This is a genomic window from Amycolatopsis saalfeldensis (assembly GCF_900110575.1).
Taxonomy (GTDB): Bacteria; Actinomycetota; Actinomycetes; order Mycobacteriales; family Pseudonocardiaceae; genus Amycolatopsis; species Amycolatopsis saalfeldensis.
This window is the reverse complement of record NZ_FOEF01000009.1, coordinates 1-57,443: the sequence shown is the minus strand read 5'-3', so window position 1 is coordinate 57,443 and position 57,443 is coordinate 1. Positions and strand designations below refer to the sequence as shown.

The following is a 57,443-nucleotide window of genomic DNA, read 5'->3' as shown; positions in this document are numbered from 1 at the left end:
GGATTCCCGCGGTGCGGCAGGCGCTTGCGGCGCGGCGGATTCTCGCGACGCCGCGGGCTCTCGCGGTGAGGCGGGATCACGCGGTTCCGGCGAGGTGGCGGGCTCCGGCGGCCGGGTGGGCTGCGGCGCCTGGGTGACTTGGACACTGATCACGGTCACGCGAAAGACCATCCGGCACCGAAACCCACCCTCGGTGATGGTGAGGTAACGCCGCATGGACGGGGCGGGGAACTCTTGGCACGTTGGGGCAGGTGTCCGCCCCATCCGGGCAGAACGGACAACCCAGCCACCCGGGTTTTCGCGCCGGAAGCGGATTCCCGGCGCGAAACGGTCAGGTCCGGCGGTCAGCGAAAGGCAGGGTAAAACGCCAGGTCGGCGTGCGGGCCGAGGCGGGCGCCCAGTGCGGCGGCCACGCGGGTGGCGTGCTCGGCGATGTCGGGCAGCCGCGCGTAACCCGCGTGTTTCGCCAGCTCACGCCACCAGGTGACCAGCGCGGCCTCGCGGCTGACGGGGGTCGCGTGGCGGGTGAGGTCCAGGCTCGGGAGCGTGTCGCTGGTGATGAGCCAGACGAGCAGCAGTTCGCTGATCGTCAGCTGGGCCGCGAGTTCCTCGTCGTCGGCGAAGGAGGGCCAGACGCCGACCACCTCGGCGCGCCACGCGGCGATCATCGCCTCGCTCATGCCCGCGGGCAGCGCCAGCGCGTCGTCGCACGAGGCGAACGGCAGCCGCAGGTAGGCGGCGTCCACCAGCGCGGTGCGGACGCGGCCGCGCTCGAAGTCCAGGAAGCGCACCCCCGAGCCGGTGACCAGGTTGTTCTCCGGGCTCAGCTCCGAGGGGCTGAACGCGCGGAACGCCGCCGACCGGGCCAGCGCCACGGATTCCGCCACGCGCGCGCGGATCGGCTCCGGCGTGACGATGCCCAGCAGGTCCTCCAGCAGCGGAGGGACCTCGTCGAGGGTGTCGGCGAGGTCGTTGTCCTCGTTGCGGACCGGGCCGCCGAGCCGGCGCAAGAGCGCGTTGAAGTCCGCCTCGCGGCTCGCCGTGCTCGCGTGCAGCCGGCCGAGCGAGCGGGCCCACGACAGCAGCGCCCGCTCCGCCGCACGGGAATCGCGCGCGGAGAGCTTGTCCTGCAACGTCGGGGCGCGACCGAGGTCCTCGATCACGAGCACGCGCTGGCGGCCGTCGTGCGCGAGCAGCTCGGGGCACATCCGCTCGTCGGGCGAGAGCGCGGTGAACAGCTGGTAGCTCACTGCTTCCTGCGCGAACGGGTCGGCGTAACCGGGCTCCGGCGGGTCCGGGTAGTGCTTGATGACCAACGTGCGCGGCAGCGCGAAGGACGAGGAGACGACCCGCGCCCGCAGCACCGTCGCGGGCCCGCTGCCGGCGAGGTCTTCGGGCGACACAAGCGTGATCGCGCTGCCGAAGCGACGCGATAACACGCTTTCCCCCGCCGCGATAGCCGCGGCGACGGGCTCGGCTCCCGCACCGACGGTGGAATCGTCGGTGGAGGAGGTGTCGACTGTCATTGGCACCGACCCTACTCGTGACTGATGAACCATGACCACACTGATCCGGGCAGCGGGACGCGAACTGCCTCCCTCGGCGAACTGTGAACGTGCTCTTGGTGAACTGTGCTCTTGGTGAAAAGCCGGGACGTGACAAAGCACCGCGGCGTTGCGCCGTGCGGCGAAAATCAGCGGAATGGCCGTACCGGGCCGGGTTTCGCGCTGGCGCGCCGGTCACCTGAACCGATCCGGGAATCCGTGGGCACCGGCGCGGCGGGGACTCCTCTGCGATGGTTCACCGCTTTTCCTTACCCACTATGGGCAGTGGGAAAACACCGAACCGATCCCGAAGCGCCGAGTGACCCGATTGGCTCGTCACCCGGACGAAAGCGGGCGCCGAAGCGCGGCGGAACTCTGTTTGCGACGGCGCACCAAGAGGACCGCGGCCGCGGCGAGCACGATCCCGAGCAGGTTGACCAGCAGCTGCAGGACCGAGTAGCCGGCCCGGTCCCAGCGCCCGGCCACCGCGGCCACCATGGCGTAACCCGCCGCCGGCACCGTGGTCACCGAGATGAAGACCCCGACCAGCGCCGCGGACTTCGCCGAGGTCATGGCCAGCATGCCCGCCGCGCCGGCGAGCAGTGCGACGACGAACGACGCGACGCCGACCTGGTAGACGAAGTCCACCGCATGGTTGCCCACGATCGCCGAGGGGTCGAAGACCCCGGTCGCCGAGCCGAGCAGGACCGCGCCGAGCGTGACGGCCATCGAGACCGGGAAGCCGACCAGCAGCGCCACCCCGGCCCGGGCGATCAGATCGCGCCGGCGCAGCACCAGGCCGACCGCGATGGCGGCCAGCGGCCCGAATTCGGGCCCCACCACCATCGCGCCGACGATCGTGACCGCCGAGTCCGTGACGACGCCGACGGCCGCGAGCAGGCAGGCGATCACCAGGAACGCCTGGAACGTCAGGTTCCAGCGCGACTCCTCGCCCGTGCGGCCCAGCAGTTCCTGCCACACCACGGCATCCGCGCCTTCACCGGGCGCGGCCTCCTCCGCGGCGTCGGCCGCGTCGGACAGCGCCGTGTCCAGTGCCTCGAGCGTGATGCCGCCGGAACGGTCGAGGTGCAGCGCGCACAGGGCGTCGACGATCTCGTCGGCCGCCTCGCGCGCGATGTCCGCCTCGATCAGGTCGCCTTCCGGCTGGACGGCGACCCCGCGGTGCACCACCAGGTGCGCGGTGCCGGCGTGCGTCCGCAGGAACTCGACCACTTCGTCGGTCCGCTCCGGCGGGCACACCGCCCGCAAGTGCAGCACTACGCCTGCGGCGCCGGCGGCACGGGCTTCGCGTCGATGCCGGCCTCCTTGCGCTGCTGCGCGGTGATCGGCGTCGGAGCGGCCGTGAGCGGGTCGTAGCCGCCGCCGGTCTTCGGGAAGGCGATCACGTCACGCAGCGAATCGGCCTTGGCCAGCAGCATCACGATGCGGTCCCAGCCGAACGCGATGCCGCCGTGGGGCGGCGGGCCGAACGCGAAGGCGTCGAGCAGGAAGCCGAACTTCTCCTGCGCCTCCTCGTCGGACAGGCCCATCAGGCTGAACACGCGCTTCTGCACGTCGCCGCGGTGGATACGGATCGAGCCGCCGCCGATTTCGTTGCCGTTGCAGACGATGTCGTAGGCGTACGCGAGCGCGCTGCCCGGGTCGGACTCGAACTTGTCGATCCACTCCGGCGTCGGCGAGGTGAACGCGTGGTGCACGGCGGTCCACTTGCCGGAGCCGACGGCCACGTCGTCGCCGATGTCCTCGACCGGCGCGAACAGCGGCGCGTCGACGACCCACACGAACGACCAGGCGTCCTCGTCGATCAGGCCGAGCCGCTTGCCGATCTCGTCGCGGGCGGCGCCGAGCAGCGGCTGGGTCGCACTCGCCTTGCCGGCCGAGAAGAAGATGCAGTCACCGGGCTTCGCGCCCGCGGCGGCCGCGACGTTCTCGCGCTCGGCCTCCGACAGGTTCTTCGCGACCGGCCCGCCGAGCGTGCCGTCGGTGTTGACCAGGATGTACGCGAGGCCGCGGGCGCCGCGCTGCTTCGCCCACTCCTGCCACGCGTCGAGCTGGCGGCGCGGCTGGTCGGCGCCGCCGGCCATCACGACCGAACCGACGTACGGCGCCTGGAACACCCGGAACGGCGTGTCCGCGAAGAACTCCGTCATATCGGTGATCTCGAGGTCGAAGCGCAGGTCCGGCTTGTCCGAGCCGTACTTCGCCATGGCCTCGTGGTAGGTGATGCGCGGGATCGGCCGCGGGATCTCGTGCCCGATCAGCTTCCACAGCGCGGTGACGATGTCCTCGCCGAGCGCGATCACGTCGTCCTGCTCGACGAAGCTCATCTCGATGTCGAGCTGGGTGAACTCGGGCTGGCGGTCGGCGCGGAAGTCTTCGTCGCGGTAGCAGCGGGCGATCTGGTAGTACCGCTCCAGGCCGCCGACCATGAGCAGCTGCTTGAACAGCTGCGGCGACTGCGGCAGCGCGTACCACGAGCCGGGCTTGAGCCGCGCGGGCACGAGGAAGTCGCGCGCGCCCTCGGGGGTCGAGCGGGTCATCGTCGGCGTCTCGACCTCGACGAAGTCCTGCGCGTGCAGCACCTCGCGCGCGGCGCGGCTGACCTCGCTGCGCAGCCGCATCGCCGCGGCCGGGCCGCTGCGGCGCAGGTCGAGGTAACGGTGCTTGAGGCGGATCTCCTCGCCGACGTCCACCCGGTCGTCGATCGGGAACGGCAGCGGCGCCGCCTCGGACAGCACCTCGAGCTCCGTGGCCAGCACCTCGATCTCCCCGGTGGGGATCTCGGTGTTCGTGTTGCCCTCGGGCCGCCGCGAGACCTCGCCGACGATCTTCACGCAGAACTCGGAGCGCAGCGCGTGCGCGCGCTCGGCCATCTCGCCCTCGCGGAACACCACCTGGGCGACGCCGCTGGCGTCGCGGAGGTCGATGAAGATGACTCCGCCGTGATCGCGCCGCCGGGCCACCCAGCCGGTGAGGGTGACGTGCTGACCGGCCTGCCCGGCACGCAGGGTGCCGGCTTGATGAGTGCGGAGCACTGCGACTGCTCTCCTTCGCCCACGGGTTCACGACGGTTTTCGCCGAACCCAGAGGCTAACGAACGGCCCGGGCGGCCGTGCTACCAGGCTTGTCCCGGACCAGCGCCGGCGGCTTGCGGAGCGGTCACAGGAGACGGAGCTGTTCGGCTTCCGGCGCCACCTCCTCCACCTGCGGCTCCGGCACCTCGGCCACCCGCCGGGGCGGCTGCGGATCGGCCTCGTCGCGCGGGGCGAGGCCGTGGCGGCGCAGCAGCGGGCCGACGCGTTCGCCGAGGCGTTCGCGGTAGCCGCGGTCCACGTACGCGCCGCGGGAGTACAGGCGTTTGTACCGCGGCACCAGCGCGGGGTGCGTGCGGCCCAGCCACGAGGCGAACCACTCGCGCGCGCCGGGGCGCAGGTGCAGCGGCAGCACGCTGACGCTGGTGGCCCCGGCTTCCACGAGGCGGGCGAACAGGGCGTCCAGGGCTTCGGCGGAGTCCGTCAGCCACGGCAGCACCGGCGCGACCAGCACGGCGCACGGCAACCCCGCCGCGCGCGCCTTGCGGACCAGCTCCAGCCGCGCCTGCGGGCTCGGCGTGCCCGGCTCCAGCCGGTGCTGCAGCTCCCGGTCCAGCAGGGCGATCGAGACCGCCAGCCGCACCGGGACGTCCTTCGCCACGGATTCCAGCAGCGGCAGGTCCCGGGTCAGCACCGTGCCCTTCGTCAGGATCGACAGCGGGGTGCCCGAGTCCGCCAGCGCGCGGATGATCCCGGGCATCAGCCGATAGCGGCCCTCCGCGCGCTGGTACGGGTCGGTGTTCGTGCCCATCGCCACGTGCTCGCGCGACCAGCCCGGGCGTTTCAGTTGCGCCGCAAGCACTTCCGGCGCGTTGATCTTCACCACCACCTGGGTGTCGAAATCGTGGCCCGCGTCGAAATCCAGGTAGGTGTGGGTGTTGCGGGCGAAGCAGTTGTGGGACACCATGCCGTCGGCCACGAAATCGCCGGTGCCGGTGGTGATGTCGTACAGCGGCAGGTCCAGTCCCAGCGATTCCACCGCCGCGACGGTGCGCCGCACCGAGCCGATCGTGGTCCCGTCGAGCGAGCGCTTCCACGCCACGGCCGGGTCGGCCAGGTGCAGGAACCGCAGCACCTCGCCGGTGCCGCCGGAGAGCCGCGCCACGCGCCGGCCCGGGTGGCCGCGGTGCCCCACCGTCTCGTAGCCGAAGGAAAACCGTTCCAGCGCTTGGAAAAGCGTCTCGACGACGTCCGTCTCGTCGTGCGCGATCGACAGCACCCCGCGGCGGTACGAGCCGGCGAGGTCGAACAGCCCGGCGAGGAACCCGCGGGACCAGTGCGCGTCCGGCTGCGGCGGGATGCGCAGGAACCCCACCGAGGAGCCGAAGTCCGGCAGGTAGCGCAGCGCCCGCGCGGCCGCGTCCGGCTCCGCCGCGAAACCGCCGGAGCGCAGCATCCCGCACAGGTACCCGGCGCGGTAGCCGAGTGTGTCGTCCGGCGTGCGTTCGAACCGCCCGCCGCCCACCAGTTCCGTGCCGACCTCGAGGTGCGGCCGCTGCGCCGTGCCGAGTTTGCTGCCGGTCACGTACTTCCACCCGCGCGCGCTGAGGAACCGGTGGTCCGGCCCGGTCACGAGCGTGGTGCCGTCGTCGAGGGTCACGCGGTAGGCCTCGCGCACCGTGGTCCAGTGCGCCAGCACCTCCGTGGGCACCAGCCGCCGCGCGACGCCGTGGCCGCGCGTGCCGAGGATCGCCTCGCCCACCGCGAGGTCGGCGATCGGCTTGACCCGGCCGTCGGCCAGCAGCACCGGGGTGCCGCCTTCGAGGCAGTACGTGCACGCGTGCGAGCAGCCCCGGTACGGGTTCACCGTCCACCGGAACGGCACCGCGGAGGCTCCCGGGACCTTGTTCAGCACCGACCGGGCGTGCACCTCGTGAAAGGTGACGCCGTCGAATTCCGGTGATCGCACCGACCGCACCAAGCCGTCCAGGCCTGGCAGGACCGGCTCACCCTCCCCTGCCCGCTGCCGTTCCCATCGCACTCGTCCAGTCGAACACATGTTCTAGAGTACTGTCAAACATATGTTCGAATGACAAGGCTGGTCTCGCCGCGCGTCCGGTCGGGTCCTCGTCACACGGGGAACCGCTCCAGCGCCCGGATCTTGTTGGTCGCGTCCAGCGCCGCCACCTTGTACGCCTCGGACAGGGTCGGGTAGTTGAACACGGCGTCCACCAGGTAGTCGACGGTGCCGCCGCAGCCCATCACCGCCTGGCCGATGTGCACGAGGTCCGTGGCGCCGGTGCCGAACACGTGCACGCCCAGCAGCTTCCGGTCCGTTGTGGACACCAGCAGCTTCAGCATTCCGTAGCTGTCACCGGTGATCTGCCCGCGCGCCAGCTCGCGGTAACGCGAAATGCCGATCTCGTACGGCACCGAGGACGACGTCAGCTGCGCCTCCGTGGCGCCGACGTACGAGATCTCCGGGATCGTGTAGATCCCGATCGGCTGCAGGGCGCCCAAGCCGTTCGCGTGCTCGCCGAACGCGTGGTACGCGGCGAGCCGGCCCTGGTCCATCGAGGTGGCCGCCAAGGCGGGGAACCCGATCACGTCGCCGACCGCGTAGACGTGCTCCACCCCGGTGCGGTAGTGCTCGTCCACCGCCAGCCGGCCGCGCTCGTCGGCCATCAGGCCCGCGTTCTCCAGCGCCAGCTCACCGGTCACGCCCTGGCGGCCCGCGGAGTACATGACGCCGTCGGCCGGGATGCGCTTGCCGCTGACCAGGGTGGTGACGGTGGAGTCGGCGGAGACCGCGACGTTCGCCACCTTCTCCCCGAAGCGGAAGGTGACGCCGAGGTCGCGCAGCTGGAACTTCAGCGACTCGACGATCTCCGGATCGCAGAAGCCGAGCATCTGGTCCCGCTGCTCCACCACGGTCACGCGCGAGCCGAGCGCGGCGAACATCGACGCGTACTCGATCCCGATCACCCCGGCGCCGACGACGACGAGCGAGGACGGGATCTGCTCCAGCCGCAGGATCTCGTCGGAGTCGAGCACCCGGGCGGCGTCGAAGTCGACGTGCGCGGGGCGGGCCGGGCGGGTGCCGGTGGCGATCACCACGTAGTCGCCGGTGATGGTGCGGCGGTCGCCCGGGTGGCGGCCCTCGACCATGATCGTGTGCGGGTCGGCGAACGAGCCGGTGCCCGCGACGAGGTCGACGTGGTTGCGCAGCAGCTGCGACCGCACCACCTGCACCTCACGCCCGACGACGTGCTGCGTGCGGGCCAGCAGGTCGGCGATGGTGATGTCCTGTTTGACGCGGTAGCTCGCCCCGTAGAGCTCCCGCTGGTTCATGCCGGTCAGGTAGAGCACCGCTTCGCGCAGTGTCTTGGACGGGATCGTGCCGGTGTTGACACACACCCCGCCGACCATGTCGTGCCGGTCGACGACCGCCACCTTCTTCCCCAGCTTCGCGGCGGCGATGGCCGCCTTCTGCCCGCCGGGCCCCGAGCCGATGACGATGAGGTCGTACTCGTGTTCGCTCACGTGCTGTAGCCTGCGCACTCCCCCGCCGCCGCGCAACCCCGAAAGCGGCGTCGTGCAGGGCTTGGACCAGTGCTTCACGGCTGGCGGGACCGGGGCCGAACCGCTCGTCGCCGACTTCGCTGCCCGCGGATCGACGTCCTGGTCAACAGCGCCACGGGCACGAGTGCCCGGATAACCGTTGCCCGGCAACGCTTTCGTCGCGCTACGGGACGTGCACCGTGGCCGCGTCCGACGTGGTGGCGCCGGCGAGGTTCGTGAACACCGCCCGGTACTGGGTGCCCTCGACCGGCTGGGCGACGGTGAGCGTGGTGCCCGTCGCGTCCGGGACGTCCGCCCACGGGCCCCCGGCCGCCATGGCCTGCCAGCGAACGAGTGGTGCCGGGTCGCCGAGGGCGTACGCGGTGAACGTGGCGGGAGCCGCCGAAGCATCCTGCGGCTGCTGGGTCACCACGGGTGCGTCCGGCTGGGCCGTCGCCAGGCTGATCGGCACGACGTTGCCGCCGCCGACCGTCACCGCGACGCGGCCGATCGACTGCTCGCCGGTGCCGATGTTCAGGCGCAGGTCGGCATGGTTGTTCTCGCGGTTGGAGAACGCCGCGTCGGGCAACGGGATCACGGCCGTCTTCCACGTGTCCGTGTTCGTGTCGGTGACCCACGCCGAGTCGCGGTAGGCGTTGTTGGGGACGTCCGCGAACGAGTCGTAGTGGAGGTTCCAGCCGCCGGTGCCGTGGTCGAAATAGCTGACGTACGCGGTCGCCTGGTAGCCGCCGCCCGGCACCACGCCGTCGTCGAGGTCGAGGTAGAGGTACGAGGACCCGGCCGCGGTGGTCCGGGCGGGCAGGCCGCCCGCCGTCGTCGCCGTGGTGCTGCCGTCGCCGCCGTTCTGCACCACCAGTCCGTGCGTGCTGTCCGGATTGCCGAACGCGGCGCCGACGGTCGCGGACTGGGCGGCCGGCCCGATGCCGACCGCGAACACGTGCGCCGCCGGGGCGTTCGGCGCCTGGCCCGACGCGGTGTCGGGCAGGATCACGTACTGCACGGTCTTCGCCGGGTCGAGCGCGGCCCAGGCCAGGTACACGTGCACGTTCTGGTTCTGGCGGGCGCTGTTCGGCCCGGAGTTGAGGTACGGCGTGGTCGCCGCGATCGACGTCCCCGGCGACGCGCCGCCCGCCCACCAGTCGGCGAAGGACAGCGTGTAGCCCTGGGTGCTGCCGTCGCTGTAGACGATCGTGCCCGGCGCCGACGTGCTGCCGAACGCGCTCGAGCCGAGGAACCCGAGCAGCGCGCCCCGGCCGCTCACCGGCAGCACCTGCCCGCCCGCGACGATGTTGTCCGGCACGTTCGGCCGCGGCCACGTGAAGCCGATCCCGCCGGCGGTCACGGTCTGCCCCGGCGGGAACCCGGCCGCGGCCAGTGCCTGCGCCGAGTAGTTCAGGCCGCTGCCGTCGAACGCGCCGGCCGCCGGGGCGTTGTCGTTGCTGATCCCGGTGTTGTCGTAGGCCGCTTCCACTGAGGGATAAGGCACTTTGACGCCGCCACTGGAGCCGAACGAGCCGGCGCTCGACTTCGCCGTGAACCCGATCGGATAGGAGCCGGGCTTGACGTCCGCGCCCGCGCTCAGGGTCCACTTCACCGTGACCGAGCCGCCCGCGGGCACCCGGGCGTACGTGGTCGGGCCCGCCGGGGTGGCCGTCCAGCCGGGCGGTGCCGTGATCGAAACGGCGAGGTCACGCACGTCCTTCGTGTCGCCGTTGGTGAACGTGGCCGAAGCCGGGCCCGAGCCGGCCGCCGCCAGGATCGAGGGCACCGTGCTCGTCAACGTCCCCTGCACGACGATCGGCGCCGAGCCCGAAACGCCGTTGACGGTCGCGGTGATCGTCGCGACGCCGTCCTTGATCGCCCGCACCGACCCGTTGCGGTCCACGCTCGCGACGGCCGGGTTGCTGCTCCGGTAGCCGACCGCGGCGTGACTGGTGTCCACAAAGGACTGGTCGTCGTTCACCGCCTCGACCACCTTGTCCGCGGCGATGCCCAGGTCGCGGTCCGGCTCCTCGGCCGGGTTGGTGTCGTCGGCCAGCCAGCGGTTGCGCCCGGCCAGGTCGAAGGTCTGCCCGGGGTGGTAGACGACCGACTCCGGCTGCACGGTCACGGTCCGCACCTTCGGCTTGGCCGCGCCGGTGACCTGCACGTCGGAGCGGGCCACGATGGTCGACGCGTCGGAGCCGACCCGGAACTGGTACGTCCCGGGCGCCACCGCCTCGCGTGAATGCGCGGTGTCCCACAGCGCGAGGTCCGAGACCTTCACCGGCAGCACGACGTGCTGGGTCTGCCCCGGGTCGAGCGGCTGGGTCTTGCGGAACCCGGCGAGCCGCTGCAGCGGGACGTCACCGGTGCCGGCCCCGGGCGACGCCACGTACAGCTGCGCCACCGTGGTTCCCTTGCGCGGCCCGGTGTTCGTGACGTCGAGACCGACGTTCACGGTGCCGTCCGGCGCCACCGACCGGCGGTCGGCCGTGACGTTCGAGAGCCGGAACGTGCTGTAGCCGAGGCCGTAGCCGAACGGGTACGTGGGCGCGCCGGTGAAGTACTGGTAGGTCCGGCCGAGTCCCCCGGTGCTCGCGGCGTTCAGCCCGTAGTCCTGCATCGGCGGCAGTTGCGCGTCGCCGGAGTACCAGGTGAAGTCGAGGTGCCCGTCCGGGTTCTGCTTGCCGAACAGGACGTCCGCGAGCGCCGTGCCCTGGCTTTGGCCGTTGTAGCCGCTGAACAGGATCGCGGGCACCTTCGCCTGGAGGTCGCCGAGCGCGACCGGGCCGACCGTCTGGAGCGCGAGCGCCGTGCGCGGGTTGCCCAGCGCCGTCACCTGGTCGATCAGGGAGCCGTAGTTGCCGGGCATGCCGAGGTTCGCCCGGTCGTGGCCTTCGCTCGCCGAGGAGTGGTCCGTCCCGGCGAAGATCAGGACCAGGTCGGCGGCTCGGACGGCGGACTTGGTCGCGTCGCTCAGGACAGCGGGCGTGGTGGCGGTCGTCGAGGTTCCCGCCGCGTCGAACACGACAGAGGCGTTCGGGAGCGCGGCCTTGATGCCCTCGACGGGGTTCACCGTGTGGGTCGGCTGGCCGCTGTACCCGCCGAGCGTCACGGTGTTCGCCAGATCGCCGAGGACCACGACCTTGGCCGTCTTCGCCGGGTCCGCCGGCAGGACCGGCCCGCCACCCGGCATAGCCGCGTTCTTCAGCAGCACCAAGGAGTTGTCGGCGACCTTCGTCGCGAGGTCCTGGTGCGCCGGGCTTTCGATCACCGACTTGTCGATCTTCGTGTAGCCCACCTGGGCGGGCGGGTCGAACTCGCCGGTGGCCATCCGCATGGTGAACAGCCGGACGAGGTCGGCGTCGAGCACGCCTTCGGACAGGATGCCCGCGCCGATGGCGGCCTGGATGTTGGTCAGTGTGGCCTGATCGCCGGTGCAGTTGAGCTGGGTCCCGGCGCGCAGCCCGTACGCCTCCGCGCCCGCGGCGGCCGGGATGGTCGCGCCGGTCGCCGTATTGGTCCAGATCACCTGCGCGCCGGAGACCGAGGACTTCCAGCCCGGCGCGGCCCAGAGGTGCCCGCCCGGCGGCGGCTCCCACGCCGTCTGGATCGCGTCGCAGTCGGACGTGGTGTAGCCGTCGAACCCGAAGGTGCGCTGGGCGAGCTGGTTCACCAGGTAGGTGTCGACCGCGCCGGGCGTGCCGTTGATCGCGTTGTACGAGGTCATCAGCCCGGCGGCGTGATCGTCCTGGACCAGCTTCTGGAACTGCTTGAGGTAGTACTGGTGCAGGTCGGCCTCGGTGGTGACCGAGTCCCCGGACAGCCGGTTGTCCTCGACGTTGTTGAGCGCGTAGTGCTTCACCGTCGCCGCGACCTTGAGGTACGGCGTCATCGGGCTGCCGTCGGGCTTGTTGCCCTGGTAGCCGTTGACAAACGCGCCCGCCATCTGCGCGACGAGGTACGGGTCTTCGCCGAACGCCTCGTCGGTGCGGCCCCAGCGCGGGTCGCGGTCCAGGTTGACCGTCGGCGCCCAGTAGGTCAGGTCGCCGTAGTCGTTCACGTCCGGGCCGATGTTGTTCTGGCCGGTGCCGAAAAGGGATTTGTCCAGAAAACCGCGGGCTTCGTCCGAAATCGCGGTCGTCTCGGAGTAGGTCAACGCCGGGTCCCACGACATCGCGGCGGCGAAGTTGACCGGGAAGCTGGTCGAGTGCACGTTGTCGACGTCGCCTTGGCCGCCCGCGCCGGCGTCGGCGCCGAGCCGGTTCAGACCGTGCTGGCCCTCGCTCCAGTAGGTGTACTGCTGCACCCCCAGCCGCGTGATGGCCGGCGCGTTGTTGGTGTGCAGCTGCTGCACCTTCTCCGGCAACGTCATGCGCGACACCAGATCCGCCGCGCGCTCGGCGAAGCTGTGCTGCGTGTCGCGGTAGACAGGCGGGGGTGGCGCCGCCGCCGCGGAGCCGTTCATCACGGCGACGGCCAGCGTGATCCCACTCAGCGCGACAACGGCGAAAGCCATGGACCGGCGAGCGGGACGCGTGTGGGCCATGAAGAACCTCCGCGGGGACCAGGACTCAGGCAGAGCTCAGAGTTCCGTTGCCCGAAGGGAAAAGTCAAGGATCCCCCGAATTTGTCGCCTTCTTTGTCCGGCCGCCGAAAAAAGGCGACGCAAAGTTTCCGCAAGATCGGGTCGCGCGGCTTCTCCATTGACAAAGCCTCCGGGAAAACCCACACTTCCAGACGCTCCTGACAGCGTTGTCAGGTCAGGGGCGGCAGCAGGTTCTCGGCGCAACTCGCGACTTCGGAGGCTTGCCATGCACCGTGTCCCCACCGGATCCTGGCGGCTGCTGCTCGCCGCGGCGGCGGTCCTGCTCGCGCTCGGCGTCGCCACGCCGTCCGCCGCGGCCGCGCCCGGGGTTTCGCTCGTCACGAACCCGGCGCAGTACGTCGACCCGATGATCGGGACCGGAAACGGCGGTGAGCAAGTCGGGCAGATCAACAACTTCCCCGGCCCGGCCGTGCCGTTCGGCATGCTCCAGTGGAGCCCGGACACACCGGACGCGTACGCCGGCTATTCCTATGACAGCGACCAGATCCGCGGGTTCAGCCTCACGCACGCGTCGGTCGGCTGCCGCCAGTTCGGCGACGTGCCGATCCTGCCGGTGGTCGGCGACGTGGGCACCGCTCCGTGGGACCGCACGGAGAAGTTCTCCCACGACACCGAGGTGGCCCGAACCGGCGAGTACGGCGTGACGCTGGCCGACTCGGGTGTCCGCGCCGACCTGACGTCGGCCACTCGCACGGGTCTCGCGGCACTGACGTTCCCGGCCACCGACAAGGCCCAGCTCCTGGTCAAGGCGGGCGCCAGCCTCAACGGCGACCAGGCCGCGGCCGTGCGGACGATCGGCGACCACGAAGTCGTCGGCTCGGCGTCGACCGGCCAGTTCTGCGGCCACCAGAACAACTACACGATCTACTACGCGCTGCAGTTCGACCGGCCGTTCACCGCGGCGGGCGGCTGGGACGGGACCACGGTCGGTACGCCGGGGACGTCGATCGACGTCTCTTCGCCGCGCGCGGGCGGCTACCTGACCTTCGACACCCGGGCGAACCAGGTCCTGCACATGAAGGTCGCGATCTCCTTCGTCAGCACCGAAGGCGCACAGCGGAACATGGCCGCCGAGATCCCCGGCTGGGACCTCGCACCGGTCGAGGCGGCCGCTCGCCAACAGTGGGACGGCGTTCTGTCCCGCATCCAGGTGGGCGGCGGCACCGCGGACCAGCTGAAGACGTTCTACACCTCGCTCTACCACTCGCTGCTGTACCCGACGACGTTCAGCGACGTCGACGGCCGCTACCCCGGCTTCGACGCGAAGGTCCACTCGGTGAGCGGGCACCAGCGCGTCCAGTACGCGAACTACTCGCTGTGGGACACCTATCGCTGCCTCGCCGCGCTGCAGGCGCTGCTGCTGCCGGACGTCGGCAGCGACCTCGCGCAGTCGCTGGTCAACGACGCCGCGCAGTTCGGCTGGCTGCCGAAGTGGCCGGTGATGAACGGGGAATCCGGCGTCATGAACGGCGACAACGTGACGCCGTTCCTCGCGTCGCTGCACGCCTTCGGCGCCCAGGACTTCGACACGACAACGGCGCTGAAGTACATGCTGAAGGGCGCGACGACCCCCGCGCCGCCCAACTTCCCTTACCAGGAGCGGGAAGGCGTCGCCGACTACCAGACCTACGGCTATGTGCCCAACGACCGCGCCGAGCAGGGCCACGTCCGCACCGGCGCGTCGCAGACGCTGGAATACGCGATCGACGACTTCGCGATCTCACGGTTCGCCGGCGCGCTCGGCAAGCACGACACCGCGCGCACGTACGCGGGCCGGTCGCAGAACTGGCAGAACATCTTCGACGGCGGCACCGGCTACCTGCGGCCCAAGGACAGCACGGGCGCGTTCCCGGCCGGTCCGGGTTTCGTGGCGCCGCCGGCCGGCCAGTTCGGGCAGAACGGGTTCGACGAGGGCAACGCCGCGCAGTACAACTACCTGGTCCCGCAGAACATGGCCGGGCTGATCACGGCGATGGGCGGGCCGGCCGCCGTCAACCTGCGGGCGGACGCGTTCTTCCAGCTGCTCAACACCGGGCCGAACCTGCCGAACCAGTGGTCCGGCAACGAACCCGACTTCGCGACGCCCTGGCTGTACGACTACACCGGCCAACCGTGGAAGACGCAGGAGGTCGTCCGGCGGATCGAGGCGCAGCTGTTCTCGGCGACGCCGAACGGCGAGCCCGGCAACGACGACCTCGGCGCGCAGTCGTCCTGGTACGTCTGGGCCGCGCTCGGCCTCTACCCGGTGACGCCGGGGACCACCGACCTCGCGTTCGCCAGCCCGCTGTTCCCGAAGGCGGTGCTGCACCTGGCGAACGGGCGGTCGATCACGATCGACGCCCCGGCGGCGGCCGCGGACCACCCGTACGTCACCGGCCTGTCGGTCGACGGCAAACGGTGGGACAAGACCTACCTGCCGCCCTCGGCGCTGCGGACCGGGACCACGCTGAAGTTCGACCTCTCCGCGCAGCCCAGCCCGTCCTGGGGCGCGACCTCGTCACCACCGTCCTATTCGGACGGACAGGTGGCGGCCATCGGCTACACCAGCCCGACCGGCCAGGTGCGCACGGCGCAGGGCGCGAGCTTCCCGGCAACCATCGGCGCGGTCGCTGCCGCCGGCCGGTCCGGTCCGGTGCGCTGGCGGGCCCAGCCTCCGGCCGGGATCACGGTGACGCCGTCGTCCGGCGTGCTGCGCCCCGGCACCACCGCCGGGGTCACCGTCGCGGTCGCCGCGGACGCGCCTTCGGGCTACCACCCCGTGCCGGTGAGCTTCACCGACACGGCGGGGCACGCGCTGCCGGGCGCCACGATCACCGTCACGGTGCCGGCGGCGGACGGCAAGGCGACGACCTGCGACACGCTCGGCGCGAGCGACACCGAATGCGGCCTGCAGCGGCTCGACAACGGCGACGGGCACTCGGCACCCGTCACCGTCGCCGGGCGGTCCGGAAGGTCCACTTCGGACGGTTACCTGTACTTCGGCGTGACGGACGACCTGGTGCCCGGCGGCACCCCGTACACCGCGACGATCGACGTCGACTACCTCGACCAGGGCACCGGCTCGTGGAACGTGCAGTACGACTCCAGCGACCCGAACCAGCGGTACCAGGGAAGCTCGTCGGTGACCGACACCGGGACCGGCACCTGGAAGACGGCGACGTTCACCCTCCCGGACGCCGGCTTCGGCAACCGCGAGAACGGGAGCGCCGACTTCCGGCTCTCGGTCGGCGCCGGCTTCGTGGTGTCGCGGGTGCACGTGAGCGTTTCCGGCGGAAACGTGCTGGCGCTGCACCTCTGCCCGGGCGACTGACTCAGGACCGCAGGGCCCCACGGCGCCGGTGGAGGTCCGTCACGCCGTCGAGACCCGCCGCGATCTCCTCGCGCAGCAGTGCCGCCTGCTGCTGCGCGACATCCTCCCCGAGCAACGCGGCCGCGCGCCCTTCCTCCAGGGCCGCCAGCGCCTCCCACGGCGTCGGCGCGAGCGAACCCACCTCCACGCCCGGCTCCGGCGGGGCGAGACCGTCCGCTATACCCGCACGGCCCGACGCCAGCAGGGCCGCCAGCACCAGATGCGGTTGCGCGTCCGCGCCCGCGAAGCGGAACTCGAGCCTCGGTGACGCGGGCGGCCCGCACAGCCGGACGGCGGCGGTGCGGTCGTCCGGGCCCCAGCGGAGCACCCGGGGTGAGAACGACGCCGTCCGCAGCCGGGTGTAGCTGTTCCACGTCGGCGCCCACACGGCCGTCAGCGCCTGCGCGTCGCGCAGCACGCCCGCCAGGAAAGCACCCAGCTGACCGGAAAGCGTAGCTGGACCATCCGTTGTGGACAGTGAAAGGTGGACGTGGCACGAGTTGCCCTGCCCCGGCTCCGGCGCGGCCAGGTAGTCGGCGCGGACGTCGTGCCGGGCGGCGACGCGGCGGGTGAGCAGCTGCAGCAGCAACGCGTCGTCGCAGGCCGCCAGAGGGTCGCGGTGCCGCAGCACGACCTCGTACTGGCCCGGGTGGCATTCGGCGCGCACGGACTCCACTCCGAGGCCCGCGGCCGCTTCCCGCAGCGAAGCGAGCAGGGGCGCGAGCCGTTCGGTGCCGCCGAGCGCGTAGTCGACGCCGTGCGAGGTCAGCGGCGCGCCGTCGGCGTCCCGGAAGACGACCTCGTGCTCGATCCCCGCCGACGGCACCAGCCCGTGCTCTTCCAATGCCGCCAGCTGCACCCGCAGAACGGACCGCGGCGCCAGCCCGGCCGGCTCGCCCGACGGCCACTCCGCGTCGCACACCACCGCCCACGTCCGGTCGCCGAGCGGGACCGCCGTGGCCGGGTCCGGGCGCATCCGCAGATCGCCGAAACCGCCGAGGTACGGCGAAAGCGCGCCACCGCCGGGCAGCGGCTCCCGGTCCGGGGTCCAGGCGAACACGTAGCTGCACACGCCGTAGCCGTCGTCAAGTACTTCGGCCGCGAACGGCCCGCCGACCTCGGCCGCGGCGAACCGCGCGTGCGGGTCGGGCACCAGCAGGAGCAGGCGGGTGCCCTCGTCGTCGAGCACCCGGCGCAGGATCTCCCCCGCCATAGCCCCGGCCGAAGCCCGCGCGGCCAGCGAACGCGGTCCGACGGGACGCGCGAACGGCGTCACCAGGCGCCGTCCGGGTCCGGTGTGTGCAACGGGTTCGGCACCCGGCCCCACCGGACGTCGAACTCGTCGTCGCGTTCCACCTTGTCGAAGCCCTGCCCGGCGAAGTGCTCACGGTTGAGTGTCACGCGCTCCACGTCCGGCGCGAGCAGGCGGCACGCGTCGAACCGCTCGGCGACGTCGGGATTCTCGTCGCGATAGCGGCCGACGACCGTGCGCACCAGCGCCCAGAACACCCCGCGCGGCAGGCCCAGGTCGTCGAGCAGGATCTCCGCCCAGAACCGCAGCTGCCCGGAGAACACCGAGCTGAACAGCGATTGCGCGAGCAGGTGCGCCGGCCAGCGCAGCATGTCGGCGTTCGCCTCCGGCGGGAGGTCGGCGTAACAGGGCAGCTCCTCGTCGAGCAGGTCCACGCCCTGCGCGAAATCCTTGACCGCCACGCGCAGCGGCCACCCGTCGGCGTCGACCACCAGGATCAGGTTCTGGCCGTGCGGGCAGAAGCCGACGCCGTACCGCAGCAACCACTGGAGCAACGGCGTGAGCAGCAGGTCCAACAGCCGCGCGCACCACTGTTCGGCGCCGTGGCCCGCGCGCTCGATCAGCCCGGCGAGCACGGACCGGCCGTCGGCGTCGCGGTAGGGCAGCGCGGCGAACGAGATCGCCTGCTCCCCCTCGCCGAGCCGGGCGACGAGCGGCTCCCGCCACAGCGCGCCCAGCGTCTCGTGGAAGCGGTACGGAAGTTCTTCCAGCGCACCGAAAAGTGGGTGCCGCACCGAGACGCTGGCGACCTCGCCGAGCAGCTCGAACCGGTACTCGCGCGACAGCAGCGGGTCGGCGGCGTCGATCCGGCGCAGCCACTCGGTGACCGACGGGCCGGCCAGCGTGGCCGCCGAGTTCAGGCCGCGGTAGACCAGCGTGTTGCGCACCGAAACCGCGGTCTTCACGTCGTGCCGGTCCGGTCGCGAGGTGTTGGCCAGCGTGCGCACGGTCTGATGGGGACGGTAGGCGTCACCGCCGTCGCCGAGGTCCACCAGCCGCCCGGTCGCCAGCTCGGCCGAGTAGAGCGTGCCGAGGATTTCGTCCGCCTGCCAAGGATGCACGGGCACCCACAGGTAATCGGCCGGCTCTCCGACCTCGGCCACACGCGCGGTGAACGCCGCCCGCTCGGCCTCGTCCAGCTCGGCGGCCAGCAGCTCGGACTCGGTGAGCCCGGCGACGCAGCGGAACTCGGCGAGGTCGCGGTGCACGGCGAACCAGCGCAGCCGGACGTCGGCGCCGGCCTCGGGCGCGTACCGGCCGCGATCGGCGGCGGAGAAGCCGACGCGGCCCTTGTTGAGCACCAGCCGCGGGTGCCCGGTGAGGTGCCCGTCGGCGAGGTTGTAGTCCATCGTGGACAGTGCGGGAGCCGTGGGCGCGCGCCGCAGGCGGGCCGCCTCGTTCGCGACCGTCGCGGTCAGCTCCGCGAGGACGTCGGCGAGCCGGAGCCCGGTCAGCCCCAGTGTTTCCCGCGCGTCGACGACCAGGGTGCGCGGGTCGTCGGCCGGCGCCTCCGCCCCGCCGGCGGCCCGGACCGCACTGCCCGGCCGGACCGTCCAGGACTCGAACGCGCCGCGCCGGGCCTCGAAACGGTACGAGACGTCACCAGGCAGCTCCAGCTGCCAGGTGCGGTGCCCGTCGTTGGTCGCTTCGCCGGGCTTCGGCACGAGCATCGCCTCGTACGACAGCTCGCCCAGCATCTTGTGCACGACAAGGGAACCCGCGGCGCGCCAGGCGGCGCTGCCTTCGAAGCGGTCGGCGGTCAGGGTCACAGGTCCTCCGTGGTCTCGAGGCCGAACGTGGTGAACGCGGTGCGCGCGGGCAGTTCGTAAACCGCCTTGCCGCACACCGCGTTGAGGATCGTGGCGGCGCGCCAGGCGCCGAGCCCGAGGTCCGGCGCGCCCGGCCCGTGGGTGTGCCGCTCGGCGTTCTGCACGAACACCGGACCGGCGACGTCACCACCGAGCGCGAGCCGGTAGTCCTCGCCGACGACCAGGCGGCCATGGCCGTCCCGCTGGACGGCGTCGCCCAGCCCGGCCAGCAACGGCCCGGTCGGCGTTTCCGAGTACCCGGTGGCGCAGACGACGGCGCCAGTGCGATGCGTGGCGCTGCGTTCCTGCTGCGCGTGCCGCAGTCCGAGTTCGATGCCGCCGACGCCCGCGCTCGCCGAAACCACCTCGACGCCAGGGGTGAGCGCGGCGCCGGGCCACGGCCCGCCAATGCTGCGGCGGTACAGCTCGTCGTGGATCGCGGCGATGGTTTCGGCGTCGATTCCCTTGTACAACTGCCATTGCGCGGGCAGCAGCCGGTCGCGAACCGGCCCCGGTAGGCGGTGGAAGTACGCCGTGTAATCCGGGGTGAACTGCTCCAGCCCCAGCTTCGAGTACTCCATCGGCGCGAACGCGGGAGTGCGCGCGAACCAGCGCAGTCCGTCTACAGTGGACCGCGACCGCAGCAGGTCGAGGAACACCTCCGCGCCGGACTGCCCCGAGCCGACCACCGTCACGGTTTCCGCCGCCAGCAAGGCATCGCGGTGGGTCAGATAGTACGCGGAGTGCAGCGCGAGCACGTCCGGCGCCGCGACGAGCTCCCGCAGCGGCACCGGGACGTTCGGCGTGCTACCGACCCCGAGCACCACCGAAGCCGCCAGCACCGGCGCCTCGCCGGAGACCGTGAGCTCGAACGCCTCCTCGGCCGCCACCCAGCGGATGCCCGTGACCTCGTGGCCGAACCGGCACGACGGCAGGCGCGCGGCGGCCCAGCGGCCGTAGTCGTCGTACTCGGCGCGCGGCAGGTGGAACCGCTCGGCGAAGTAGAACGGCAGCAGCCGGCCGCGTTCGCGAAGGTAGTTGAGGAACGAGTGCCGGCTCGTCGGATCCACGAGCGAGACCAGGTCGGCGAGGAACGGCACCTGCAGCGTCGCGCCCTCGACCAGCAGCCCGGGATGCCAGCGGAACTCCGGGCGCGCGTCGAACAGGACGACGTCCAGCTGCTCCACCGGATCGGCCAGCGCCGCGAGCGAGAGGTTGAACGGCCCGATCCCGACCCCCGCGAGGTCGAACCGCCTCACGAGGCGACCGGGCTCTGCCGGGCGACGGCGGCGCACTCGGCCGCCGCGGTGGCCACCACCTGGTCCAGCAGCGAGCGGTAGTCCTCGGGGCCGGTGTGCGGGTGCAGCAGGGTGAGCTTGAGCCACAGCTGCGGCACGCCGTCCGGCCCGGTCGGCAGCAGGCCGCGGCCGATCACCGCGGTGCCCGCCTCCAGCAGGCAACGTCGGACGCGCGCCACCAATTCGTCTCCGGCCGGCGCGCCCAGCTCGTCGGCCACCCGCGGGCGGAAGACCACAGTGGACAGTTCCGGCGCGCCCCACGAGCGCAGGCCGGCGTGGGCGGTCACGAGTGCGTGCACGCCGTTCGCGGTGGCACAGCAGCGTTCCACGAGCGCGCCGACGCCTTCGGTACCGAGCGCGCGAACCGTCACCGCCATCCGGAACGCGTCCGGGCGGCGCGAGGTCCGGATCGACCGGCCGAGCAGGTCGGGCAGCCCGGCTTCGGTGTCGTCGTCGGCGTTGAGGTACTCGGCGCGGACGGTGAGCGCGGCGAGGTCGGCGCCGTCGCGCGCGGCCAGCAGCCCGGCGGCGACCGGCTGCCAGCCGAACTTGTGCATGTCGAGGGCGACCGAGTCGGCCAGCTCCAGCCCGGCGACGCGCGAGCGGAGGGTTTCGCTGCACAGAGCCATTCCGCCGTACGCGGCGTCGACGTGCAGCCGGGCCCCGGCGCGGTGGCAGATTTCCGCGATCTCCGGCAGCGGGTCGATCCGGCCGGTGTTGGTGGTGCCCGCGGTCGCCACGACCACGGCGGCCGCACCCAGCTTCGCGAGCGCCTCGGCCAGCGCGGACGGCACCATCCGATCGCCCTCACAGGCCACGACGACGGGCGCGGGCAAGCCCAGTAGCCAAGCGGCGCGCGCGACGCTGTGGTGCGAGTTCGCCCCGCACACGGGCCGGACGGAGAACCCGCCCGCCTCGCGCGCCAGCAGCAGTCCGAGCAGGTTGGACTCGGTGCCGCCGGAGGTCACCACGGCGTCGGCCCCCACGGCGGCCGGATAACAGAGCCGCGCGATCCCGGTGGTGAACTCCCGTTCCAGCTCACTGGCGACCGGCGCCTGGTCCCACGAGTCCATGGACGGGTTGAGCGCACTGGCCACCACGTCCGCGGCGACCGAAACGGCCAGCGGCGGGCAGTGCAGGTGCGCGGCGCAAGCCGGGTCCGCCGGGTCGGCCGAACCGGCGGCGAGCAGGGCGCTGAGTTCTTCGAGCGCGCGCTCCTCCCCCACGCCGGTGCGCGGCAGCACTCCCGTCCCGACCCCGGCCGCGGCCAGCGCCGCCGCCACCGCGGCGGGCCCCCCGGCCGGCACCGGCCCGCCCCGCTCGGCGATCCCGTTCGCCAGGCCGCGCAGGGCGACCGGGATCAGCTCGCCGAGCCGTTCCGCGCCGCCGCGCCCGCCGCTGAGACCCGCTGCCGCCTCAACACCCATGGAGTCGCCTTTCTTAGGGTTGCCTACCCTGCGCAACAATACGGACACCCTCCGGCAGAAGGCGACCGGGTGGACATCCCGTTCCAGCATGGAGGCACGGACCGCGGATTACGTCGCCCATTCGGGAGATCCGGGCGGCGGCGCTTACCAGGTGACGGGCAGCGACCGTGGCCCGCGAAGCAGCCGTCCGCTCTTGAACGGCACCTCCTCGGCCGGCACCGCCAGGCGCAGCTCAGGCAGCCGGCGCACCACCGCGGCGAGCGCGGACTGCAGCTCGACCCGCGCGAGCGGCGCGCCGAGGCAGTGGTGCAGGCCGTGCCCGAACGAAATGTGCGGATTGGCCTCGCGGTCGAAGTCCACCTCGCCGGACCGTTCGAACGCGCTCTCGTCGCGGTTGGCCGCCGCGATCTGGCAGACCACGGACTCGCCCGCGCGCACCAGCGTGCCGCCGACCTCCAGGTCTTCCCGGGCGATCCGGCCGAACGTGACCACGCCCAGCGGCGTGATCCGCGCCAGCTCCTCGACCGCGGTGGGCACCAGCGCCGGCTCGTCGCGCAGCCGCTGCCACAGCTCGGGCTGGGTCAGCAGGGTGAACAGGTAGCCGGAGAGCTGGTTGGCCGTGGTCTCGTGCCCCGCGCTGAGCAGGACGGTGCCCAGCTGCACCAGTTCCTCGTCGGACAGCCGTTCCTCGTCGTCCCGGGCCGACACGAGGGTGCCGATCAGGTCGTCGGTCGGCTCCGCCCGGCGCTTTTCGGCCAGCTCGGCGAAGAAGGTCTCCAGCGATTGCTGGGCCGCCATGATCTCCTCGACCGGCACGTCGGCGATCGCGGTGGCCTTGTCCGACCAGACATGGAACTGCGAGCGCTGGTCCTCCGGCACACCGAGCAGCTCGCTGATCCCGGTGATCGCCAGCGGCAGCGCGAAATCGGTGACGAAGTCGGCGGGCGGCCCGGTTTCGATCATCCGGTCCAGCAGCCGGTCGACCACCTGCTGGATCCCCGGGCGCAGCAGCTCGATCCGGCGCACGGTGAACGTCCTCGCGACCACCCGGCGCACCCGCGTGTGCTCGGGCGGGTCCAGGTTCAGGATGCTGGGCGTGGTCTCGATCATCGGGAGCGTGCGCGGCGCGTCCGCGCCCACCGCCGCCGCGCGGCTGAACCGGGGATCGGACAGCACCAGCTTGACGTCGGCGAGCTTGGTCGCCAGCCACGCCGTGCCGCCGTAGGGCATCTCCAGCCGGGCGAGGCCGGCGGCCCGCCGGAACTGGCCGTACTCCGGGGCCAGGTCCAGCTGCGGGACCTCCGGGAACGGGTACGGGCGAGCCTCGATCGTCATCGTGCGAACCTCCTGGGTTCGGGGCAGGGACCGCCGGTCTTCCGAGTAGTAGCAAGAAAACCCGCGGTCGTCCACCGATCCCGTTCGAAGCTGCCCGCCCGCCGCCGGATCAGGCCTTCGGCGCCAGCCCCCGCACCTGCTCGAACGGATCCCCGCCGGTCGGCAGCAGGGCGATGACCGGCGTGGTCAGCCCACCGTCCACATAGGCCTGAACCTGCTCACGGCAGGACTCCACGCTGCCGTGGATCACCAGCTCGTCCACCACGGAGTCCGGGATCACCTCGTTGGCCTTCTTCCGATCCCCGGCCGCCCAGGCCGCGTGCATCGGCGCCAGCGCTTCCCCGCGCCCCAGCCAATCGTGGAACGCCGCGTACACCGGCACGGTGAGGTATGAGGAGATCAGCATCCGCCCCAGCCCGCGAGCGGCGGCGGCATCCTCGGTCGGGCAGACGAAAATCCGGGCCGCCAGCTCGACCTCCGGCCCCACCACGCCCCGCACCTGCGCCACGTCGGACGCGGCCAGCCAGTTCGTGATCGCGCCGTCGGCTTCGCGCGCGGCCAGCTTCAGCATCCCCGGCCGCAGCGCCGCCAGCATGATCGACGGCGCCGGGTCCGCGGCGCGCTCCAGCCGGAACTTGCCCACGGAGAACGTTTCGTACTTCTCGCTCACTTTCTCCCCGGCCAGCGCCGAGCGCAGGAACCGCAGCGTGTCCCGCGAGCGCGCGAACGGCTCGGTGAACTCCGCGGCGTTCCAGCTCTCCACGATCACCGGCGACGAAGCCCCGATGCCGAGCACGAACCGCCCCGGCGCCAGCTCCGCGAGCGTCGACGCGCTCATCGCCAGCAGCCCCGGCCCCCGCGTGTACACCGGCACGATCGCGGTGCCCAGCCGCAGCTGCGGCGCCCACTGCGAAGCCAGCACCAGCGGCGTGAACGCGTCCGTGCCCGCGGTCTCGGCCGTCCAGACGTCGGTGTAGCCGAGATCGGGCAGCTGCTCGACGAGTTCCCGGTGCTCGGTCAGCGGCACACCCGTGAGCGGGATCGTAAGGCCCCAGCGGCTCATCAGTTCTCCTTCTCGGCGGCAACGGCGGAAAGCTCACGCAGCAGCCAGTCGACCTGCGTGCGCATCAGGTTCTCCGCGACCTCTTCGGCCTGCGGCGTCATGTGCGTCGCCCCGGCGAGCGGCAGGAACACGTGCGAGCGCCCCTTCGCCAGCAGCGCCGACGAGAGCCGCAGCGAGTGCGCGGGAAACACGTTGTCGTCGGCGAGGCCGTGCACGAGCATCAGCGCTCGCGACAGCTCTCCGGCACCGGCGATCAGCGAATTGCTCTCGTACACCGCGGGCGCGTCCTGCGGTTTGCCCAGGTAGCGCTCGGTGTAGTGCGTGTCGTAAAGGGACCAGTCGGTGACCGGCGCGCCCGCGACGGCGGCGTGGAACACGTCCGGACGGCGCAGCACCGCCAGCGCCGACAGGTACCCGCCGTAGGACCAGCCGCGGATCGCGACGCGCTCGAGGTCCAGCTCCGGGTGCTCGGCGGCGGCCGCGTGCAGCCCGTCCACCTGATCGGCCAGCGTGACCTCGGCGAGCTTGCCGGCGATGGCCCGCTCCCAGGCCGCGCCCCGGCCCGGCGAGCCGCGGCCGTCGACCACCAGCACCGCGAAACCCTGGTCCGCCAGCCATTGCGGGGTGAGGAACGCGTTTCGGCTCTGCAGCACGCGCTGCGCGTGCGGGCCGCCGTACGGGTCGAGCAGCACCGGCAGCTTGCCCTCGCTCGGCTCGTAACCCCGCGGCAGCAACAAAGCCGCGCGCAGGCCGCGCTCGCCCAGCGTCAGCCAGGTCAGGTTCGGCACGATCTCGGGGTCCACAGTGGACGACGTGATCGAGCCCGCGGGCTCGCCGTCGCGCAGCACCCGCACGATGGGACCGCTGTGCTCGAGGCTCCACGACGAGACCACGGTCAGCCCCGCGCTGCCCGCGCCGCCGTGCACACCGTCCTCAGTGGACAAACGACGGATGGTACCGCCCTCGGTGCGGTACAGGTGCACCTGCGTCGGGTCGCCGGAGGCGGTGAAGAGGACTTCGGCGCCGACGTGCAGCACCGAGCGCAGCTGCAGGCCCGGCGGCGTGACGGGCTTGCCGTCCACCACCAGCCGGTGGTCGCCGTCGGCGGCGCTCTCGGTGACCAGGCGGCCGTCCGCGGTCCACGCCGGCACGCCTTGGACGATCTCGACCCACTGCTCGTCGGTCTCGGTGTGCAGCACGCTGGTGGAGCCGTCCGCGACGTCGACCGCCAGCACCGAAAGCGAGCGCTGGTCCCGCGGCTGCACCGCGAGCAGCGGCGCCCCGCCCGCCGACCAGTGCACCGTGACCAGGTACTCCCAGTCGCCGCGCGAGAGGTCGACGCGACTGCCGTCCAGGCCGAGGAGCGCGAGCGACACCTCGGCGTTCGGCGAACCGGCCGACGGGTACGCGACGACGTTCGCCGGGTTCTGCGGGTTCGCCGGGTCGCCGATGGTCCAGCGCGGCACCGGGCCGCGGTCCGCGCGCTCGGCGATCAGGCTCTGCCCGTCCGGCGACCACCAGTACCCGCGGTGGCGGTCCATCTCCTCACCGGCGATGAACTCGGCCAGCCCCCAGCTGACGTCCTCGCCGTCTTCCCCGGCCAGCACCCGGTCGGCGCCGGTGGCCAGCTCGATCACCCGCAGCCGCCGGTCGCGGACGTAGGCCACGTGCGTGCCCGACGGGTTCGGCCGCGGGTCGATCACGGAGCCGTCGACCAGCACCTTGATCTCACCGGTGGCCAGGTCGAGCGTGTAGAGCTTGCCGGACAAGGTGAAGGTGACGACCGTGAACGCGTCGTCGACCCCGTACGCCAGCACGCCGCTGCCGCTCAGCCGTGAGCGCTCGCGCCGCGCCCGCTCCTCCGGCGGCAGGTCCTCGTCACCCGGCAGCAACTCGGCGGCGTCGACCAGCTTGGCCTCCTCGCCGGAGGTCAGCTCGAGCGCCCACAGGCTGTGCCGCGGATCGGTGCCGGACTCGCTGCGCAGGAACAGCACGCGCGAACCATCCGGGGAGACGGTGAACAGCTTGGGCGCGCCGAGCGTGAAGCGCTGGGTGCGGGCCTGGCGGCGGAGGAACGAGAGATCGTCGAGAACAGAGTCGGTCACGCCCGGCACTCTTTCAGACGATCAGCCCACCACGCCAACACCCTTCAGCGCGGCCAGCGCCTCGTCGACGTCGTACGCCGGTTCCGGGAACTGCGGCGCCATCTCGGTGAGCACCTCGATCAGCAGCTCGGCGACGGCCCAGTTCCGGTACCACTTGCGGTCGGCGGGCACCACGTACCAGGGCGCGGTGTCCGGCGAGGTCTTGGCCAGCAGGTCGGCGTAGGCCTCCTGGTAGGCGGTCCAGTGGCTGCGCGCCTCGAGGTCCGAGGGGTCGAACTTCCAGCGCTTCTCCGGTCGTTGCAGCCGGGCCCGCAGCCGCTTGAGCTGCTCCTCGGGCGAGAGGTGCAGGAAGACCTTGACCACCGTGGTGCCGCCGTCGGCCAGCTCGCGCTCGAACGCGTTGATCTGCTGGTAGCGCAGCCGCCGCTCGGCCGCGGTGAGCAGGCCCGACACCCGCGGCACCAGGATGTCCTCGTAGTGCGAGCGGTCGAACACGCCGATCCGGCCCGGCGCGGGCAGCTCGCGGCGGACGCGCCAGAGGAAGTCATGGCGGCGCTCGGCCGGGGTGGGCTTCTTGAACGCGGTGTACTTGACGCCCATCGGGTTCACCAGGCCCAGCACGTGCCCGACGGTGCCGCCCTTGCCCGAGGTGTCCATGCCCTGGAGCACCAGCAGCACACTGCGGCCGCCGCCGGCCGTGCCCTCCGCGTACAGCGCCTCCTGCAACGCCGAAAGCCGCTCCCCGGCGGTGGCGAGCTTCTCCTCGCCCTTCGCCTTCTTGGCCGGCCCGACCGGCGATGAGGCCGGGCCCGGCAGCTCCGCCCCTGCTCGCAGGGCATCCCGGACGCGGTTCCCGTTCTCCTTCTTCGCCATCCGGCGACGATAACCCTCAGGTCGCGGCCGCCGCTTTCACCGGAACCACCCGGCCGGGTGGTTCGCCGCCGAATCCGCGCGGCACCGTCCTCGCACGCATCGATTCACCGGCGATCCCCCCAGACTGCGCAACGAACAACGGGCGAAAGCAACGTTTCCCGGCTGAACTCCCCGCAAACAGGGCCTAGCCTGAACCCATGACGACGTTCGCCGGCCGGGAAACCGCCGCCCCTGCCTCCGCCGACGGGTTCATCGCACTCGACGAGCGCTGGAGCACCCACAACTACCACCCGCTGCCGGTCGTGATCGCCGAGGCCGAGGGCGCCCGCGTGACCGATGTGGACGGCAAGTCCTACCTGGACTTCCTGTCCGGCTACTCGGCGCTGAACTTCGGCCACCGCCACCCCGCGCTGATCGCCGCCGCGGTCGAGCAGCTGGGCCGCGTCACGCTGACCTCGCGCGCGTTCCACCACGACCAGCTGGGCCTGTTCTGCCGCGAGCTGGCCGAGCTGACCGGCACCGAGATGGTGCTGCCGATGAACTCCGGGGCCGAGGCCGTGGAGTCCGCGGTGAAGGTCGCGCGCAAGTGGGCGCACCAGGTCAAGGGCGTGCCCGACGGCACGGCGGAGATCATCGTCGCCGGCTCCAATTTCCACGGCCGCACGACCACGATCGTGTCGTTCTCCACCGACGAAACCGCGCGCGCCGGCTTCGGCCCGTTCACGCCGGGCTTCGTGACGGTGCCGTACGGCGACGCCGAGGCCCTGCGCGCCGCGATCACCCCGCGCACCGCGGCCGTGCTGCTCGAACCCGTGCAGGGCGAGGCCGGTGTGGTCGTCCCGCCGCACGGCTACTTCGCCGACGTCCGCAGCGCCTGCGACGAGCACGGTGTGCTCCTGATCGCCGACGAGATCCAGTCCGGCCTCGCTCGCACCGGCACCGTGCTGGCGCTGGACCACGAGGGCGTGCGCGCCGACGTCTACACCCTCGGCAAGGCGCTCGGCGGCGGCATCCTGCCGGTTTCCGCCGTGGTCGGCAGCCGGGCCGTGCTCGGGGTCCTGCAGCCCGGCGAGCACGGTTCGACCTTCGGCGGCAACCCGGTGGCGTGCGCGGTCGGCCGCGCCGTGGTGCGGCTGCTGAACACCGGCGAGTACCAGCAGCGCTCGGCCGAGCTGGGCGCCCACCTGCACGAGCGCCTGACCGGCCTGATCGGGCACGGCCTGGCCGAGGTCCGCGGCCGCGGCCTGTGGGCGGGCATCGACATCGCGCCGGGCGGGCCGTCCGGGCGCGCGGCGTCCGAGGCGCTGGCCGGGCTCGGCGTGCTGTGCAAGGAAACCCACGAGAACACGCTGCGCGTGGCGCCCCCGCTGGTGATCTCCCGCGAGGACCTGGACCTCGGCATCGACGCCATCGCCAAGGTCATCCAGCCGTGAGCTGACCGGCGGGAGCGTTTCGCCCGGTTCGCTCGTTAAGCCCCGTATGACACGAGGGGACTGGGTGGAACGGCCGCTGGTCGGCACCGAAAGCGTCGAGCCTGCGGAGCTGTACGCGCGGGGCAAGCGGCTGCGCGACCGCGCACCGGTGACGGCGCACGACCACGAGGCCGCCGCCCGCGAGCGGCCGGGCGCGAAGGAGTACTTCGCGGCGAGCAACGCCGGACGGCTGCCGGAGCTGGCCGAGCTGCGGCGGGAGCGGATGGCGGCCTCGCCGTTCACCTTCTTCCGCGGCGCGGCCGGGCTGATGGCGGCGGACCTCGCGGGCACCCCGTCGTCCGGCCTGGCCGCCCAGCTCTGCGGCGACGCGCACGCGGCGAACTTCGGGCTGTACGGCACGCCCGAGGGCCGGATCGTCATGGACATCAACGATTTCGACGAGACCGTGGCCGGCCCCTGGGAGTGGGACCTCAAGCGGCTGGCGGCCAGCCTCGTGCTCGCCGGACGCGAGGGCGGCATCGGCGAACCGGGCTGTCGCGAAGCGGCCGAGGACGCGGTGAAGTCCTATCGCCGCACCATCCGGGCGTTGGCGGAGCTGCCGTACCTGGAGTCGTGGAACGCGCTGCCGGACGCTTCCGTACTGTCGAAGGCGCGGGCGGACGAGCTGATCGACGACTTCGCGGACGCGGAGAAGAAGGCCCGGCGCAACACCAGCGCGAAGGTCGTCGCCAGGTGGACCCAACAGGTCGACGACCACGAAACGGGCTTGGCACGGCACCGTTTCGTCGAGGACCCACCGGTGCTGACCCATGTGGACGACGCCACGGCGGCCGCGGTGGCCGGCGGGTTGGTGTCCTATGTGGACACGCTGCGCGAGTCGCGGCGGACGCTGGCCGCGCGGTACCGGATCGCCGACGTCGCGTTCCGGGTGGTCGGCACCGGCAGCGTCGGCCTGCGCAGCTACGTCGTGCTGCTGCACGGGAACGACGAGGAAGACCTGGTGCTGCAAGTGAAACAGGCCCAGCCCTCGGCGCTGGCCGCGCACCTCGGCGTGCCCGCGCCGGAGCACGAGGGCCGCCGCATCGTCGAGGGCGCCCGGCTCGTGCAGGCGGAGTCGGACATCCTGCTGGGCTGGACCAGCATCGACGGCGTGCCGTTCATCGTGCGCCAGTTCCGCAACCTCAAGGGCGCCATCGACCCGGCCGCCCTGCGCGAAAACCACCTCGACGACTACGGCCGCCTCGCCGGCGCCCTGCTCGCCCGCGCGCACACCCGTTCCCTGCACCCGCAACTGCTCGCGGGCTACTTCGCCGACGACGAACACCTCGACGAGGCGATCGGCGCGTACGCGGTCCGCTACGCCGACCGGACCGAGGCCGACCACGCGGAGTTCCTCGGCTGAAGCGGGTTTCAGCCGACCAGCTCGACGACGTCGTCGGCGCAGCCCCAGGCCAGGGTGACGCCCGCGCCGCCGTGGCCGTAGTCGTGCACGACGTTCCCGACCCGCTCCAGGCGGACCGACGGGCGGCCCGGGCGGAGGCCGGCGCGGGTGCCGAGCACCGCGGCGTCCGCGAGGCGCGGCTCCAGCGCCCGGCAGCGGCGCACGATGGCCGCCGCCACGGCCGGGTCGGGGTCGAGGTCGCCGCGGCCGATCTCCTCGGTGCCGCCGCAGATCACGTGGCGGCCGTGCGGGATCACGTACGTCACCTCGTCGCCCTCCACCACCACCGTCCACGAGGTCAGGCCCGGATCCGCCAGATGCACGAGCTGGCCGCGCACCGGCACCAGCGTGTCGTCGCCGGCCAGCTCGGCCGCGCCGAGCCCGGCGGCGTTGACCACCACGTCCGCGTCCACCTCCGCCAGCGACGCCACCGCGGCGTACTCCGTGCGCACGCCCAGCGCGGCCACCTGCTCGGCGAGCCACGCCAGGTACACCGGCATGTCCACCAGCGCCGTGGTGAAGCCGAGCCGGTCGCCGTCGCGGGTCACGTCCGTCATGGCCGGCAGCCACAGCGGGCCGGGCTGGTCCGCCCCGAGGGTGATCGAGCCGGGCAGGAAGCGGATGCCGGGCGCCGCCAGGGAACGCCGGTACACGCCGACGGTCACCTCCGTCCACCGCACCACGCGCTCGTCCACGCGGGCCACCGGCGGGTAGATCAGCCCGCCGGCGACCGCCGAAGTCGACTCCTCCGGCCGGCCCGCCGTGCGCACCGTGACCCGGTGTCCCGCCTCGGCCAGCCGGTACGCGCAACTGAGCCCGGCGACGCCGCCCCCGACCACGGTGACCCGCATGTCTCTCCCTCCGTTTCCCAGCATGGTGGCCGAACCCGGGCCGGTTCGGCCACCCGCCATCCGCGTGCGCCGCCCGCTCAGCGGCCGGTTGCCCGGGGCGCCGCCGCGGTCAGCTCGGCCAGGTGCCGCAGCGAGCCGACGAGGTGGTCCGGCCCGAACGGCGGGAACCGGATGACCTCCCGGCGGGACCGCGGCACCGCGGACCAGTCGTAGCCGAGCGTCACCTCGGTCTCGGACGGACCGAGCGGCACCAGGTCGTACCGCCAGACCCAGCCGCCGAACTCCGGTTCGGCGTCGCCGTTGCGGCTCCCCGTCAGCCAGCCGATGGCGCGCGGCGCGTCGAGCACCACGACCTTGTTGACCACCTGGTAGTCACCGTCCGGGTGGCGGTCGTGGTGCATGTCCATTCGGAACAGCTGGCCCACCTCGGTCAGCGGGGCGCGGTCGACGGGTTCCCGGAGCCAGCCGGTGCCGTCGATCGCGACGTGGGCCGCCGGATCCGCCAGCACGGCGAACACCCGCTCGGCGGGCACAGCGAAAGTCAGGGTGGCGCTCAGGTAATCGCGGGCCATGATAAATCTCCTCGGTCGGCAGGACGGCGTCCCGGTTCTGCCCTGACAACGAACAGCTTCGCGGATTTCGACAGCCCGGGCCTCGGCTTTCCGGAAAGGAGGGGAACGTGAACCGCCGGATCCTCACCGTGGTGGCGCTCGCCTGCGCGCTGGCCGCCCTGGTACTCGGCCTCGTCTTCGCGGGCGGCCGCTCCCCCGGCGCGCTGGACTCCGCCGCCGCGTCCGGAGTCAGCGGCCTCGGCCACGGCCTGCTGGACGCGCTCGTGCTGCCGACCGAGCCGTACGTGCTGCTGCCCGCCATCGCGGTCATCGCCGGGATCTGCCTGTACCGGCGCCGTCGCGGGGACGCGCTGCTGGCCGTCGCCGGCCCGGCGGTCGCGGTCGCGCTGAACACCTGGGTGCTCAAGCCGCTGTTCGACCGCTGGAAGGACGGCACGCTGGTCTACCCGAGCGGGCACACGGTCAGCCTGGTCACCGTGCTCGTGGTGCTGGTCCTGCTCGCCCGGTGGAAGACGGCGGCCGTCGCGCTCGGCGTGGTGCTGCTCGGCTGCGCCGCCGTCGGCATGATCGGCCTCGGCTACCACTACCTCACCGACATCGCCGGCGGCACGTTCTTCGGCACCGCCGTGGTGACCGGGCTGCGCGCCGCCGTCACACCGCGTCGCGCGCCAGCGCCGTCAGACGGCTGACCGCGCGGAGGTACTTCTTGCGGTAGCCGCCGTTCACCATCTCCTCGGTGAACAGCTCCGGCAGCGGCACCCCCGAGACCACCACCGGGATCGCGCGGTCGTAGAGCCGGTCGGCGAAGGCGACCAGGCGCAGGCCCACGTTCTGGTCCGGCGCCGGCTTCACCTGCCGCAGGTGCACCCGCCGGACCCCGTCGAGCAGCTTCCCGTAACGCGAGGGGTGCAGTTTGGCCAGGTGCTCCACCAGCGCGTCGAAATCGTCCAAAGTGGACCCTTCGTGCGCGGCGGCCGAAGCGGCCAGCTCCTCGTCGCCGACCGGCGGCGGCGCGTCGGGCAGGCCGCGGTGGCGGTAGTCGGGCCCGTCCACGCGCACCACGCCGAACCGCCGGGACAGCGCCTGGATCTCGCGCAGGAAGTCCTCGGCGGCGAACCGGCCCTCGCCGAGCTTGTCCGGCAGGGTGTTGGACGTCGCGGCGATGTGCACCCCCGCGTTCATCAGCTCCTGCAACAGGCGGCTGACCAGCGTGGTGTCCCCGGGGTCGTCCAGCTCGAACTCGTCGATCGCCAGCAGCCGGTGCTCCGAAAGGCGGCGCACGGCCTCGGCGAACCCCAGCGCGCCCACCAGGTGGGTCAGCTCCACGAAGGTGCCGTACGCCTTGGGCGAAGGCGCTTCGTGCCACGCGGACGCGAGCAGGTGGGTCTTGCCGACGCCGAAGCCGCCGTCGAGGTAGAGCCCCATCTTCCCGTCCGGCTCCGGGGCCCCGCCGCCGAACAGGGACCGCAGCCTGGACTTCCGCGCGGGCCGCTCGCCGATCGCCCGCGCGAACGCCGAGCAGGCCGCCACCGCGGCGGCCTGGCTGGGCTCGTCGGGGTTGGGCACGTAGGTGCCGAACCGCGCACGGTCGAACCGGGGCGGCGGCACCAGGGAGCCGATCAGCTCGTCGGCCCCGAGCTCGGGAAACCGGTCGGTCAGGGCGGCTGCGGGCATGGTCGCAGAGCCTAGCCACCGCGTTCACCCGTGCGTGCGAGGTGGGGCGGCACGCGTATCCCCCGGTCGGGGGCGGTTCCGGGCCCATGCTGGGATAGCTGCTGTGCGGAGCGTGTGGCCACCATCACCGGGCGGGAGCGGGGAAGCCCGGCCGCTGTCCGACGACGACCTGGAGCGGGTCTACGGGTATCCCGAACCGCTCGCGGGCCCGTTCGTCCAGGTCAACTTCGTCGCTTCCGCCGACGGGGCCGCGGCCGTGGACGAGCTTTCGGCCGGCCTCTCGCACCCGGCCGACAAGCGCGTGTTCCTGCTCGCCCGCGACCTCGCCGACGTGGTGCTGGTCGGCGCCGGCACCGCGCGTGCCGAGGACTACCGCGGCGCCCGGTCGAACCCCGAGCGGGCCGCCCGCCGCGCGCGCCTCGGCCTGGCCCCGGCCCTGCCGATCGCCGTCGTCACGCGATCGGGCGCGCTCGACCCCGGCAGCCGGCTGTTCACCGACACCGCCGTGCCCCCGCTCGTGGTCACCACCACGAAGGCCGACACGGGAGCGCTCGCCGAAGCCGGCGCCGGTGTCATCGCGGCCGGCGAGGACGACGTGGACCTGCCGCGCGCGCTCGCGATGCTGGCCGAACGCGGGCTCCGGCGCGTCGACTGCGAGGGCGGGCCCGTGCTGTTCGCCGCGCTCGCCGCCGCGGACCGGGTGGACCAGCTGTGCCTCACCGTCTCGCCGCTGCTCACCGGTGGCGGCGCCGGCCGGATCGCCGCGGGCCCGGCCGTGTCGCCGCCGCGGCGGCTGGACCTCGCGTCGATCCTGGTCGAGGACGGCTTCACGCTGCTGCGCTACCGGCGGGCCACCGGCTGATGCCGGCCGAGGAGGACGGCGACGCCACCCTCGCCGCCCGCGCCGCGGCGGGTGACCACGCGGCGTTCGACACGCTGGTGCGACGGCACACGCCGATGATGTACCGGGTGGCGCTGCGCATCACCGGCGGCTCGGCCGAGGCCGAGGACGTCGTCCAGGAAGCGTGGCTCGCAGCCTGGCGGGCGCTGCCGGCGTTCCGGCACCAGTCCTCGGTGTCGACCTGGCTCTACCGGGTGGTCACCAACGGCGCCCTCGCGCTGCTGCGCCGTCGCCGCCCCACCGTGTCGCTCGACGACGTGCGCCCGGTCCCCGCGGGCCGCCGCCGGTCCACTTTGGACGGCGCACTGGTCGCCGAGGCGACGCCCGAGCGGCAGGTGGTGCGCGCGGAGCAGGTGGACGCCGTGCTGCGCGCGATCGCCCGGCTCGACGTGGCCCAGCGCGTCCCGCTGGTGTTGCGCGAGCTGGAGGGACTGAGCTACGAGGAGGTGGCCGAGGTGCTCGAGGTCAGCATCCCCGCCTTGCGCTCCCGGCTCCACCGCGCCAGGGTGGCGCTGCTCGGCCAGCTGAGGGAGCGACGATGACGGACCAGGGCCCCGGCCCGGCGGATCCCGAGCGGGACCCCCACTGGGAGCTGGTGCGCGCGGCCGCGCGGCACCGGGTCCCGACGCCCGCCGGGCTCGTCGAGCGGGTGCTGCGCTCGGTGAGCGGGGTGCGCGGCCGCCGGGGCGCGCCGCCGATCGCGCTGCCGTCCGAGGGCGGCTCGCTGTCGGTTTCGGAGACCGTGGTGGTCCAGCTCGCGCGGGCCGTCGCCGCCGAGGTGGCCGAGAGCGCGGACGGCGTGCACGTTTCGGCCGTCGCCCTCGACGACGGCGAGCTGCAGGTGCTCGCGACCGTGCGCTTCGGCGTCGCCGCGGACGAGGCCGCCGGGCTGCTGCGGGACCGGGTCACCGACGAGCTGCGGCGCCAGCTGGGCTCCCCGCCGCCCACGGTGAACGTGCACGTGGTCGACGTGCACCCGGACTGAGTTCCTCCATTCGGGTGACCCATCGTGAGGATTCCGCCGGTTGGGACATCGTAAGGGTGGGAAAACTTTCAGGGCCGGAGCTCCGGCAGCAGGACGCACACCGCAGGACCGAGGGAGAACTCCATGGCGCAGCCGAGCCCGAACCGGCCCGACGTCCCCGCGACCCCGCTGAACGAGGAGTCCACCGCGGGCCGCACCACGATCTCGTCGCTCGTGGTGCAGAAGGTCGCCGGGCTCGCCGCCCGTGAAGTCCCGGGCGTGCACGCGCTGGGCAGCGGCGTCTCGCGCGCGTTCGGCGCCCTGCGCGAGCGGATCCCGGGCTCCGGCACCACGTCCACCTCGGGCGTCTCCGTGGAGGTCGGCGAGAAGCAGACGGCGATCGACCTCGACCTGGTCGTGGAGTACGGCGCGCGGATCGTCGACGTGGCCCGCGCGGTGCGGCGCAACGTGATCACGGCCGTCGAGGAGATCACCGCGCTCGAGGTGATCGAGGTCAACATCGCGGTCAACGACGTCCACCTGCCCGGCGAGGACGACGACACGCCGGAGTCCTCCCGCGTCGAGTAGCGGGACGCGCACTGTGCACAGTGGACACCCGGCCGGCCAGAAGTCTTCGCACCCCAGGAGGAAACGTTGAACGGAACCCAGACCGGCCTGCTCGCCGGGCTCATCCTCGGCCTCGCCGCCACCCAGGGCTTCACCGCCTTCCTGGTCACGCTGGCGGTCGGCATCATCGGGCTGGTCGTCGGGCGCGTCCTCGACGGCGAGCTGGACCTCGGGGACGTGTTCGGCAAGGGCCGGGACAAGTGACCGGGCACCTCGCCGAGGTCGACCTGCCCCGCGGCGGGCTCGCCGAGCCCGAGGAGCGCGGCACGCTCAGCATCGCCCACGCCGTGGTCCGCAAGGTCGCGCAGCACGCCGCGGACCAGGTGCCCGGCACGGTGCCGGCCGAGCACCGCGTCGCCGGGCTCACCACCGGCCGCTCGGGCGCCGGGGTGAAGGTCGGCGGCCAGGACAACGACGTCGACCTCGCGCTGGACCTGGCGCTTCCCTACCCCGGCCCGGTGCGGTCGGTGACCGGCGACGTCCGCGCGAAGGTGACCGAAGAGGTCGAGCGGATCACCGCGTACCGCGTGCGCTCGGTCGCGGTGACGGTCTCGGCGCTGCTGCCCGACGCCCGGCCGCGGGTGCGGTGATGCGCGTCCTCGTCCGGCTGCTGTCCACTGTGCTCGCCCTGGTGCTCGCGGGCTGCGGGGCGCTGCTCGCGCTGGAAGTCGGCTGGCACTGGTGGAAGCCGCAGAGCGCGCCGTTGCTCGTGCCGTGGCCGCGCTGGCGGGACCACCTGGCCGGGCTCGACTGGACCGCGACGCCCGTGCGCCTCACCGCGGCGGTGGTGCTCGTCGCCGGATTGCTGTTCGTGTTCTTCTCCCTCGGCGCGCGCAGCCGCGCCGTGCGGATGACCGACCCGGCCGACGGGATCTCCGTGAGCACGTCGCCGCGCTCGCTGGCCCGGATGGTCGGGCTCGCCGTGCGCGCGCAGGACAACGTCAGCGGCGCGAGCGTGACGGCCAGCGCCCGCCGCGTCCGGGTGCGCGCCTCCAGCCGGCTCGAGGACGAGGCCCAGCTCCGGCCGCGCCTGCTCGAGACGGTGGGCACCGTGCTGGACGAGGTCCCGCTGGTGCGCCGGCCGAAGGTGACCGTGGTCGTCGACTCGCCGAAGGACCGCCGATGACCGAGTTCACGACCGAGGTGAGCGCATGAGCGAGCTTGCGAGTGAATCATTCAACACTGCGTATTCGGCTCAGGCCGCGCCGAGCGTCAGCGAGGTGAGCGCATGAGTACGTCCGCCGCCCGCCGTGCCCTGGGCCGTTCGTACGGGGCGGAGCGCGCGCTGACGCTCGTCGCCGGGCTGATCGCGACGCTCGCGGGCGCCGCCGCGCTGATGGTCGGGCTGGGCTGGCTCGGCCGGTTCCGCGGGCAGCGCGCTCTGCTCGACCCGATCGCCGTCCGCTGGCTCGGCGACCACGCCCTGTACGCGCGGATCGGCGCGCTGGTGCTCGGGGTGCTGCTGCTGGTGCTCGGCCTGTGGTGGTTCTTCCGCTCGCTGCGGCCGGAGCCCCGGCCCGACCTGCAGCTCGACGAGACGCCCGGCGCGGAGCTGACCGTCACCTCGGCCGCGATCGCCGGCGCGGTGCAGGCCGACGCCGAGGACATCACCGGTGTCACCCGCGCGCGGGTGCGCGCCGTCGGCACCAAGGCCGAGCCGGCGCTGCGCGTGACGCTGTGGCTGAGCGAAGACACGGACGTCCGCCGCGTCTGGTCGGACCTCGACACGTACGTGCTCACGCGGGCCCGCGAGTCGCTCGGGCTCGACGTGCTGCCCACCGCCGTCCGGCTCGAACTCGACACGGCGGGCCCGGCACGCGTGCGCTGACGCCGTTCAGTGCGCAGAATGCCCGCATGGCCCTCCCCGTGCTGGCACCGATCAAGCCCATGCTCGCGAAGCCCGCGAAGGCGATCCCGGACTCGGGCGGCCTGCTGTTCGAGCCCAAGTGGGACGGCTTCCGCTGCCTCGTCTTCCGCGACGGCGACGAGCTGACCCTCCAGTCGCGCGCGGAGAAGCCGCTCAACCGGTACTTCCCCGAGGTCGTCGAGCGGCTGCTCGAAACGCTGCCAGACCAGGTCGTGCTCGATGGCGAGCTGGTGGTGGCCCGCGACGGGAAGCTCGACTTCGACGCCCTGACCGAGCGCATCCACCCGGCCGACAGCCGCGTCCAGCTGCTCGCGAAGGAGTCACCCGCCGAATTCGTCGCGTTCGACGTGCTGGCGCTGGGCTCGGAGTCCTTCGTGGACGAACCGACCTCCGCCCGCCGCGCGCGGCTGGAACAGCTCGCCGGCGACGGCTTCCACCTGACCCCGGCGACCACGGACCCGGACACCGCGCGGCACTGGTTCGAGCTGTTCGAGGGCGCCGGGCTCGACGGCGTGATCGGGAAGCCGCTGGGCGAGCCGTACACCCCGGGCAAGCGGGTCCTGTTCAAGTACAAGCATTCCCGCACGGCCGACTGCGTGCTGGCCGGGCTGCGCTGGCACGTCGACGGCGCGCCGGGCGAGGCCGTCGGGTCGTTCCTGCTCGGGCTGCACGACGGCGACGGGCTGCTGCACCACGTCGGCGTGGTCGGCTCGTTCCCGGCCGCGCGGCGGCGCGAGCTGGCGACCGAGCTGGCGCCCCTGGTCACCGACGGCGAGGGGCACCCGTGGCTCGGCGACGCCGTGCGCGAAGGCCAGCGGATCCCCGGCGGGATCACGCGCTGGCGGTCGAAGGAGCAGCCGTGGGTGCCGCTCCGGCTGGAGCGGGTCGTCGAGGTCTCCTACGAGCACACCGAGGGCGGTGACCCCGCGCGGTTCCGGCACACCGCGCAGTTCGCCCGCTGGCGCCCGGACCGCGAGCCGTCTTCGTGCGGCTACGCGCAGCTGGAGGAGCCCGCGCGCTACGACCTGTCCGCGGTGTTCCGCGGCGAAGTCGTGCGGACCCGCTGAACCCCTCGTGAGTGTTTGGGCCGGTTCCAACCGTCCTGGCCACTCACGAGCCCGGACCCGCTAACTTCCGCCCCACACCCGGCGTGCCAAGCTCGACCGGGAGTTCGCCCGAGTAGACGTGAGGACCAAGCCTGTGCGCCGCCGTTCCACCCGCCGTTACCGCCTGCGCGCCCGGCTGGTGGTCGTGGCGCTGGGGGCGCTGACCCTCGCGGGCTGCACCACCGGCCCGTCGGTGCGCCCGGCCGTGGTGGAGAACGACGGCAAGGCCACCAAGCCCGCGTCGCCGAGCTCGGCCCCGGTGCCGCTGCCGCCGTTGTCGGAACCGCAGTCGCCGACACTGCGCTGGACCGACTGCGACGACGACACCCGCGCCCGGATGGGCCAGCCGGGCGTGCCCGCGTCGCTGCACTTCAGCTGCGCGCGGATGAACGCGCCGCTCGACGCGCCCGACGACACCCAGCACCTGCTGGCGCGGATCCTGGTGCTGAAGGCGGGCACCGGCCCGGTCCCGCTGGTGGTGGTCAACGACGTCGGCGGCGAACCCGGCTCGCTGTTCGCCGCGCGGCTCGCGGCGCAGCTGCCGCCCGCGTTCCTGCAGAAGTTCACCCTGATCGGCCTGGACCGCCGCGGCACCGGGATGTCCGGCGGAGTGCAGTGCGTGCCGCCCGAGGCCCGGGACGCGCTCCTCGGCGCGGATCCCGCGCAGGGCGGCCTCGGCGACGTGCTGGACGCCGCGCGCCGGGCCGGCCAGCAGTGCGCGATCGACCTGGACACCGCGCAGACCGCCCTGGACAGCTGGCGCACCGCGGGCGACCTCGACGAGCTTCGCCGTGAGCTGGGCCTGGACAAGCTGAGCGCGCTCGGCCGCGGCGACGGTTCGAAGGTGCTGTCGGAGTACGCGGTGCGCTTCCCCGGTCAGGTGGGCCGCATGGTGCTCGACGGCCTGCCCGACCCGGGTGCGGACCGCGCGGCCGTGCTGGACGCCGTCGCCGCGGGCGCGCAGGGGACCCTGGACGCGTTCGGCGCGGACTGTGCCGCGCGCGGCTGTGCCATGGGCGACCCGAAGGCCGCGCTGACGGCCGTGACCGACCGCCTCCGCACCGCCCCGGCGTCGACCGCCGACGGCGTGGTCCTGAGCCCCGGCATCGCGATGTACGGCGTCTATCTGGGCCTCGCGGACCGTTCCCGCTGGCCCGCCCTGGCGGACGCGATCACCGCGGCCCGCACCGGCGACGTCACCGCGCTGGAGGCCTTCGCGGCGCCGATGCTGACCGACAACGACAACGACCCGTCCCGCATCGGCGGCACCATCGCGACCCGCTGCAACGACGCCGCCACCCGCCTGCCCGCCGACCAGATCGACAAGGTGGAACAGGGTATGCGCGCGAAATACCCGCAGTTCGGCGCGCTGGTCGCCCAGGAGCTCGCCTGGTGCGGCGCCTGGCCCGTCCGCCGCGAGCCCCTCCCGCCCGCCGGCGCCCCGGGCGCCCCGCCGATCATGGTCGCCGCCACCACCACCGACCCGGTCACCCCCGGCCAGGGCACCGGCCGCGCCGCGGACCAGATGCCCAGCGCTGTGACCGTCTCCTGGCAGGGCACCGGCCACGGCGCCGTCGGCCTGAGCCCCTGCGTCACCGCCGCCGCGCAGTCTTTCCTGATCGACGGCAAGGTCCCTGCCGACGGCACCCTCTGCCCGGCTTGACCCCGCCTCGGCGCGCCTGCCCTCACTTCAGGAGGGCGGTCCCGCCGGCGAGCCGGGTTCGCACGTCGCTGGGCACCCGCACGCCGTGCGTCCGCAGGTCGGCGGTGAAACGCGCGGCGAGCGGGTCCGGCGCGGCGGCCGTCACCGCCACGAGCTGCCGGAACCAGCGTGGCGAGAACGAGCGGACCACACCCGGGAAGCCGGCGGTGACCGCGCTCACCGGGGATACCGCGACCCCGAGGCCGGCGGCCGCGAGCTGTGGTGCCGCAGTCGTCACCGACGTCGCCATCACCGGGTCCGGGCGGACTCCGGCACTGGTGAGCGACCGGTCGAGCCATTCACTGAGGCCGTTCTCCGGTGCGAAGTGGACCAGCGGAGCCCCTTCGAGATCGAGTATCCGCACGGTCGGCAGCCGGGCCAGCCGATGGCCGTTCGGTGCCGTCAGCACGACCTCCTCGTCAGCGACGACAGCGGTCGTGAAGCGGTCGGGCACGGAAGCGGGCATCAGCACCAGGTCGAACTCGCCGGAGTCGACGCCGCCGAGGAGTTCGTCCACCGCCATGGATTCGCGCAGGGTGACCGCCACCTCCGGGTAGCGGCGGTGCCACTGGCGGATGACCGGGGCGAGCAGCGGCACGGTGAGGCTCTGCGCGCAGGCCAGCCGCAGCGCTCCGCCGGCCGCTTCACCGACCGCGCGTGCCGACCGGACGGCGGCTGCGGCCGCCTCGACCGCCCGCCTGGCCTCCGCGACGGCGGCTCGCCCCGCGGGGGTGAGCTTGACGCCCCGGGGCTCGCGGCGAACCAGGATCGTCCGCGTCTCACGCTCCAGCACGGCGAGCTGATGAGAGACGGCGGGCTGCGAGGAATGCAGCAGCCGCGCGGCCCGCGTGATCGATCCGCAGTCGGCGACCGCGACAAGACACTCCAACGCTCGTAGCGAAGCCATCCACAGATTTTATCGCAAGCCGTCGAACTATCGATGTGGTTGAGGGAAGTTATGGCGGCGATCCATTGCTGATTCCGGCACAGCACCTGAGCAAAGGAGAGTTCACATGGCACGCGCGTTCGTGACGGGCGGTTCGGGGTTCATCGGCCGCGTATTGGTGCGCCGGCTGCTGGCTGAGGGACACTCGGTTCGAGCACTGGTCCGCAGCGAGGCTTCGGCGGAAATCGTGGCCGCGCTCGGTGCCGAGCCCGTGCGGGGCGAGTTGACCGCTCCGGCCACTTGGCGGGACGAGGTGACCGGCAGCGACGTGGTGTTCCACCTCGCGGCCGAGACGGACATCAGCGCGGACCGCGCGCGGCACCAGCTCGTGACGGTCGACGGCACCCAGGCCGCCGTGGACGCCGCCCGCCACGCGAAGGTTCCCCGGTTCGTCCACTGCGGCAGCGAAGCCGCGCTCCTGGCCGGCCCGCCGCTGGTGGAGGCCGACGAGACCGCACCGCTGCGGCCGGACTCGGAGGCCGCCTACTGCGCGGTGAAGGCCGAGGCGGAGCAGATCGTGCTCGAGGCGAACGCGCCGGGCTTCGCCACGGTTTCGATCCGCCCGAGGTTCGTGTGGGGCCCCGACAGCATCCTCACCGACAGCCTGGTGGCGGCCGCCAAGGCGGGCCAGTTCGCCTGGATCGACGGCGGACGGCACACCACCGACGTCACCTTCGTCGACAACGCGGTCGAGGGCCTCGTGCTCGGTTGGCGACGCGGCCGGCCAGGCCAGGCCTACTTCGTCACCGACCGGCAGCGCGTCGTCCTCCGGGAGTTCATGGAGACCCTGTTCGAGATCCACGGCGTCGATCTGCCGGTCTCCGAGACCACCGCCGGCGAGGTCTCCGCGCCCACTCGGTGGTTCCTCGGGCAGCCGTGCCTCCTGCGGACGGAGAAGGCCGTGGCCGAACTCGGTTACGAGCCCGTCGTTTCGCAGGCCGCCGGTCTGGCCGCCGTCCGGGAGCGGGTGGCCTTGCCCACCGCATGAAGTCCGCGCGGCCGGCACGGGGCACCCATTCCCGGAAAGAGACAGCACATCATGAACCGACCCCTCGCCGGCCGCACCGCGCTGGTCACCGGCGGGACCCGGGCGCGGCCGCCGTCCGCGCGGCGCCGCCGTCGCCTTCAGCTACGTCCGCTCCACCGCGGACGCCGGGTCGCCGACCCGGGAAATCCGCGCCGGCGGTGGCACGGCCGAACGCTTTCAGGCCGACCCGGCCGCCGCCGGGCTGGCCCGGCGGATGCTGGACCGCTTGGGCGCTCGACATCCTGGACGAGGTCGCGGCGGCGGTGGCGTTCCTGGCCGGCCCGGACGCCGCTCACCTCACCGGCACGACCCTGGACGTCGACGGCGGTTACCACGCCTGCCCCCGGCCGGTCCCGGACCGCGCGACCCTGCGGTCCAACGCCGGCCCAGGACCGGTCCCGGCGACTGCGCTCCCGGGCCGCCGGGCGGAAAGCGGACCTGCGGGTCCGGCCTTGCCACGGCGACGCGTCCGGGCGGCCGGGGCAGGCCATCGGCAGGCAACCAGACCCACTCACGCCCCGGCACAGCGACTGGGCAAGAGCCCCCCGGAACCTACTGCCGATACCCCTCAACCTCCCCCACCGACCGCACCTCAGCCCCCTCGGGGTCCTCGTCGAACTCCGTCCGGGCGCGCCGCTGCCGCAGCAGGTCCCAGCACTGGTCCAGTTCCTGCTCCAGCCCGGTCAGCCGCTCCCGGTCGTCCCCGGAGAGCCCGACCCCCACCGACCGGGACCGCAGCTCGTGCTCTTCAGCGATGAGCTGGTCGATCCGGCCCATGATCCCGCCGTCCGCCATGGTTCCTCCTTGCCCGGCCCGCCGGGCCTCGATCCTGAGAGGTCAAGACGCTACCTCCAGCCCGGGAATTCCCGCCGCGCGTCGTCCGTTGGAAGGCGTATGAGCACAGTTGAGCTGACCACCGCCAACTTCGACCAGACCGTGAGCGACCACGAGTTCGTCCTGATCGACTTCTGGGCGAGCTGGTGCGGCCCGTGCCGCCAGTTCGCGCCGGTGTACGAGACGGCGTCGGAGAAACACGAGGACATCGTGTTCACGAAGGTCGACACCGAGGCCGAGCAGCAGCTCGCCGCCGCGTTCGACATCCGGTCGATCCCGACGCTCGCGGTGATCCGCGACAAGACGCTGATCTACGCCCAGCCGGGCGCGCTGCCCGCGGCCGCGCTGGAGGACATCATCCGCCAGGCCCGCGAGGTCGACATGGACGAGGTCAAGAAGGCCGCGGCCGAGCAGGAAGCGCAGGCCTGACCCAGTACTGACCGGGGACGCGAGAACGCCCCCTCACCCGTCGGGGAAGCGGGTGAGGGGGCGTTCTCCTGGATCCGAAAGCCGTTCAGGACCGGGTGGCGAGCCCGCGCAGGAAGAACACCAGGTTCGCCGGGCGCTCGGCCAGCCGCCGCATGAAGTAGCCGTACCACTCGTCGCCGCACGGCACGTACACGCGCATGGTGGAGCCCTCGGCGGCGATCCGCTTCTGCTCCTCGGGCCGGATGCCGTACAGCATCTGGAACTCGTGGTCGGCCGCCGTGCGCCCGGCCTCAGCCGCCAGCTTCGACGCGATGGCGATGATCCGCGGGTCGTGCGAGGCCACCATCGGGTAGCCCTGGCCCGCCATCAGCACCCGCAGGCAGCGCACGTACGACTTGTCGACGTCCGCCTTGTCCTGGAACGCCGCCGACTCCGGCTCGGCGTACGCGCCCTTGCACAGCCGCACCCGCGAGCCCGGGCCGGACAGCTCGCGGCAGTCCTGCTCGGTGCGCTTGAGGTAGGCCTGCAGCACCGCGCCCACCCACGGGTACTCGCCGCGCAGCTCACGCAGGATGCCGAGCGTCGAGTCCGTGGTGGTGTGGTCCTCCATGTCGAGCGTCACGGTCGCGCCGACGGCCTCGGCCGCGGCACAGATCTTCCGCGCGTTCTCCAGCGCGACACCCTCGCCGTCGGCCGGCAGGAACTGCCCGACGGCCGACAGCTTCACCGAGACGTCCGCGCCCTGGGCGAGGCCCTGCTCGGCGAGCGCCGACAGCAGTGCCTCGTAGGCCCGGACGGTGGTGGCCGCCTGGGTGGCGTCCGTGGTGTCCTCGCCGAGGTGGTCGATGGTGATCGACCGGCCGTCGGCGGCCAGCTCCCGCGCGACGCGCACGGCGTCGGCGGTCGCGGACCCGGACACGAACCGCCGCACCACGGACCGCGTGACGGGCACGGCTTCGATCAGCGCGCGCACCCGGCGGGACCGGGCGGCGGCGAGCAGCGGGGCACGAAGCATGACAGCTCCCCTCTCAGCCCTGGTGCGGGTGACGCACGACGGTCGCCGGCACGAAGGTCTCCTTGACCGAGCGCGGGCTCGTCCAGCGGAGCAGGTTGAAGATCGAGCCGGCCTTGTCGTTGGTGCCCGAGGCGCGCGCCCCGCCGAACGGCTGCTGACCCACGACGGCGCCGGTCGGCTTGTCGTTGACGTAGAAGTTGCCGGCGCTGAAACGCAACGCCTCCGACGCCTTCGCCACGGCCGCGCGGTCGTTCGCGATCACCGCGCCGGTCAGCGCGTAAGCCGCCGTCTCGTCGATCACCTTGAGCATCGACTCGAAGTCGGCATCCTCGTAAACGTGCACCGAAAGGATCGGCCCGAAGTACTCGGTGCTGAAGATCTCGTGCTTCGGGCTGGCCGACACCAGGATCGTCGGCTGCACGAAGTAGCCCACGCTGTCGTCCGCGGTGCCGCCGGTGAGGATCTCGACCTCGGCGTCACCCTTCACGCGCTCGAACAGCGACGCGTGCTTGTCGAACGCGCGACGGTCGATCACCGCGCCGCCGAAGTGGCTCAAGTCGGTGACATCGCCGTAGGACAGCGCCTCGGTCTCGGTGATCAGGCTGTCCTTCAGCTGCTCCCACACGCTGCGCGGGATGTACGCGCGCGAAGCGGCGGAGCATTTCTGGCCCTGGTACTCGAAAGCGCCGCGGACGAGCGCGGTCCGCAGCACGTCGATGTCGGCCGACGGGTGCGCCAGGACGAAGTCCTTGCCACCGGTCTCGCCGACCAGCCGCGGGTAGCTGCGGTAGCCGGCGATGTTGCCGCCGACCGTGCCCCACAGGTGCTGGAACGTCGCGGTGGAGCCGGTGAAGTGGATGCCCGCGAGGTCGCGGTGCGTCAGCGCAACCTCGGAGACGGCCTTGCCGTCACCGGGCAGCAGGTTGATCACACCCGGAGGCATGCCGGCCTCTTCGAGCAGCCGCATCGTCAGGTGCGCGGCGAAGCTCTGCGTCGGCGAAGGCTTCCACAGCACCGTGTTGCCCATCAGCGCGGGCGCGGTGGGCAGGTTGCCGGCGATCGCGGTGAAGTTGAACGGCGTGATCGCGTAGACGAAGCCTTCGAGCGGGCGGTGCTCCATGCGGTTCCACACGCCGGGCGAGCTGATCGGCTGCTCGGCGAGGATGCGGCGGCCGAATTCGACGTTGAAGCGCCAGAAGTCGGCCAGCTCGCAGGCGGAGTCGATCTCGGCCTGGGTGGCGGTCTTCGACTGGCCGAGCATGGTCGCCGCGTTCAGCGTGGCGCGCCACGGGCCGGTCAGCAGGTCGGCGGCGCGCAGCAGGATCGCGGCGCGGTCGTCGAACGACAGCGCGCGCCACTCCGGCGCGGCCTTGCCCGCCGCGGCGACGGCGTCGGCGGCGTCCTGCTTCGTGGCGCTCTGGATGGTGCCCAGCACGCGGCCGTGGTTGTGCGGCTGGACGACGTCGATCTTCTCGCCGCCGCCGGCGCGCTGCTCGCCGCCGACCGTCACGGTCAGGTCGACGGGCCCCGCCTGGCCCAGCTTGGTCAGCGCGCCCTCGAGTTCGGCGCGCTCGGCGCTGCCCGGCGCGTAGGTCAGCACCGTTTCGTTCTTCGGGGCTGGGGTCTGGGTTACGGCGTCCACGGCGGCTCCCTTGTTCTCGGCACCTGCGGGTTCAGTTGCCCGAACCGTAACGCCGGAAGCCGCGGGGAGGTTTGTCCACCAGGCTAGAATCACCAGGGTGAGATTGTCCGATCAGCCAAAGGTCTCCGCCGTTCCCGAGGTCGTGGCCGGGACATCGCTGCGGCACGTGCTCGCGACCCTCGGTGAACCACTCGTCCGGGTGCTCGTGGCGCCGCGCGGGCTGGCCGTGCCGGTCGAGGACGTGGTGATCCTCGACCCGGAGGACCCGCCCGAGGCCCACCCCGGCGACCTCGTGCTGGTGATCGGCGCGCGCGGCCGGGCGGCCGGCGCGGCCATCCGAGCGGCCGGGCGCGGTGGCGCGGCCGCGGTGGCGGTGAAGGGCGAAGGCGGCACGGAGATCGCGGCGGACGCGGGCGTCGCGCTGCTCACCGTCGGCGCCGAGGCGCGCTGGGAACAGGTGGAGGCGCTGGCCCGCGGGGTCGTCGACGCGGCGCGGGCCGGCGGCGAGGCCCAGAGCGGCGAGGTGCTGGGCGACCTGTTCGCGCTGGCCCAGACCGTCGCGACGCTCACCGGCGGGCTCGTCAGCATCGAGGACACGGCCAGCCGCGTGCTGGCCTACTCACGATCCTCGGACGAGGTCGACGAGCTGCGCCGGCTGTCGATCCTCGGCCGCGAAGGACCGGAGCGGTACCTGGCGATGCTGCGTGAATGGGGCGTCTACCAGCGGTTGCGCGCGGGCGAGGGCATCGTGCGCATCGACGAGCGGCCCGAGCTGGGCATCCGGCGGCGCATCGCGGCCGGCATCCACGCCGGTGCGCAGCCGCTCGGCACGATCTGGGTGCAGGAGGGCGCGACGCCGCTGACCGAGCAGGCCGAGGTCGCGCTGCTCGGCGCGAGCCGTTCGCTGGCGCCGCAGCTGATCCGCGCGCGGACGCAGCCCAGCCCCGAGCTGCGCCTGCGCGAAGACCTGCTGGCCGGGCTGCTCGACGGTCGCGTCGACGCGGAATCCGTGGCCGGTGAGATCGGCGCGGACCCAGGCCGCCCGGCGCAGGTGCTGGCGTTCGCGCTGTCCTCGCCGGGGGCCGCGGCGTCCGGCCGGCAGCTGCGCCGCGCCGAGCTGGTGCACCTGATCGCGGTGCACACCGCGGCGTACCGGCGCACCGCGCTGGTCAGCGTGCTCGGCGGCCGCGTCTACGCGCTGCTGCCCGACCTGCCCGAGCACCCGGACGCGGCCGTGCTGGCGCTGGCCAGGGAGATCGTCGCGACGGCGCGGCGGCACCTCGACGTGCCCGTGCGCGCGGCGCTGGGCGGGGTGGTGCCGCGGCTGTCCGACGCGGCGGCCTCCCGGGGCGACGCGGACCGCGTGCTCGCGACGATGGCCCGCGGGCGCTGGCCGGAGCCGGTCGCCTCGCTGGCCGACGTGCGCGCCGACGTGCTGCTGTCGGAAGTCCTCGCCTACCTCGCGGACCAGCCGCGCATCCGCGACCCCCGCCTGGCCGAACTGGTCGCGCACGACGCCGAGCACGGCGGCATCCTGGTCCCCGCCGTGCTGGCCTACCTGGACGCGTTCGGCGACGTCCGCGCGGCGGCGCAAGCACTGAACATCCACCCGAACACCGTGCGGTACCGCGTCCGCCGGGCCGCCGAGGTCTCCGGCATCAGCCTGGCCGACCCCGCCCAGCGGCTGCTGACAGAGCTCCAGCTGCGACTGTGAAAACGGCTTGGCCGCGCTCGATAAGGTGCGGCTGTGGATCTTTTCCCGCGCGCTTGGGGCGCCCTTCAGGAAGCCGTCCACGCGCTCGAAGGCGGCCAGTGGGTCACGCCGTCGGGCTGCACCGGCTGGCTCGTCCAGGACCTGGTGTTCCACCTGGTCATCGACGCGCAGGACGTCCTGATCACGCTCGCCTCGACCACCGAAGCGCCGGCGACCCGCGACGCGGTGACGTACTGGCAGCCCTCGGATCAGCCGACGGGGACCGACCCGGAATCGGCGTTCGTCCGCCGCGGCGCGGCCGCGTACGCCGACCTGGACCGGCTGGCCCACCACTTCGACGACCTCGCCGTCGCCGCCGGGCGCGCCGCGGCCGCCGCGGACCCGGCCGCCCGCGTCGAGACCTGCGACGAGGTGTTCACGGTCGCGGACTACCTGGCGGTGTACGTGGTCGAATCGACGCTGCACCACCTCGACCTGGTCCGGCATCTGTCCGGAGTGGACGGACCGCCGCCGGAGACCGCCGCCGCCACCCGGGCGATGGTGGAAAAGGTGACGGGGCAAGCCTTTCCGGCCGGGGTGGCCGACCACGAGGCGCTGCTGGTGGCCACCGGCCGCGCCCCCGTTCCGGCCTCGTGGGGCGGCTTCACCGCGGTGACACTCGGATGATCATCTGACTCGAGGGCACCTTCGGCGCGGGCAAGACGGACGTCGTCTGGCCACGGAAAGCGTTACCGCCCAAGGATTTCACGCCGCGGGAACAGCGAGCCCGGCCACCCGCGCCAGGGCGGCGAACGAGTCGACCCGGGCGGACTGGTCGTAGGTGCTCGTGCTCACCAGGACCTCGTCGGCGCCGACGCTCTCGACGAGCGCGCCGAGACGGTCCGCGACCTCTTCCGGACTGCCGCCGATCTGTCCGGCGAGCGTCTGGTCGAGGCGGGCGCGCTCGCGGTCGGTCATCGCCAGGGCGAGGATTTCGTCCGGCGGCGAAAGCGGCGGGAAGACGCCGTGGCTGCGTGAGTAGACCGTGGCCCATGCCTCCGGCACGAGCAGCCGGCGCGCGGCCGCCGCGGAATCGGCGACGGCCACCGCTGTCGACACGACGACATACGGCTGCGCGGCCTGGTCCGAAGGCCGGAACTCGTCGCGGTACCGGGCGACGGCGTCGAGCAGGACGCGCTCGCCGCGCACCGGCGCGATGACCAGCGGCAGCCCCAGCTCCGCGGCCAGCGCGGCGCCGGAACCGGTGGCCAGCAGGAACGCGGGCACCCGACGGCCCTCGGCGGGGATCGCGTGCACACCCGGGTATTCGGCCTGGTCGCCGCGGAAGAAGGCGAGCAGCTCGCGCACCTGGCCCCCGAACTCGTCGGCCGCCTCCTTGCCCTGCCCGAGCGCGCGGCGGACGCCGTCGGTGAAGCCGACCGAGCGGCCCAGCCCGAGGTCGATCCGGCCGGGGAACAGCGAGTCGAGCACCCCGAACTGCTCCGCCACGACCAGCGGCCGGTGGTTGGGCAGCATCACTCCCCCGGTGCCCACGCGGATCCGCCCGGTGGCCGACGCGACGGCCGCGGCCAGCACCGTCGGCGCCGACCCGGCGACCCCGGGCACGCCGTGGTGCTCCGAAACCCAGAACCGGTGATACCCCAGCGCCTCGATGTCCCCGGCGAACGCGACCGTGTCACGCAGCGCCTGCCCGGTGCCCCGCCCACGGCGGACGGGCGAGCGGTCGAGAACGGAGATCCGGTACGTCACACCGGGTTCAACACCGTTGCGGGAGGCCGGATTCCCGCTACGGGCGCCACCGTTCGCTGTAGTCCGGGTGGTCGGCGTACGGCAGGGCAAGCAGGCGCAGCGTCAGGCACCAGTTCGAGCCGGCCTCGTCGCCGGGCACGTGACAGGTCTCGCACCAGTATTCGCTGCCGTAGAGCGGAAAACCGGGCACCTTCTCGGACACCGTGGTGCGGTGGGCGAGCATGATGCGGCGGGTCGCCTCGACCTCGTTGATCATCTGGTTGACCACGTCGATCTCGAGGTCGCCGAGCGCGCGCACGCGCTGCTCCACCGCGACCTTCGTCTCACCGCGGTTGAGCGGTTCGCCGTCCTTCGCCTTCCGCACGGCCTGCATGATCACCGCCTGGCGCTGGCCAACCCGTGCTGCCAGGAACGCGATCAGGTCGTCCACGAACGGCCTCCCTCCTCCAGCCTGCACCCGGGCACTCCGGTCCGAGGTCGCGGGCCGACCTCAGCCCGTTACGCCCTGAACCGGCCCCGACCTCCCCGGGGCCCGCAGAACAGTACCCGCGCCATTCGTTGACCAGCGGGAACGTTATGCAGCCGTGAGGGTTGTGAATTCGCACCACCGGACCAGTTGATCACCGAGGGTGACCACGGTCGGCGGTCGGCCCGTCACTCCGGGTCGGGACGCGCCTTGCTGGGCTGCACGCGCTTGGGCTCGCCGGGCATCTTCGGATAGTCCGGCGGATAGGGCAACTCCGCGCCGCCCAGGTCACGGTCGTCGCGTTCGTACCACTCCAGCAGCGTTTCGAGGCCGAACGCCGTTTCGTCCATGGGCGCGTGGAGGTCGCCGTGCTCGGCGAAGAAGCCCGGGACGGACAGGACGTCGAAGTCGTCCGGCTGGACCTCGTCCAGCATCGCCCAGGTCAGCGGCGTCGAGACGGTCGCGCGGGGCGTGCCGCGGACCGACCAGGTGGAGGCGACGGTGCGATCGCGGGCCGCCTGGTTGTAGTCGAGGAAGACGCGGCCGCCGCGCTCCTCCTTCCACCACGAGACGGTCGCCTGCTCCGGCGCTCGCCGCTCGACCTCGCGGGCGAGCGCGATGACGGCGTGGCGCACCGCGATGAAGTCCCACTCCGGCCGGATCCGCACGAGCACGTGCACCCCGCGGCCGCCGGAGGTCTTGGGGTAGCCGGTGAGCCCGGCGTCGGCCAGCACCTCGCGCACGACGCGGGCCACCGCCACGGCGTCGTCGAACCCCGCCGAATCGGGCGGGTCGACGTCCACGCGCAGTTCGTCCGGATGGTCCACATCGGACCGCCGGACCGGCCACGGGTGGAAGTCGAACGTGCCGAGGTTCGCCGCCCAGGCGAACACCGCGGCCTCGGTAGGACAGACCTCGTCGGCCGTGCGGCCGGACGGGAACGCGATCCGGGCCGTCTCGAGCCAGTCGGGCGCGCCCTTCGGCACGCGCTTGGCGTAGAACCACTCACCCTCGACGCCGTCGACATAGCGCTTCAGCGTGGTGGGCCGCTCCCCGATCGCACGCAGCAACGGCTCGGCCACAGCGAGGTAGTACTCCACCACCTGCCGCTTGGTGATGCCGCGCTGCGGGAAGTAGACCTTGTCGGGACTGGAAACGCGGACCTTGCGCGGCCCCACCTGGTACTCGACCGGATCGCCGTTCTTGGGCATGAGCCCACCGTAGCGGGATCAGCGGCGGGTGCCCGGCCTTCGCACACCGGCGGTGCCACCCGGCACCGGAACTCCTGCGAGCCGCCGGTCCTCCGCCAGCGGTGCCTACTGCACTTCGCGAACGTCCCGCCACCGCAACCTCGCGAACCCATGCCGCCCTGACCACGGCCCCCTTCGCAAATCACGGCCCCCTTCGCAAATACCGGCGATGCCCACCGCGCCCCCACCACCGGAACCTCGCCAACCCCTCGCCGCCCCACCACCGAACCCTTCGCGAACACCGGCGGCACCCACCGCGCAAACCCACCGCGCCCCGCCGCCGGAACCTCGCCCACCCAGTACTGCCCCACCATGAAACCCTTCGCGAACCGCGGTGCCCTACCGTGGAAAGGGTGTCCGGCCGAACCAAGCTGATCCTCGCGCTCGCCGTGCTCGCCCTCTTCGCGGCGGCCGCGGTGTTCCTGCCGATCCCCGGTCCGGCCGACCTCCGGCGCTGGGCCGCGGCGACCGGCCCGGCGACGCCGCTGCTCCTGCTGCTGGCGTACTCCCTGCTCACGGTGGCTCCGATCCCGCGGACGGTGTTCAACCTCGCCGCCGGGCTGCTCGTCGGCTCCGTGGCCGGGATCGCCATCGGGCTGGTGGCGACGACGATCGCCGCCGGGCTGTCGTTCGGCCTGGCGCGGCTGCTGGGCCGCGACCTGGTCACGCGGCACCTGCACCGGGCGCCGGTCCGCCTGGTCAACGAACGGCTCTCCGGCGGCGGCGTGCTGGCGATCACCTCGCTGCGCCTGATCCCCGTGGTCCCCTTCGCGCCGCTCAGCTACCTGTGCGGCGTCTCGTCCGTGCGGCTGGTCCCGTACCTGGTGGGAACCGCGCTGGGTAGCGTGCCGGGCACGGTCGCGGTGGTCATCCTCGGCGACGCGCTGACCGGCGACACGCCGCCCGCACTTCTGGTCTGTTACGGCGTCTTCGCCGCCGCCGGTGCCATCGGCCTGGTCAGGGTGCTGAAGAAGCGCTCGCCGGCGCCCGGAGCGGAAGAGGCCGCGGCGCCGGCACCAACTGGCTGACGGCAGCCCCGCCCGCTCGACCGCTACACTCGTTTGGGTGCGCGAGGGCCATCCGCGCTGCGCAGGACCACGATCACCGGGATTTCGTCAGGAGCGGTCGCCATCGACACCGGTCAGCTGATCGCGGGGCACTATCGCCTCGTCGAGCACATTGGTAGCGGTGCCATGGGAGTGGTGTGGCGCGCCGTCGACGTGCGCCTGGAACGGTCGGTGGCGATCAAGCAGATCCTGCCGCAGCCGGGCGTGTCGGAGGCCGAGCGCGACAACATGCGCCAGCGGGCGATGCGCGAGGCCAAGAACGCCGCGCGGTTCCAGCACCCGAACGCCATCGTGGTCTTCGACATCGCCGAAGACGGCGGCGACCCGTGCCTGGTGATGGAGTACCTGAACGGGCCGAGCCTGTCGGCCGTGCTGGCCGACCAGGGCACCCTGCCGGTCGGCCAGGTCGCGCGGATCGGCGAGCAGGTCGCGGCCGCGCTGGTCGCGGCGCACCGCGCCGGGATCGTGCACCGCGACGTCAAGCCGGGCAACATCCTGATCGACGAGACCGGCACGGCGAAGATCACCGACTTCGGCATCTCGCGCGCGGCGGGTGACATGACCCTCACCCAGACCGGCCTGATCGGCGGCACCCCGGCCTACCTGGCACCCGAGCTGGCGCGTGGCGCCGACCCGGTGCCCAGCTCCGACGTCTTCGCCCTCGGCGCCACGCTCTACCAGGCGATCGAGGGCCAGACGCCGTACGGCAACACCACCAACCAGCTCGCGCTGCTCTACGCGGCGGCGAACGGCCAGATCAACCCGCCGACCCAGGCCGGCCCGGCCACCGCGTTGCTGATGAGCCTGCTGCGCAGCGAGCCCGCCGAGCGCCCGAGCATGGCCGAGGCCCGCGAGCGCCTGGCCGCGCTGACCGCGGGCGAGCCGACGCCGCCGATGGCCCCGCTGCTGCTGTCCGGCAACCAGGGCGACCGCGTCGGCTCGCGCCCGCCGTGGCAGCGGTCGGAGGCGAAGTCCCCGGCCTCCGCGCCGATCCCGGCGCAGAAGGCCCCGTCGAACCCGCCGCGCACGCCGACCGCGGCGTTCATGCCGATGCGCTCGCCGTCCGCGCCGCCCCAGACGCCCGGGCCCCAGACCCCTGGGCCCCAGACGCTCGGCCCCCAGACCCCGCCGCGTCCGGTCGCCCCGCTCCAGCAGACGCCGACCCCGCCGCGTCCGCAGCCGGCCCAGAACAGACCCCCGGCACCGCCTCGCACCCCCGCCACCACCGCGGCCGCCCCGAGCTACTCGGGTGGCACCGGCAAGTCCGCCGACACCAAGCGCAAGGCCGCGATCCTCGCCGGCGGCGCGGCGGCCGTGGTCGTCGTCGCGGTGGTCGTCTTCCTGGTACTGAACAACGGCAGCAGCAACAACAAGAGCGCCCCGCCGGCCGGCCAGACGCAGACATCGAATTCGGCCGGAGCGCCGAACCCCGCCAGCAGCGCACCCAGCTCGCCCCCCGTCGCCGGCCTGGGCCAGACCCCGACCGAGGGCAAGGTCACCGACTTCGGCGGCGCGGGCAAGATGGTCGCCGACGGGTTCTTCAACAAGCCGTCCGAAGGCTGGTCCTACCTGACCCCGGCCGCGCAGGCCGTCTACGGCGACCAGCAGAACTTCCAGCAGTATTGGCAGAACAACAAGATCAGCGCCTACTCGTACGCCCACGCCGACAGCAACGGCAACAATGCCGACGGCTCCCTCACCATGAACCTCACGGTGAACGGCATCCGGCGCGGCTACCGGGTGGTCATCATCGGCGGCCAGATGCTGATCGACAGCGACACCAAGCTCGAGGCCACCGGAACGCCGAACCAGTGATCGCGGCGAACCAGTGACACAGGCCGCTTCGGGAGTGTGCTGATCAGGCCCGATGGCTTACCGTGGTGCCATGGCCGAGAGCGCTGCTGTGCCACCGGGCTGGAATCCCCGTTTCCACGAAGACCTGGTCGGGCTCGACCCGTACGACCCGGAGGCCCGCGCGTTCGCCGCGCACCTGGACCGGATGGAGCGCACCGGGCCGACGTTCACGGTGGAGGCCTGCCTGGACCAGATGGGCGATTTCGCCGATTCCAGCAGCCGCGTCGGCGGCCTGCGCTACTGGGTGTCCGCGCTGATCGCGGTGCTCATCGTGTTCGGCGTGATCGTCACCGCATGGGACATCGTGGCGCACGCGATCGCCTTCCTCCGGGGGTAACGTGGGGTTCGTGAAAGGTATGAAACCCGTCGTCGGCACCACGCCCCGCGTGGTGAAGTCCGAGCAGGAGTGGCGCGCGGAGCTGAGCCCCGAGGAGTACGCCGTGCTCCGCCAGGCCGGCACCGAGCAACCGTTCGTCGGCGAGTACACCGACACCAAGACCACCGGCGTCTACGAGTGCCGCGCCTGCGGGGCCGAGATCTTCCGCAGCGACACGAAGTTCGAGAGCCACTGCGGCTGGCCGTCGTTCTACGACCCGGCCGACTCCGACGCCGTGCTGCTGCGCGAGGACCGGGCCATGGGCATGCGGCGCATCGAGGTGCTCTGCGCCTCCTGCCACAGTCACCTCGGGCACGTCTTCGAGGGCGAGGGCTACGAAACGCCGACCGACCAGCGCTACTGCATCAACTCGATCTCCATGAAGCTCGTCCCGGTTCCCGGGGCCGAGGCTTGACCCAAACTTAAGGCCGGACGGACTGCCCGCCCTCCCCGAAGCGTGCAAAATGGGACAACGGCACGCTACTGGGGAGGGCGGACCTATGTTCGGGAATTGGGGAATCGACGGCGCGATCTTCGCTGCCGCAAGTATTTTGCTGGGTTTCTTCGTTCTGCTCCGTGTGTTCGCCCGCGGCCGCCAGGCCCGGCGCGGCGGCCACGAGGCGCCTCGGCTCCGGTCGCTCGCGCACGTCGCGATGCTGACCGGCGGCCCGGTCCGCGTCGGCCAGACGGTGGTGGCCGGGATGATCGAGCGTGAGCAGGTCCGCGTCGACAGCGGCGGACGGCTGCACCTGACCCCGCTCGCCCCCGCCGACCCGCTCGGCCGCGAGGCCGCGGCGATCATCGGCCTCCGGTCCGGCGTGACCGGGGTGATCGGCGAGCTGTCACGCGGCCCGGCGATGGAAGCACTCACCGGAGAACTGGTCGCGCAAGGCTTCCTCGTCGACGAAGCGCCGGTGCGGAAAGCCTGGCAGCGCGCCCTGATCGTGGAGTCGGCGCTGCTCGCCGCCGGTCTGGCCTGGTTCCTGGTCGAGCTGGTGCGCGGGACGTTCGCCGGTTACCTGCTGATCGCCGCCGCCGTGACCCTCGTGCTGGCGGCGACCGCGCTCGCGCAAGCCACCCGCGCCAAGGGGCCTCGGCCCACCGAGGCGGGCCGCGCCGCCGCGACCGCCGGCTGGGACGACAAAAGCCTGGTCACCGGTGCGGCCGGCGCGGTCGCCATCGGCGGGCTCGCCAACTACCCGGACCGCGACATCCGGGTCGCGCTCAGCCGCGGCACCGTGGCCCCGCCCGCTCCGAGGCGAGGCCGAGCGCGAGCCGGCTACGCGGCCGGTGCGGGTGGCGCGTGGATCGCCGGGTCTTCGTGGGGCGGCTCCGGCTGCGGCGGCGGTTCCGGCTGCGGCTCCGGCTGTGGTGGCTCCGGCTGCGGCGGCGGGTCGGGCTGCGGTGGCGGCGCCGGCTGTGGCGGGGGTGGTGGATGCGGCGGCGGCAGCAGTTAGCCGGAACCCGCGAGCGCCCGGGGCCGTCAGTTCTGCCGACCCGAACGGGCGAAACGGACCAGCAGGGTCCACCAACCCAGACGACGAGGGAGGCGCACGATGAGCGAGCCGTGGGGTATCTCGGGACCGCAGTTCCTGGTGCTGTACGGGCTGGCTTTGGCGCTGTTGCTGGTCGTGCAGCTCGTCTTGCCCGCCATGGTGCGGGCGCGCGCCCGTTCGGCGCCCGCCGCGCACGACGGCTCGATGCCGGGCGTCTACCAGCTGGCCTACCTTGCGGGCGGCGCCCCGCGCGCCGTCGACGCGGCGATCGCGGCGCTGGTCGAGCGTGGCCTGCTGCGCTTGAACAGCTACCGCCAGCTCAGCGCGGCCGGCCCGGCCCCGCAGGAGCCGCTGGAGCGAGCCGTCCACGGTGCCGCGAACGAGGCCGGGAGGAGCCTGACGACCAACGAGCTGCGGTACCGGACAGTGGATTCCCGCGCGGTGAAAGACATCGAGGCGGACCTGGACCGGCGAGGCCTGCTCATGGCCGAGGGCGGTGTGGCGAAGGCCCGGACCGCCGTCTCCCTGTTGTGGGTGCTGCTCCTGGTGGTCGGGGTGGTGCGGGGGGTGAACGGCGTTGCGCTCGGCCGTCCGGTGGGCGGGCTCGTCGCGCTGGTGTTCGTCGCGCTGGTGCTGACTTTCGTGGCGCGCTCGGCTCGCCGCTGGAAGCGCCGCCACCGCCCCACCTCGGCCGGCGAGGCCCTGGTCACCCGGGCCCGCGCGGACCTGCACGCGACGGAACGTCCGGAGGGGCCGTGTCATGACAACCGTGTAAGCCACGGATGGACCAAGATCGGGATCGCTGACGGCGACCCAGAAAGGCTCTATCTGTGACTGAGAACACATCGCCTGATCGGGCTGCGGGTGCCGCGGCCGGCGAAGCACTCGCTCGGGTGTTGCCGTCGGAAACGCTTGATGCGCTGGTGAAAGACGCGTATGCGAATGGCGGGGCGCTGGGCGCGCAAGAATTGCTGAACGAGATGACCAAGGCGGTGCTCGAACGAGCACTGGACGCTGAAATGACCCATCATCTCGGATACGAGAAAGGAGACCCTGCCGGGAACGGTTCCGGGAACTCCAGAAACGGCATGTCCCCGAAA

Annotated in this window: 50 protein-coding genes (1 of these 50 running past the window's edge); 25 read left to right on the top strand and 25 right to left on the bottom strand. The window is 72.7% G+C overall.

Annotated elements, in window-relative coordinates; genetic code table 11:
* From BMY97_RS21115 to BMY97_RS21085, 7 genes are all read right to left on the bottom strand, one after another.
* Positions 1-171, bottom strand: the beginning of a protein-coding gene (locus tag BMY97_RS21115) for an SGNH/GDSL hydrolase family protein (RefSeq protein ID WP_091618709.1). The gene continues 780 nt to the left of window position 1, outside the view; 171 of the gene's 951 nt are visible here — the first part of the coding sequence; its start codon is at positions 169-171; its stop codon lies off the left edge, out of view.
* Positions 172-344: 173 nt separating this feature from the next.
* Positions 345-1,526 (bottom strand): phosphotransferase, encoded by a 1,182-nt coding sequence (locus BMY97_RS21110; protein ID WP_091618708.1) that lies wholly within the window; start codon positions 1,524-1,526, stop codon positions 345-347.
* A gap of 354 nt (positions 1,527-1,880) precedes the next feature.
* Positions 1,881-2,822: a DUF389 domain-containing protein gene (locus BMY97_RS21105; protein WP_177231464.1), complete on the bottom strand. Its 942-nt coding sequence runs from the start codon at positions 2,820-2,822 to the stop codon at positions 1,881-1,883.
* A complete protein-coding gene (gene aspS / locus BMY97_RS21100; RefSeq protein WP_091618706.1) occupies positions 2,822-4,600 on the bottom strand; it encodes an aspartate--tRNA ligase in 1,779 nt (592 codons plus the stop codon). The genes BMY97_RS21105 and aspS overlap by 1 nt, the downstream gene beginning before the upstream one ends.
* A 124-nt stretch (positions 4,601-4,724) precedes the next feature.
* Positions 4,725-6,656, bottom strand: a complete 1,932-nt coding sequence (locus tag BMY97_RS21095) for an intein-containing Rv2578c family radical SAM protein (protein WP_091618704.1) — start codon at positions 6,654-6,656, stop codon at positions 4,725-4,727.
* A gap of 71 nt (positions 6,657-6,727) precedes the next feature.
* Positions 6,728-8,140 (bottom strand): Si-specific NAD(P)(+) transhydrogenase, encoded by a 1,413-nt coding sequence (gene sthA / locus BMY97_RS21090; protein ID WP_245787418.1) that lies wholly within the window; start codon positions 8,138-8,140, stop codon positions 6,728-6,730.
* Between the two features lie 202 nt (positions 8,141-8,342).
* Positions 8,343-12,710: a glycoside hydrolase family 3 C-terminal domain-containing protein gene (locus BMY97_RS21085; protein WP_218156824.1), complete on the bottom strand. Its 4,368-nt coding sequence runs from the start codon at positions 12,708-12,710 to the stop codon at positions 8,343-8,345.
* A 265-nt stretch (positions 12,711-12,975) separates the two neighbouring features.
* Between BMY97_RS21085 and BMY97_RS21080 the strand changes: the two genes are divergently transcribed.
* Entirely contained in the window at positions 12,976-16,080 is a 3,105-nt protein-coding gene (locus BMY97_RS21080) for a GH92 family glycosyl hydrolase (RefSeq protein WP_091618702.1), read from the top strand.
* A gap of 1 nt (position 16,081) precedes the next feature.
* Here the strand turns inward: BMY97_RS21080 and BMY97_RS21075 are convergent, their stop codons facing one another.
* The 8 genes from BMY97_RS21075 to BMY97_RS21040 form a co-directional block, all read right to left on the bottom strand.
* A complete protein-coding gene (locus BMY97_RS21075) occupies positions 16,082-17,395 on the bottom strand; it encodes a type I glutamate--ammonia ligase (protein WP_091618700.1) in 1,314 nt (437 codons plus the stop codon).
* Positions 17,392-19,128 carry an IucA/IucC family protein gene (locus BMY97_RS21070; protein WP_091619136.1) on the bottom strand — a complete coding sequence of 579 codons (1,737 nt, stop codon included), beginning with the start codon at positions 19,126-19,128 and terminating at the stop codon, positions 17,392-17,394. Before BMY97_RS21070 ends, BMY97_RS21075 begins: the two co-directional genes overlap by 4 nt.
* A gap of 68 nt (positions 19,129-19,196) precedes the next feature.
* Positions 19,197-20,498, bottom strand: a complete 1,302-nt coding sequence (locus BMY97_RS21065; RefSeq protein WP_091619134.1) for a lysine N(6)-hydroxylase/L-ornithine N(5)-oxygenase family protein — start codon at positions 20,496-20,498, stop codon at positions 19,197-19,199.
* Entirely contained in the window at positions 20,495-21,964 is a 1,470-nt protein-coding gene (locus tag BMY97_RS21060) for a pyridoxal phosphate-dependent decarboxylase family protein (RefSeq protein WP_091618698.1), read from the bottom strand. The genes BMY97_RS21065 and BMY97_RS21060 overlap by 4 nt, the downstream gene beginning before the upstream one ends.
* 144 nt (positions 21,965-22,108) lie before the next feature.
* Entirely contained in the window at positions 22,109-23,299 is a 1,191-nt protein-coding gene (locus BMY97_RS21055) for a cytochrome P450 (RefSeq protein ID WP_091618696.1), read from the bottom strand.
* Between the two features lie 109 nt (positions 23,300-23,408).
* Positions 23,409-24,362 (bottom strand): LLM class F420-dependent oxidoreductase, encoded by a 954-nt coding sequence (locus tag BMY97_RS21050; protein ID WP_091618694.1) that lies wholly within the window; start codon positions 24,360-24,362, stop codon positions 23,409-23,411.
* On the bottom strand, positions 24,362-26,476 hold the full coding sequence (locus tag BMY97_RS21045; RefSeq protein WP_425425304.1) for a S9 family peptidase: 2,115 nt from the start codon (positions 26,474-26,476) through the stop codon (positions 24,362-24,364). Before BMY97_RS21045 ends, BMY97_RS21050 begins: the two co-directional genes overlap by 1 nt.
* Before the next feature lie 12 nt (positions 26,477-26,488).
* Positions 26,489-27,340, bottom strand: a complete 852-nt coding sequence (locus BMY97_RS21040; RefSeq protein ID WP_091618693.1) for a PPK2 family polyphosphate kinase — start codon at positions 27,338-27,340, stop codon at positions 26,489-26,491.
* Positions 27,341-27,537: 197 nt separating this feature from the next.
* Here BMY97_RS21040 and rocD point away from each other — a divergent pair, with 197 nt between their 5' ends.
* Together rocD and BMY97_RS21030 are read left to right on the top strand one after the other, a co-directional pair.
* A complete protein-coding gene (rocD, locus tag BMY97_RS21035; RefSeq protein WP_091618691.1) occupies positions 27,538-28,773 on the top strand; it encodes an ornithine--oxo-acid transaminase in 1,236 nt (411 codons plus the stop codon).
* Between the two features lie 46 nt (positions 28,774-28,819).
* Positions 28,820-30,175 carry a DUF2252 domain-containing protein gene (locus BMY97_RS21030; protein WP_091618689.1) on the top strand — a complete coding sequence of 452 codons (1,356 nt, stop codon included), beginning with the start codon at positions 28,820-28,822 and terminating at the stop codon, positions 30,173-30,175.
* 8 nt (positions 30,176-30,183) lie between these two features.
* Here the strand turns inward: BMY97_RS21030 and BMY97_RS21025 are convergent, their stop codons facing one another.
* Together BMY97_RS21025 and BMY97_RS21020 are read right to left on the bottom strand one after the other, a co-directional pair.
* Entirely contained in the window at positions 30,184-31,065 is an 882-nt protein-coding gene (locus BMY97_RS21025) for an FAD-dependent oxidoreductase (protein WP_091618687.1), read from the bottom strand.
* Between the two features lie 77 nt (positions 31,066-31,142).
* Complete coding sequence (locus BMY97_RS21020; RefSeq protein ID WP_091618685.1) at positions 31,143-31,637, bottom strand: SRPBCC family protein; 495 nt, start codon at positions 31,635-31,637, stop codon at positions 31,143-31,145.
* Between the two features lie 107 nt (positions 31,638-31,744).
* Here BMY97_RS21020 and BMY97_RS21015 point away from each other — a divergent pair, with 107 nt between their 5' ends.
* Positions 31,745-32,326 (top strand): phosphatase PAP2 family protein, encoded by a 582-nt coding sequence (locus tag BMY97_RS21015; RefSeq protein WP_245787417.1) that lies wholly within the window; start codon positions 31,745-31,747, stop codon positions 32,324-32,326.
* Here BMY97_RS21015 and zapE read toward each other — a convergent pair.
* Complete coding sequence (gene zapE / locus BMY97_RS21010; protein WP_091618683.1) at positions 32,289-33,311, bottom strand: cell division protein ZapE; 1,023 nt, start codon at positions 33,309-33,311, stop codon at positions 32,289-32,291. The two genes, BMY97_RS21015 and zapE, sit on opposite strands and share 38 nt — an antisense overlap.
* 103 nt (positions 33,312-33,414) lie before the next feature.
* Between zapE and BMY97_RS21005 the strand changes: the two genes are divergently transcribed.
* From BMY97_RS21005 to BMY97_RS20960, 10 genes are all read left to right on the top strand, one after another.
* Positions 33,415-34,173 carry a pyrimidine reductase family protein gene (locus tag BMY97_RS21005; RefSeq protein ID WP_245787416.1) on the top strand — a complete coding sequence of 253 codons (759 nt, stop codon included), beginning with the start codon at positions 33,415-33,417 and terminating at the stop codon, positions 34,171-34,173.
* Positions 34,173-34,754 carry an RNA polymerase sigma factor gene (locus tag BMY97_RS21000; RefSeq protein WP_091618679.1) on the top strand — a complete coding sequence of 194 codons (582 nt, stop codon included), beginning with the start codon at positions 34,173-34,175 and terminating at the stop codon, positions 34,752-34,754. Before BMY97_RS21005 ends, BMY97_RS21000 begins: the two co-directional genes overlap by 1 nt.
* On the top strand, positions 34,751-35,197 hold the full coding sequence (locus BMY97_RS20995; protein WP_091618677.1) for an Asp23/Gls24 family envelope stress response protein: 447 nt from the start codon (positions 34,751-34,753) through the stop codon (positions 35,195-35,197). Before BMY97_RS21000 ends, BMY97_RS20995 begins: the two co-directional genes overlap by 4 nt.
* Before the next feature lie 123 nt (positions 35,198-35,320).
* Positions 35,321-35,764, top strand: a complete 444-nt coding sequence (locus BMY97_RS20990) for an Asp23/Gls24 family envelope stress response protein (protein ID WP_091618675.1) — start codon at positions 35,321-35,323, stop codon at positions 35,762-35,764.
* A gap of 66 nt (positions 35,765-35,830) precedes the next feature.
* Complete coding sequence (locus BMY97_RS20985) at positions 35,831-36,007, top strand: hypothetical protein (protein ID WP_091618673.1); 177 nt, start codon at positions 35,831-35,833, stop codon at positions 36,005-36,007.
* Complete coding sequence (locus BMY97_RS20980; RefSeq protein ID WP_245787415.1) at positions 36,004-36,393, top strand: Asp23/Gls24 family envelope stress response protein; 390 nt, start codon at positions 36,004-36,006, stop codon at positions 36,391-36,393. The genes BMY97_RS20985 and BMY97_RS20980 overlap by 4 nt, the downstream gene beginning before the upstream one ends.
* Positions 36,393-36,929 carry a DUF6286 domain-containing protein gene (locus BMY97_RS20975; protein WP_091618671.1) on the top strand — a complete coding sequence of 179 codons (537 nt, stop codon included), beginning with the start codon at positions 36,393-36,395 and terminating at the stop codon, positions 36,927-36,929. Before BMY97_RS20980 ends, BMY97_RS20975 begins: the two co-directional genes overlap by 1 nt.
* Before the next feature lie 102 nt (positions 36,930-37,031).
* Complete coding sequence (amaP, locus tag BMY97_RS20970) at positions 37,032-37,631, top strand: alkaline shock response membrane anchor protein AmaP (protein ID WP_091618669.1); 600 nt, start codon at positions 37,032-37,034, stop codon at positions 37,629-37,631.
* Positions 37,632-37,657: 26 nt separating this feature from the next.
* The gene (locus tag BMY97_RS20965; protein ID WP_091618667.1) at positions 37,658-38,737 is read left to right on the top strand and encodes an ATP-dependent DNA ligase; all 1,080 of its coding nucleotides are present in this window, start codon (positions 37,658-37,660) and stop codon (positions 38,735-38,737) included.
* Positions 38,738-38,870: 133 nt separating this feature from the next.
* Positions 38,871-40,439: an alpha/beta hydrolase gene (locus tag BMY97_RS20960; protein WP_091618664.1), complete on the top strand. Its 1,569-nt coding sequence runs from the start codon at positions 38,871-38,873 to the stop codon at positions 40,437-40,439.
* 22 nt (positions 40,440-40,461) lie between these two features.
* Here the strand turns inward: BMY97_RS20960 and BMY97_RS20955 are convergent, their stop codons facing one another.
* Complete coding sequence (locus tag BMY97_RS20955; RefSeq protein ID WP_091618663.1) at positions 40,462-41,385, bottom strand: LysR family transcriptional regulator; 924 nt, start codon at positions 41,383-41,385, stop codon at positions 40,462-40,464.
* A gap of 106 nt (positions 41,386-41,491) precedes the next feature.
* Here BMY97_RS20955 and BMY97_RS20950 point away from each other — a divergent pair, with 106 nt between their 5' ends.
* The gene (locus BMY97_RS20950) at positions 41,492-42,412 is read left to right on the top strand and encodes an NAD-dependent epimerase/dehydratase family protein (RefSeq protein ID WP_091618661.1); all 921 of its coding nucleotides are present in this window, start codon (positions 41,492-41,494) and stop codon (positions 42,410-42,412) included.
* A 591-nt stretch (positions 42,413-43,003) separates the two neighbouring features.
* Here the strand turns inward: BMY97_RS20950 and BMY97_RS20945 are convergent.
* The gene (locus BMY97_RS20945; RefSeq protein WP_091618659.1) at positions 43,004-43,246 is read right to left on the bottom strand and encodes a DUF2630 family protein; all 243 of its coding nucleotides are present in this window, start codon (positions 43,244-43,246) and stop codon (positions 43,004-43,006) included.
* Positions 43,247-43,345: 99 nt separating this feature from the next.
* Here BMY97_RS20945 and trxA point away from each other — a divergent pair, with 99 nt between their 5' ends.
* Positions 43,346-43,714, top strand: coding sequence for a thioredoxin (gene trxA / locus BMY97_RS20940; protein ID WP_091618657.1), 369 nt, complete (start codon positions 43,346-43,348; stop codon positions 43,712-43,714).
* An 85-nt stretch (positions 43,715-43,799) separates the two neighbouring features.
* Here trxA and BMY97_RS20935 read toward each other — a convergent pair whose 3' ends face one another.
* Both BMY97_RS20935 and pruA read right to left on the bottom strand, forming a co-directional pair.
* A complete protein-coding gene (locus tag BMY97_RS20935) occupies positions 43,800-44,729 on the bottom strand; it encodes a proline dehydrogenase family protein (RefSeq protein ID WP_091618655.1) in 930 nt (309 codons plus the stop codon).
* Between the two features lie 13 nt (positions 44,730-44,742).
* Positions 44,743-46,371 (bottom strand): L-glutamate gamma-semialdehyde dehydrogenase, encoded by a 1,629-nt coding sequence (pruA, locus tag BMY97_RS20930; RefSeq protein WP_091618653.1) that lies wholly within the window; start codon positions 46,369-46,371, stop codon positions 44,743-44,745.
* A gap of 97 nt (positions 46,372-46,468) precedes the next feature.
* Between pruA and BMY97_RS20925 the strand changes: the two genes are divergently transcribed.
* Together BMY97_RS20925 and BMY97_RS20920 are read left to right on the top strand one after the other, a co-directional pair.
* On the top strand, positions 46,469-48,085 hold the full coding sequence (locus tag BMY97_RS20925) for a PucR family transcriptional regulator (RefSeq protein ID WP_245787414.1): 1,617 nt from the start codon (positions 46,469-46,471) through the stop codon (positions 48,083-48,085).
* Between the two features lie 33 nt (positions 48,086-48,118).
* Positions 48,119-48,751, top strand: a complete 633-nt coding sequence (locus tag BMY97_RS20920; protein WP_091618651.1) for a maleylpyruvate isomerase N-terminal domain-containing protein — start codon at positions 48,119-48,121, stop codon at positions 48,749-48,751.
* 78 nt (positions 48,752-48,829) lie between these two features.
* Here the strand turns inward: BMY97_RS20920 and BMY97_RS20915 are convergent, their stop codons facing one another.
* The 3 genes from BMY97_RS20915 to ligD all read right to left on the bottom strand — a co-directional run bounded on the left by BMY97_RS20915 (position 48,830) and on the right by ligD (position 51,511).
* Positions 48,830-49,834 (bottom strand): LLM class flavin-dependent oxidoreductase, encoded by a 1,005-nt coding sequence (locus BMY97_RS20915; RefSeq protein WP_177231462.1) that lies wholly within the window; start codon positions 49,832-49,834, stop codon positions 48,830-48,832.
* Positions 49,835-49,871: 37 nt separating this feature from the next.
* Positions 49,872-50,264, bottom strand: a complete 393-nt coding sequence (locus tag BMY97_RS20910) for a DUF6221 family protein (RefSeq protein ID WP_091618649.1) — start codon at positions 50,262-50,264, stop codon at positions 49,872-49,874.
* 224 nt (positions 50,265-50,488) lie between these two features.
* On the bottom strand, positions 50,489-51,511 hold the full coding sequence (ligD, locus tag BMY97_RS20905) for a non-homologous end-joining DNA ligase (RefSeq protein WP_091618647.1): 1,023 nt from the start codon (positions 51,509-51,511) through the stop codon (positions 50,489-50,491).
* A gap of 392 nt (positions 51,512-51,903) precedes the next feature.
* Here ligD and BMY97_RS20900 point away from each other — a divergent pair, with 392 nt between their 5' ends.
* The 7 genes from BMY97_RS20900 to BMY97_RS20870 form a co-directional block, all read left to right on the top strand.
* Positions 51,904-52,578 (top strand): TVP38/TMEM64 family protein, encoded by a 675-nt coding sequence (locus BMY97_RS20900; protein ID WP_091618645.1) that lies wholly within the window; start codon positions 51,904-51,906, stop codon positions 52,576-52,578.
* Positions 52,579-52,695: 117 nt separating this feature from the next.
* Positions 52,696-54,432, top strand: a complete 1,737-nt coding sequence (locus tag BMY97_RS20895; protein WP_218156837.1) for a serine/threonine-protein kinase — start codon at positions 52,696-52,698, stop codon at positions 54,430-54,432.
* Positions 54,433-54,502: 70 nt separating this feature from the next.
* Positions 54,503-54,808 carry a hypothetical protein gene (locus BMY97_RS20890; protein WP_177231461.1) on the top strand — a complete coding sequence of 102 codons (306 nt, stop codon included), beginning with the start codon at positions 54,503-54,505 and terminating at the stop codon, positions 54,806-54,808.
* Positions 54,809-54,827: 19 nt separating this feature from the next.
* The gene (gene msrB / locus BMY97_RS20885) at positions 54,828-55,262 is read left to right on the top strand and encodes a peptide-methionine (R)-S-oxide reductase MsrB (RefSeq protein WP_091618640.1); all 435 of its coding nucleotides are present in this window, start codon (positions 54,828-54,830) and stop codon (positions 55,260-55,262) included.
* Between the two features lie 85 nt (positions 55,263-55,347).
* Complete coding sequence (locus tag BMY97_RS20880) at positions 55,348-56,304, top strand: TIGR04222 domain-containing membrane protein (protein ID WP_177231460.1); 957 nt, start codon at positions 55,348-55,350, stop codon at positions 56,302-56,304.
* A 99-nt stretch (positions 56,305-56,403) separates the two neighbouring features.
* A complete protein-coding gene (locus BMY97_RS20875; RefSeq protein WP_091618636.1) occupies positions 56,404-57,177 on the top strand; it encodes a TIGR04222 domain-containing membrane protein in 774 nt (257 codons plus the stop codon).
* Positions 57,178-57,239: 62 nt separating this feature from the next.
* On the top strand, positions 57,240-57,443 hold a 204-nt coding region (locus BMY97_RS20870; RefSeq protein WP_177231491.1), incomplete at its 3' end, for a transposase.

What these genes read in the sequence shown, in the direction of transcription:
- amaP (WP_091618669.1), top strand. Translation starts at nt 37,032, where the DNA reads ATGAGTACGTCCGCCGCCCGCCGTGCCCTGGGCCGTTCGTACGGGGCG.
- BMY97_RS21070 (WP_091619136.1), bottom strand. Translation starts at nt 19,128, where the DNA reads ATGCTGGGCGAGCTGTCGTACGAGGCGATGCTCGTGCCGAAGCCCGGC.
- BMY97_RS21085 (WP_218156824.1), bottom strand. Translation starts at nt 12,710, where the DNA reads ATGGCCCACACGCGTCCCGCTCGCCGGTCCATGGCTTTCGCCGTTGTC.
- msrB (WP_091618640.1), top strand. Translation starts at nt 54,828, where the DNA reads ATGAAACCCGTCGTCGGCACCACGCCCCGCGTGGTGAAGTCCGAGCAG.
- BMY97_RS20935 (WP_091618655.1), bottom strand. Translation starts at nt 44,729, where the DNA reads ATGCTTCGTGCCCCGCTGCTCGCCGCCGCCCGGTCCCGCCGGGTGCGC.
- BMY97_RS21000 (WP_091618679.1), top strand. Translation starts at nt 34,173, where the DNA reads ATGCCGGCCGAGGAGGACGGCGACGCCACCCTCGCCGCCCGCGCCGCG.
- BMY97_RS20950 (WP_091618661.1), top strand. Translation starts at nt 41,492, where the DNA reads ATGGCACGCGCGTTCGTGACGGGCGGTTCGGGGTTCATCGGCCGCGTA.
- BMY97_RS21020 (WP_091618685.1), bottom strand. Translation starts at nt 31,637, where the DNA reads ATGGCCCGCGATTACCTGAGCGCCACCCTGACTTTCGCTGTGCCCGCC.
- BMY97_RS21060 (WP_091618698.1), bottom strand. Translation starts at nt 21,964, where the DNA reads ATGGGTGTTGAGGCGGCAGCGGGTCTCAGCGGCGGGCGCGGCGGCGCG.
- BMY97_RS21095 (WP_091618704.1), bottom strand. Translation starts at nt 6,656, where the DNA reads ATGTGTTCGACTGGACGAGTGCGATGGGAACGGCAGCGGGCAGGGGAG.
- BMY97_RS20990 (WP_091618675.1), top strand. Translation starts at nt 35,321, where the DNA reads ATGGCGCAGCCGAGCCCGAACCGGCCCGACGTCCCCGCGACCCCGCTG.
- BMY97_RS20875 (WP_091618636.1), top strand. Translation starts at nt 56,404, where the DNA reads ATGAGCGAGCCGTGGGGTATCTCGGGACCGCAGTTCCTGGTGCTGTAC.
- BMY97_RS21055 (WP_091618696.1), bottom strand. Translation starts at nt 23,299, where the DNA reads ATGACGATCGAGGCTCGCCCGTACCCGTTCCCGGAGGTCCCGCAGCTG.
- BMY97_RS21050 (WP_091618694.1), bottom strand. Translation starts at nt 24,362, where the DNA reads ATGAGCCGCTGGGGCCTTACGATCCCGCTCACGGGTGTGCCGCTGACC.
- BMY97_RS20880 (WP_177231460.1), top strand. Translation starts at nt 55,348, where the DNA reads ATGTTCGGGAATTGGGGAATCGACGGCGCGATCTTCGCTGCCGCAAGT.
- BMY97_RS21080 (WP_091618702.1), top strand. Translation starts at nt 12,976, where the DNA reads ATGCACCGTGTCCCCACCGGATCCTGGCGGCTGCTGCTCGCCGCGGCG.
- trxA (WP_091618657.1), top strand. Translation starts at nt 43,346, where the DNA reads ATGAGCACAGTTGAGCTGACCACCGCCAACTTCGACCAGACCGTGAGC.
- zapE (WP_091618683.1), bottom strand. Translation starts at nt 33,311, where the DNA reads ATGCCCGCAGCCGCCCTGACCGACCGGTTTCCCGAGCTCGGGGCCGAC.
- rocD (WP_091618691.1), top strand. Translation starts at nt 27,538, where the DNA reads ATGACGACGTTCGCCGGCCGGGAAACCGCCGCCCCTGCCTCCGCCGAC.
- BMY97_RS21110 (WP_091618708.1), bottom strand. Translation starts at nt 1,526, where the DNA reads ATGACAGTCGACACCTCCTCCACCGACGATTCCACCGTCGGTGCGGGA.
- BMY97_RS21040 (WP_091618693.1), bottom strand. Translation starts at nt 27,340, where the DNA reads ATGGCGAAGAAGGAGAACGGGAACCGCGTCCGGGATGCCCTGCGAGCA.
- BMY97_RS20890 (WP_177231461.1), top strand. Translation starts at nt 54,503, where the DNA reads ATGGCCGAGAGCGCTGCTGTGCCACCGGGCTGGAATCCCCGTTTCCAC.
- BMY97_RS21025 (WP_091618687.1), bottom strand. Translation starts at nt 31,065, where the DNA reads ATGCGGGTCACCGTGGTCGGGGGCGGCGTCGCCGGGCTCAGTTGCGCG.
- BMY97_RS20995 (WP_091618677.1), top strand. Translation starts at nt 34,751, where the DNA reads ATGACGGACCAGGGCCCCGGCCCGGCGGATCCCGAGCGGGACCCCCAC.
- BMY97_RS21030 (WP_091618689.1), top strand. Translation starts at nt 28,820, where the DNA reads ATGACACGAGGGGACTGGGTGGAACGGCCGCTGGTCGGCACCGAAAGC.
- BMY97_RS20955 (WP_091618663.1), bottom strand. Translation starts at nt 41,385, where the DNA reads ATGGCTTCGCTACGAGCGTTGGAGTGTCTTGTCGCGGTCGCCGACTGC.
- BMY97_RS20965 (WP_091618667.1), top strand. Translation starts at nt 37,658, where the DNA reads ATGGCCCTCCCCGTGCTGGCACCGATCAAGCCCATGCTCGCGAAGCCC.
- BMY97_RS20945 (WP_091618659.1), bottom strand. Translation starts at nt 43,246, where the DNA reads ATGGCGGACGGCGGGATCATGGGCCGGATCGACCAGCTCATCGCTGAA.
- BMY97_RS20975 (WP_091618671.1), top strand. Translation starts at nt 36,393, where the DNA reads ATGCGCGTCCTCGTCCGGCTGCTGTCCACTGTGCTCGCCCTGGTGCTC.
- ligD (WP_091618647.1), bottom strand. Translation starts at nt 51,511, where the DNA reads ATGCCCAAGAACGGCGATCCGGTCGAGTACCAGGTGGGGCCGCGCAAG.